Source organism: Arthrobacter sp. SO3 (assembly GCF_020532825.1).
Taxonomy (GTDB): Bacteria; Actinomycetota; Actinomycetes; order Actinomycetales; family Micrococcaceae; genus Arthrobacter.
This window is the reverse complement of record NZ_MQTS01000001.1, coordinates 1-48,191: the sequence shown is the minus strand read 5'-3', so window position 1 is coordinate 48,191 and position 48,191 is coordinate 1. Positions and strand designations below refer to the sequence as shown.

41 protein-coding genes and 3 pseudogenes are annotated in these 48,191 nt (G+C 65.5%); 20 read left to right on the top strand and 24 right to left on the bottom strand.

Annotation, left to right across the window (positions count from 1 at the left end; translation table 11 throughout):
* Positions 1–335: 335 nt before the first annotated feature.
* Complete coding sequence (locus BJQ90_RS00220; protein ID WP_226758305.1) at positions 336–1,112, bottom strand: hypothetical protein; 777 nt, start codon at positions 1,110–1,112, stop codon at positions 336–338.
* Between the two features lie 173 nt (positions 1,113–1,285).
* Between BJQ90_RS00220 and BJQ90_RS00215 the strand changes: the two genes are divergently transcribed.
* On the top strand, positions 1,286–1,966 hold the full coding sequence (locus tag BJQ90_RS00215; RefSeq protein WP_226758304.1) for an HD domain-containing protein: 681 nt from the start codon (positions 1,286–1,288) through the stop codon (positions 1,964–1,966).
* 5 nt (positions 1,967–1,971) lie between these two features.
* Here the strand turns inward: BJQ90_RS00215 and BJQ90_RS00210 are convergent, their stop codons facing one another.
* From BJQ90_RS00210 to BJQ90_RS00200, 3 genes are all read right to left on the bottom strand, one after another.
* On the bottom strand, positions 1,972–3,480 hold the full coding sequence (locus tag BJQ90_RS00210; protein ID WP_226758303.1) for an acetyl-CoA carboxylase carboxyltransferase subunit alpha/beta: 1,509 nt from the start codon (positions 3,478–3,480) through the stop codon (positions 1,972–1,974).
* A gap of 2 nt (positions 3,481–3,482) precedes the next feature.
* Positions 3,483–4,715 (bottom strand): CaiB/BaiF CoA transferase family protein, encoded by a 1,233-nt coding sequence (locus tag BJQ90_RS00205; RefSeq protein WP_226758302.1) that lies wholly within the window; start codon positions 4,713–4,715, stop codon positions 3,483–3,485.
* Positions 4,716–4,784: 69 nt separating this feature from the next.
* Positions 4,785–6,179, bottom strand: coding sequence for an SLC13 family permease (locus BJQ90_RS00200; RefSeq protein ID WP_226758301.1), 1,395 nt, complete (start codon positions 6,177–6,179; stop codon positions 4,785–4,787).
* 144 nt (positions 6,180–6,323) lie between these two features.
* Between BJQ90_RS00200 and BJQ90_RS00195 the strand changes: the two genes are divergently transcribed.
* Together BJQ90_RS00195 and BJQ90_RS00190 are read left to right on the top strand one after the other, a co-directional pair.
* Positions 6,324–7,025, top strand: coding sequence for a FadR/GntR family transcriptional regulator (locus BJQ90_RS00195; protein WP_226758300.1), 702 nt, complete (start codon positions 6,324–6,326; stop codon positions 7,023–7,025).
* A gap of 61 nt (positions 7,026–7,086) precedes the next feature.
* Positions 7,087–9,498, top strand: coding sequence for an ATP-binding cassette domain-containing protein (locus BJQ90_RS00190; RefSeq protein ID WP_226758299.1), 2,412 nt, complete (start codon positions 7,087–7,089; stop codon positions 9,496–9,498).
* Positions 9,499–9,519: 21 nt separating this feature from the next.
* Here the strand turns inward: BJQ90_RS00190 and BJQ90_RS00185 are convergent, their stop codons facing one another.
* From BJQ90_RS00185 to BJQ90_RS00165, 5 genes are all read right to left on the bottom strand, one after another.
* Positions 9,520–10,302, bottom strand: coding sequence for an alpha/beta hydrolase (locus tag BJQ90_RS00185; RefSeq protein ID WP_226758298.1), 783 nt, complete (start codon positions 10,300–10,302; stop codon positions 9,520–9,522).
* An 82-nt stretch (positions 10,303–10,384) separates the two neighbouring features.
* Complete coding sequence (locus tag BJQ90_RS00180; protein ID WP_226758297.1) at positions 10,385–10,999, bottom strand: hypothetical protein; 615 nt, start codon at positions 10,997–10,999, stop codon at positions 10,385–10,387.
* A gap of 31 nt (positions 11,000–11,030) precedes the next feature.
* Positions 11,031–11,234 (bottom strand): hypothetical protein, encoded by a 204-nt coding sequence (locus tag BJQ90_RS00175; protein ID WP_226758296.1) that lies wholly within the window; start codon positions 11,232–11,234, stop codon positions 11,031–11,033.
* A gap of 221 nt (positions 11,235–11,455) precedes the next feature.
* A complete protein-coding gene (locus tag BJQ90_RS00170; protein ID WP_226758295.1) occupies positions 11,456–12,202 on the bottom strand; it encodes a FadR/GntR family transcriptional regulator in 747 nt (248 codons plus the stop codon).
* 73 nt (positions 12,203–12,275) lie between these two features.
* Positions 12,276–14,015, bottom strand: coding sequence for an L-lactate permease (locus BJQ90_RS00165; RefSeq protein ID WP_226758294.1), 1,740 nt, complete (start codon positions 14,013–14,015; stop codon positions 12,276–12,278).
* 189 nt (positions 14,016–14,204) lie between these two features.
* On the opposite strand from BJQ90_RS00165, the gene BJQ90_RS00160 reads away from it, so the two are divergent.
* From BJQ90_RS00160 to BJQ90_RS00145, 4 genes are read left to right on the top strand one after another with little or no spacing between them, the layout of a single operon-like run.
* Positions 14,205–15,008 carry a (Fe-S)-binding protein gene (locus BJQ90_RS00160; protein ID WP_226758293.1) on the top strand — a complete coding sequence of 268 codons (804 nt, stop codon included), beginning with the start codon at positions 14,205–14,207 and terminating at the stop codon, positions 15,006–15,008.
* Entirely contained in the window at positions 15,005–16,531 is a 1,527-nt protein-coding gene (locus BJQ90_RS00155; protein ID WP_226758292.1) for a LutB/LldF family L-lactate oxidation iron-sulfur protein, read from the top strand. The genes BJQ90_RS00160 and BJQ90_RS00155 overlap by 4 nt, the downstream gene beginning before the upstream one ends.
* Positions 16,528–17,163 carry a LutC/YkgG family protein gene (locus tag BJQ90_RS00150; protein ID WP_226758291.1) on the top strand — a complete coding sequence of 212 codons (636 nt, stop codon included), beginning with the start codon at positions 16,528–16,530 and terminating at the stop codon, positions 17,161–17,163. The genes BJQ90_RS00155 and BJQ90_RS00150 overlap by 4 nt, the downstream gene beginning before the upstream one ends.
* Positions 17,164–17,206: 43 nt before the next feature.
* Positions 17,207–17,539, top strand: coding sequence for a hypothetical protein (locus tag BJQ90_RS00145; protein ID WP_226758290.1), 333 nt, complete (start codon positions 17,207–17,209; stop codon positions 17,537–17,539).
* A gap of 74 nt (positions 17,540–17,613) precedes the next feature.
* Here the strand turns inward: BJQ90_RS00145 and BJQ90_RS00140 are convergent, their stop codons facing one another.
* The 5 genes from BJQ90_RS00140 to pxpA are packed head-to-tail and all read right to left on the bottom strand — an operon-like array spanning position 17,614 to position 21,865.
* Entirely contained in the window at positions 17,614–18,600 is a 987-nt protein-coding gene (locus BJQ90_RS00140; protein ID WP_226758289.1) for a biotin-dependent carboxyltransferase family protein, read from the bottom strand.
* Entirely contained in the window at positions 18,590–19,495 is a 906-nt protein-coding gene (locus tag BJQ90_RS00135; RefSeq protein WP_226758288.1) for a 5-oxoprolinase subunit B family protein, read from the bottom strand. The genes BJQ90_RS00140 and BJQ90_RS00135 overlap by 11 nt, the downstream gene beginning before the upstream one ends.
* A complete protein-coding gene (locus BJQ90_RS00130) occupies positions 19,492–20,844 on the bottom strand; it encodes an acetyl/propionyl/methylcrotonyl-CoA carboxylase subunit alpha (protein ID WP_226758287.1) in 1,353 nt (450 codons plus the stop codon). The genes BJQ90_RS00135 and BJQ90_RS00130 overlap by 4 nt, the downstream gene beginning before the upstream one ends.
* 2 nt (positions 20,845–20,846) lie before the next feature.
* Positions 20,847–21,086: an acetyl-CoA carboxylase gene (locus tag BJQ90_RS00125; RefSeq protein WP_185262745.1), complete on the bottom strand. Its 240-nt coding sequence runs from the start codon at positions 21,084–21,086 to the stop codon at positions 20,847–20,849.
* 35 nt (positions 21,087–21,121) lie between these two features.
* The gene (gene pxpA, locus BJQ90_RS00120) at positions 21,122–21,865 is read right to left on the bottom strand and encodes a 5-oxoprolinase subunit PxpA (RefSeq protein WP_226758286.1); all 744 of its coding nucleotides are present in this window, start codon (positions 21,863–21,865) and stop codon (positions 21,122–21,124) included.
* Between the two features lie 120 nt (positions 21,866–21,985).
* On the opposite strand from pxpA, the gene BJQ90_RS00115 reads away from it, so the two are divergent.
* The gene (locus BJQ90_RS00115) at positions 21,986–23,431 is read left to right on the top strand and encodes a PucR family transcriptional regulator (RefSeq protein WP_226758285.1); all 1,446 of its coding nucleotides are present in this window, start codon (positions 21,986–21,988) and stop codon (positions 23,429–23,431) included.
* Between the two features lie 68 nt (positions 23,432–23,499).
* On the opposite strand, the gene BJQ90_RS00110 is transcribed toward BJQ90_RS00115, so the two are convergent.
* Entirely contained in the window at positions 23,500–24,525 is a 1,026-nt protein-coding gene (locus BJQ90_RS00110; RefSeq protein ID WP_226758284.1) for a LacI family DNA-binding transcriptional regulator, read from the bottom strand.
* Between the two features lie 287 nt (positions 24,526–24,812).
* Here BJQ90_RS00110 and BJQ90_RS00105 point away from each other — a divergent pair, with 287 nt between their 5' ends.
* From BJQ90_RS00105 to BJQ90_RS00085, 5 genes are read left to right on the top strand one after another with little or no spacing between them, the layout of a single operon-like run.
* Positions 24,813–25,877: an asparaginase gene (locus tag BJQ90_RS00105; RefSeq protein WP_226758283.1), complete on the top strand. Its 1,065-nt coding sequence runs from the start codon at positions 24,813–24,815 to the stop codon at positions 25,875–25,877.
* A gap of 12 nt (positions 25,878–25,889) precedes the next feature.
* Positions 25,890–26,777: a polysaccharide deacetylase family protein gene (locus tag BJQ90_RS00100; protein ID WP_069949753.1), complete on the top strand. Its 888-nt coding sequence runs from the start codon at positions 25,890–25,892 to the stop codon at positions 26,775–26,777.
* Positions 26,777–28,171, top strand: a complete 1,395-nt coding sequence (locus BJQ90_RS00095) for an MFS transporter (protein WP_226758282.1) — start codon at positions 26,777–26,779, stop codon at positions 28,169–28,171. Before BJQ90_RS00100 ends, BJQ90_RS00095 begins: the two co-directional genes overlap by 1 nt.
* Positions 28,168–28,935, top strand: coding sequence for an SDR family NAD(P)-dependent oxidoreductase (locus BJQ90_RS00090; protein ID WP_226758281.1), 768 nt, complete (start codon positions 28,168–28,170; stop codon positions 28,933–28,935). The genes BJQ90_RS00095 and BJQ90_RS00090 overlap by 4 nt, the downstream gene beginning before the upstream one ends.
* 21 nt (positions 28,936–28,956) lie before the next feature.
* Positions 28,957–29,679 carry an SDR family NAD(P)-dependent oxidoreductase gene (locus BJQ90_RS00085; RefSeq protein WP_226758280.1) on the top strand — a complete coding sequence of 241 codons (723 nt, stop codon included), beginning with the start codon at positions 28,957–28,959 and terminating at the stop codon, positions 29,677–29,679.
* Between the two features lie 677 nt (positions 29,680–30,356).
* Here BJQ90_RS00085 and BJQ90_RS00080 read toward each other — a convergent pair.
* A pseudogene (locus BJQ90_RS00080) lies at positions 30,357–31,367 on the bottom strand (transposase); the annotation flags it as partial.
* Positions 31,368–32,148: 781 nt separating this feature from the next.
* Complete coding sequence (locus BJQ90_RS00075; RefSeq protein ID WP_226758279.1) at positions 32,149–32,598, bottom strand: HutD family protein; 450 nt, start codon at positions 32,596–32,598, stop codon at positions 32,149–32,151.
* On the opposite strand from BJQ90_RS00075, the gene BJQ90_RS22825 reads away from it, so the two are divergent.
* The 4 genes and pseudogenes from BJQ90_RS22825 to BJQ90_RS00055 all read left to right on the top strand — a co-directional run bounded on the left by BJQ90_RS22825 (position 32,494) and on the right by BJQ90_RS00055 (position 35,103).
* Positions 32,494–32,817 (top strand): NUDIX domain-containing protein, encoded by a 324-nt coding sequence (locus tag BJQ90_RS22825; protein ID WP_226758307.1) that lies wholly within the window; start codon positions 32,494–32,496, stop codon positions 32,815–32,817. The two genes, BJQ90_RS00075 and BJQ90_RS22825, sit on opposite strands and share 105 nt — an antisense overlap.
* Positions 32,814–33,161, top strand: a pseudogene (locus tag BJQ90_RS22820) (riboflavin kinase); the annotation flags it as partial. The gene BJQ90_RS22825 and the pseudogene BJQ90_RS22820, both read left to right, overlap by 4 nt.
* Before the next feature lie 87 nt (positions 33,162–33,248).
* Positions 33,249–34,524, top strand: a pseudogene (locus BJQ90_RS00060) (NAD-dependent succinate-semialdehyde dehydrogenase); the annotation flags it as partial.
* Positions 34,525–34,542: 18 nt separating this feature from the next.
* Positions 34,543–35,103, top strand: coding sequence for a cysteine hydrolase family protein (locus BJQ90_RS00055; protein WP_226758278.1), 561 nt, complete (start codon positions 34,543–34,545; stop codon positions 35,101–35,103).
* A gap of 1,204 nt (positions 35,104–36,307) precedes the next feature.
* Here the strand turns inward: BJQ90_RS00055 and BJQ90_RS00050 are convergent.
* Positions 36,308–36,715 carry a hypothetical protein gene (locus tag BJQ90_RS00050; protein ID WP_226758277.1) on the bottom strand — a complete coding sequence of 136 codons (408 nt, stop codon included), beginning with the start codon at positions 36,713–36,715 and terminating at the stop codon, positions 36,308–36,310.
* Between the two features lie 268 nt (positions 36,716–36,983).
* Between BJQ90_RS00050 and BJQ90_RS00045 the strand changes: the two genes are divergently transcribed.
* Positions 36,984–37,961, top strand: coding sequence for an MIP/aquaporin family protein (locus tag BJQ90_RS00045; RefSeq protein WP_226758276.1), 978 nt, complete (start codon positions 36,984–36,986; stop codon positions 37,959–37,961).
* A 257-nt stretch (positions 37,962–38,218) separates the two neighbouring features.
* On the opposite strand, the gene BJQ90_RS00040 is transcribed toward BJQ90_RS00045, so the two are convergent.
* Positions 38,219–38,659 (bottom strand): VOC family protein, encoded by a 441-nt coding sequence (locus BJQ90_RS00040; RefSeq protein WP_226758275.1) that lies wholly within the window; start codon positions 38,657–38,659, stop codon positions 38,219–38,221.
* A 1,019-nt stretch (positions 38,660–39,678) separates the two neighbouring features.
* On the opposite strand from BJQ90_RS00040, the gene BJQ90_RS00035 reads away from it, so the two are divergent.
* Positions 39,679–40,920: a macrolide family glycosyltransferase gene (locus BJQ90_RS00035; RefSeq protein WP_226758274.1), complete on the top strand. Its 1,242-nt coding sequence runs from the start codon at positions 39,679–39,681 to the stop codon at positions 40,918–40,920.
* 163 nt (positions 40,921–41,083) lie between these two features.
* On the opposite strand, the gene BJQ90_RS00030 is transcribed toward BJQ90_RS00035, so the two are convergent.
* The 3 genes from BJQ90_RS00030 to BJQ90_RS00020 form a co-directional block, all read right to left on the bottom strand.
* Positions 41,084–41,539, bottom strand: coding sequence for a nucleoside deaminase (locus BJQ90_RS00030; protein WP_226758273.1), 456 nt, complete (start codon positions 41,537–41,539; stop codon positions 41,084–41,086).
* Between the two features lie 489 nt (positions 41,540–42,028).
* Positions 42,029–43,315, bottom strand: a complete 1,287-nt coding sequence (locus BJQ90_RS00025) for an MFS transporter (RefSeq protein WP_226758272.1) — start codon at positions 43,313–43,315, stop codon at positions 42,029–42,031.
* A 21-nt stretch (positions 43,316–43,336) separates the two neighbouring features.
* Positions 43,337–44,575, bottom strand: coding sequence for a M20 metallopeptidase family protein (locus BJQ90_RS00020; protein ID WP_226758271.1), 1,239 nt, complete (start codon positions 44,573–44,575; stop codon positions 43,337–43,339).
* A gap of 121 nt (positions 44,576–44,696) precedes the next feature.
* On the opposite strand from BJQ90_RS00020, the gene BJQ90_RS00015 reads away from it, so the two are divergent.
* Positions 44,697–45,749 (top strand): Lrp/AsnC family transcriptional regulator, encoded by a 1,053-nt coding sequence (locus BJQ90_RS00015; RefSeq protein WP_413463614.1) that lies wholly within the window; start codon positions 44,697–44,699, stop codon positions 45,747–45,749.
* Between the two features lie 51 nt (positions 45,750–45,800).
* On the opposite strand, the gene BJQ90_RS00010 is transcribed toward BJQ90_RS00015, so the two are convergent.
* Both BJQ90_RS00010 and BJQ90_RS00005 read right to left on the bottom strand, forming a co-directional pair.
* The gene (locus BJQ90_RS00010; RefSeq protein ID WP_226758270.1) at positions 45,801–47,246 is read right to left on the bottom strand and encodes an amino acid permease; all 1,446 of its coding nucleotides are present in this window, start codon (positions 47,244–47,246) and stop codon (positions 45,801–45,803) included.
* Positions 47,243–48,070, bottom strand: coding sequence for a methylenetetrahydrofolate reductase (locus BJQ90_RS00005; RefSeq protein WP_226758269.1), 828 nt, complete (start codon positions 48,068–48,070; stop codon positions 47,243–47,245). The genes BJQ90_RS00010 and BJQ90_RS00005 overlap by 4 nt, the downstream gene beginning before the upstream one ends.
* Positions 48,071–48,191: the final 121 nt, after the last annotated feature.

Below are 48,191 nucleotides of genomic sequence, written 5' to 3'. Positions count from 1 at the left end.
AATCCAAGGATGACTCGCCAGATAGCTGACAAGATTCGCCAGATCGTTTGGCAATTCGCCAACTACGCTGTCAAGCGACATGCAAACCCTCTTGGGGCCTCTCCCCCGGCCCAAATCAAGAGCCGATAGTCGGCGTTACGTAAACCTGAAGTAATCCAATTGCAGAATCCGGGCCCGGAATCCGCGGTCCGGTGGGCAGCGGCCTCGACGGTCGTTCACCCCGGTCCAGAAGCTCGAGTTCCTGGCCACGTACGAGACTGCGGTCCGGTGGGCAAGGAGTGTCAAAGCCGCCCGCTACGGTACCCGCCGGGCCGTCGAAGTCTCGCTGTAGCCCCTTACATTCTTTGAGCGGCAGTTCCCGTCCCGGCTGCCCGTCCGGCCCGGGCCGTGCGGCGACGTCGTGCGCCTGCCACCCCGGCCGCCGCCACGGCAGCTCCGGCCAGTAGCGCCGCCGCACCTGGCACCGGATGCTGAGGAAGGATCCGCACGGCGACCCCGGCCAGCCCCCAGGTCACGGCGGCGGCATAGGCCAAGGAGACCGGCCGCAACCACGCCACCGCGGCGCCGACTCCGCCCGCGGCCAACAGCGCCGCCGTGCTCCAGCCTTCGGCGCCCGGGGCGCTGATGCCGGCCGCGAGGAGGGCCTCAGCGCCGCCTGCTACCGTCGCTACCGTGATCCAGCCACTGAACAGGCCCAGCGGGGCTCGCACCAGCCATCGGTCGCGCACCGAGGCGATCTCGGTTTGCTGGACCGGTTCCGCCCGGATGTAGCCTGTCACGGCAGCTGCAACGGTCACGGCGATCAAGGACAGCTCCAAGCCCGGCTTGTCCTGGGCCCACACCCAGAACCCGGACAGGCCGACCGCGCACGCCGTGGCCCACCCGGTGCGGCGCAGCACAGGATCCCGGCGCCGGGCCGGCAGCGCCTGGTAAACGGCGTGGCTGAAGAGGCCGGCATAGATGGGTGCCCAGATGCCGAAGGCAGAGTTGGCCGGCACCACCAGACTGGGGCCGGCCGCGGCGTCCCCGTAGTCCCCGGAAACCCCTACGATGAAGCCTCCGCCCACCGCCACGGCCACAGTGACTTGACGCACCACATCCCGATCAACCATCACTGACCTGCTCTCCTCTTGATCCTTTCCATCATGACTCCCGGCACGGCGACAGGGTAGACCCTGCTTCTCGGAGATTCCCTGGGCTGATGTCCCACGGCGTGGCCCCTCCCGGTTCCGCTGGGCGGAAGGTGGTGGTTGCCCGGCGCCGGTTTGGCGGGCACGCTGGCAGGATGACCAAACTGCAGCCCGAAGCCAACCATTCCGGCCTGGACGTCTCCGCGGGCATCGAGGCTGAGCCCGACGGTGTCGTCGTCCTGGACCCGGAACTGGCCGCCATCTGGAACCTTGCGGCACCGTTCTTGAAAGTCCGCGACAACGACGCCCACACGCTCTACGCCTTCGGGCTTGCCCGTGCCCTGCTCGATGCGCACCCGGAGGCGGACGCCGCCGTCGTCCTCCCCGCGATCATGCTGCACGACATCGGCTGGTCGCAGGTGCCACCGGCCGAGGTCCTGGCAGCGATTGCGCCGGGCGGCGGCCGGCCGGATCTGGTGCTGCTGCACGAAAAGGAAGGTGCCCGGCTCGCCGCCGGAATTCTCGCCGAGGCCGGGTACGACGCCGGGAAAGTGCCGCCCATCCTGGATATCATCGACGGCCACGACTCCCGCCGCGAGGCCCTCTCCATCGAGGACGCCATCGTCAAGGACGCGGACAAGACCTGGCGGCTCAGCCCGCACGGCATCGACACCGTGATGGACTGGTTCGGCCTGGACCGCGGCCAGGCCCTCCGCCTCTGCAGCCAGCGCGTCCACGGGCATCTGTTCACCGCAGAGGCCCAGGCCATGGCCCGGGCACTGTCCGCGCTGGAGTCGGTGACGCTGTGGCCGCAGCGGCAGGCGCTGCCTGGCTGAGGTCCCTACCCCGCGCCCAGCCGGTGATACTTCTCCAGCCTGCGCGTCAGCAGCTCCCCAATTCCCACCGAGGAAAGACTGGCCAGTTCGTACTCGATAGCCTCTCCCAGTCGCTGGCAAAACGCCCTGCCCTCGAGCGCGGCGTCGGAGCGTTCATCCACGATGTGGTCCACCAGCCCGTTGCCGTGCAGCGATGCGACGTTGACGCCCTGTGCCTCGGAAACGGCCGGAGCAAAATCGGGGGTCCGGTGCACGATGGCGCTGGCACCCTCCGGCGGGAGGGGCGACAACCACGCGTGCTGGGCCGCGATGGTGCGGTCCGCCGGCAACAAGGCCAGGGCGCCGCCGCCGGCACCCTGCCCGAGCAACACAGACACCGTTGGCGTGCGAAGCCCAATCAGCTCATGCAGGGACCGGGCAATCTCGCCGGCCAGCCCGCCTTCCTCCGCCTCCTTGGAGAGCGCGGCGCCACCGGTGTCGATGACGGTGAGCAACGGCAGCCCCAGCTCCTCGGCGAGCCGCATGCCACGCCGCGCCTCGCGCAGCGACGCCGGTCCCATCGCCGTCTGCTGCGACGGCCGGGGCCGGGTGTGCCCGATGACTACGCAGGACTTCTGGCCGAAGCGGGCCAGCGCCAGCTGCAGTCCGGGGTCCTTTTCGCCTTGGCCGGTGCCGTTCAACGGGAGCACATCGATGGCTCCGTGGGCGAGCAGTAGCCGCAGGTCCGGCCGCCGCGGGTTCCGGGAGATCTGAATCGATTCCCAGGCACCGGCATCGGACGGTTTCACGGCCAGGGTGGCCGGGGCGGTGACCTGCGGATTTGGGCGGGCGACCAGAATGTTGAGAGCGCGGTCGACGACGTCGGACAGTTGCTCCGGCGGGACCACGGCGTCCACGAGCCCCTTGTCGAAGAGGTTTTCGGCCACCTGGACATTTTCCGGGAACGGTATGCCGTGCAGGGCCTCGTAGACGCGGGGTCCAAGGAATCCGAGCAGCGCACCGGGCTCGGCCACAGTGACGTGGCCCAGGGAACCCCAGGAAGCCATCACACCCCCGGTGGTGGGATGCCGAAGATAGACAAGGTAGGGCAATCCGGCCTGGCGATGTGACCGGACGGCTGCGCTGATCTTGACCATGGACAGGAAGGCGATGGTGCCTTCCTGCATGCGAGTGCCGCCGGAGGCGGGTCCCGCCAGCAGCGGCAGCCCTTCCCGGGTGGCCCGTTCGACGGCGTTGACGATGCGTGCCGCCGCGGCGAGGCCGATTGAGCCGGCGAGGAAGCGGAACTCGCTGACGATGACGGCGACGCGGCGGCCGCGGATCAGCCCCTCTCCAGTGAGGACGGATTCGTCCACCCCGGTTTTCGCGCGGGCGGCCGCCAGTTCCTGCCGGTATTCCGGGCCGGCATGAGGGTGGCTCACCGCTTCGTCCCAGCTGCGGTACGATCCGGAATCGAGCACCGCGGTGATGAGTTCGGTGGCGTCCAGGTGCCGGACCTTCTGTTCCGCCAGCACGTTCAGCGCCCGTCCTTGGATTGGCCGGCTCCTGCGGCGGTCCCCAGTCCGAGCCACTGACGGATCTGCCCGCCATCCTGGTCCAACAACGGCGGTGCGGTATGCGCCTTCCGTGTGGTTTCGGCGGTATCGGCGGCGCTGAAGAACCGCAGCGGAGGCCCCGGCAGGCTCACGTTGCCGAGAATTTTGTGATCGACGTCGATGACGAGACCCTGTGAGTGGACCTGTTCCCATTCGTACACTTCGTCCAGGGATCTGACTTTGCCGGCCGGGATCCCGGCCTCGTTCAGTTTGGCGAGCAGCGGCTCGGCCTCGAACTCGGAGAACACCCGCTCCACTTCTTCAAGGACTTTCTCGTGGTTCCGCACCCGATCCGCATTGGTGGCGAACTCCGGCCGCGTCCCGTCGATCCCGAATGTGGCAACGAACTTGCTCCAGAGCTTCTCGCTGCCGACGCTGATCTGTACCCGGCCGCGCCGGCAGTGGAACAGGCCGTACGGGGAAATGGACGGATGGTGGTTGCCCTGGGCCTTGGGGACCTCGCCGGCGACCGTGGCCCTGGTGCCCTGGAACGCATGGACCCCGATAATCGCCGCGAGCAAGGACGTTCGGACGATCTGGCCCTGCCCGGTCCGTTCGCGCTGCAGCAAGGCCGCCAGCGTGCCGAACGCCCCGTACATGCCGGACAGGAGGTCGGCGATCGGCACGCCCACCCGCTGCGGATCGTCCGGCCCGGATCCTGTCAGGGACATCAGCCCGGCCTCCCCCTGCAGGATCTGGTCGTAGCCGCTGCGCTGGGATTCCGGCCCGTCGTGCCCGAAGCCGGTGATCGACAGGACCACCAGCGCCGGATTCAGCGCATGCATCTCCGCGGCGGAGAACCCGAGCCGGTCAAGGACGCCGGGGCGGAAGTTCTCGATGACGACGTCCGCGCGTTCCAGCAGCCCGCGCAGAACCTGGCGCCCATCGTCGCTCTTCAGGTCCAGGGCGATGGATTCCTTGTTGCGGTTGCAGGACAGGAAATACGTGGCTTGGGGATCGTCGTCGGGACCGACGAACGGGGGCCCCCAGCCGCGGGTATCGTCACCGGTGCCGGGATTTTCGACCTTGATCACCCGCGCACCCAGATCGGCCAGCATCATCCCGGCGTGCGGGCCCGCGAGGGCGCGGCTCAGGTCCACCACAAGGTACCCCGTGAGGGGCCCTTCGGTGTGCCGTGTGGATTCAGTGCTCATCGTGATTTTCCTTCTTTGCTTATCTCGCGGCTGCAGGGTCGGTGATGCCAGGGGTGTGCTTTTTGGCGGCTACATCCAGCCCGGGACGACCATGACAAGCCAGGCGATTCCCGGTCCCGCCACGACGACGATGCCGCTGTAGGCGAGGATCTGCTTGTAGAAGCGTTCCTTGTCCACGCCTTCGGGCGCGTTGGCCAGCACCAGGGCGCCGTTGGTGGAGAACGGGGACACGTCCACGATTGTGGAGGCTACGGCCAGGGCTGCGATCACGCCGACGGCGCCGATCTCCCCAGTGGCCAGGAACGGCACCGCCAGCGGAATGAGGGCCGCAAGGATGGCGGTGGAGGAAGCGAAGGCGGAGACGATGCCGCCGATGTAGCAGATCAGCAGGGCAGCCAGGAGGGGCATGCCGAGATTCGCCACACCGCTGGACACGAACTTGATGGTGCCGGCCTCTTCCAGGACGCCGACGAAGGTGAGCATGCCGCAGATGAGCAGAACCGTGGACCAGCTGATCTTGTTGACTGCGCCCTTCTGCGCGGCAGGGGAGACGAGGGCCAGGACGATGGCGATGGTGATGGAAACGAAGCCGACGTCCACTTTGAAGCCCAGGGAGATGACGGCGAGGGCGATCAGACCAGCGATAGTGACGAGCTGGGGCACGGAGGCGCGGGCACCTTCGACGGGTGTGCCGCTGGCCGGTGTTTCCTTGGAGACCTCCGAGGTGCCTTTCGACGAGACGCCGGCCGGGGAAATGTCGGACCCTGAGCCCTGCAGCGTCACGCCGGCCGCGCGGGCGCCCACACTGACGGACATCCGCTTTTCGGCGGCCTGTTCCACCAGGCGCCCGGCCGGGGTGGACAGCGTCTTGTTGCGGCCCAGGACGAGGAACAGGACCAGCGCGATCGCGAGATTGAAGACGAAGCTGGCCAGGAAGATCGCCATGGGGTTGGCGTCCAGTTCCGTCTTGGCAATGATGCCGTTGACCGTGACGCCGTAGACCGCGATGGGGGAGAATCCGCCGGCCTGGGCCCCGTGGATCACCATCATGCCCATCATGAGCGGATTGAGCTTGTGTTTGGCCGCGAAGCTCAACGCGATCGGCGCGATGATGGCGACGGCGGCCGGGGAGAGTGCGCCTACTGAGGTAATCAGGGCGGTGATGGCGAACATGACCCAGGGTATGAGGACCACTTTGCTGCCCACCAGCCGGACGGCGCCCCGGACCAGGAGGTCGATGGTGCCGTTGTTCTGCGCGATCGCAAACAGATACGTGACCCCGACGATGGTGAGGAAGAGCCCTCCGGGGAAGTTGGCGAGGATGTCGTTGGTGGACATCCCCAGCACGACGGAGCCCAGCAGGAATGCACCCACGAAGGCCAGGGCGCCCATGTTGAGGGGCAGCACGGTGGCCAGCAGGAACATCACCACCAGGATGATGATGGACAGGACGGGAGCGGACATCTTTGTTCCTCCGGTTGGAAGTTGTAAGGGAACTGATGGGTTTTAAGGGGACTGGCTTAGTGGCCTAGCCTCCTAGACACTAGGTGTCTTTGTCAATAGTTCTTCGGTAGTCTTAGATCCGAGGACCTCACCGGAAGGGGGCGCATGGCAAAGCAGGCAGCAACGGACAAGATTTCCCGCGTTTCGCGGCCCCGGCTGTACGAACAACTTGTGGAACAGATCATGGACTTCATCGAGGCCGCCGAACTGGGCCCGGGGGACACGCTGCCGGCTGAACGGGAGCTTGCGGAGCGGTTGGGTGTTTCGCGGGCCACACTTGCCCAGGCCCTCGTGGCGCTGGAGGTGCTCGGAGTCATCGACGTCCAGCACGGCACAGGTGCAGTCCTGGTCTACCGCCCCAATGTTCCGTCCGTGATCAAAGGCCTCCGCGAGCACCGCAGCCGGCTGCCCGAGATCGTCGAGGCGCGAAGCACGCTCGAGGTCAAGCTGGCCGAGCTCGCCGCGGCCCGGCGCACCGGGGGCGACATGAAGGCGATCGACCACGCACTCGATGCCATGGCCGAGGAAGTTGCCTCAGGCGCCCGGGGTGCCCGGGGCGACGAGCTGTTTCACCAGGCCGTGACCGCCGCCGCGCATTCGGGCGTGCTGGCCCAGCTGATGACCTTCATCGCCGGAATGATCCTGGAAACGCGTCTGGAATCACTGGGGCAGCCCGGCCGGCCGGAGGAGTCGCTGGCTTCGCACCGCAAGATCGCCGATGCGATCAGGGCCAAGGATGCCCCGGGCGCAGCGGCCGCAATGCTGGAGCACATTGTCCTGGTCTCCGATGTTGCACTGTTGAAATAGGCGCTCATAAGGACCTCGCAAGGCCGCCTGCGCCGCCTGATCCGCTGCTAGCATGACCGTCATGGGCATCACCCCGGCGATCGCAGCCAGTACCAGCACAGACGGCTCCGTACCCGGCTCCGTGCCCGTTGCCGACACGCACGATCTGATCCGGGTGGTGGGCGCGCGCGAGAACAACCTCAAGGGCGTCAGCCTCGAGATCCCGAAGCGCCGGCTGACGGTGTTCACCGGTGTCTCCGGCTCGGGGAAGAGCTCCCTCGTGTTCGCCACCATCGCCGCGGAATCGCAGCGGATGATCAACGAAACCTACAGCGCCTTTGTGCAGGGCTTCATGCCCAATCTGGCAAGGCCCGACGTCGACTTCCTGGAGGGGCTGACGACGGCGATCATCGTCGACCAGGAGCGGATGGGCGCGAACCCCCGCTCCACCGTGGGCACGGCCACCGACGCCAACGCCATGCTTCGGATCCTCTTCAGCCGGCTGGGCTCCCCGCATGTGGGACCCCCCACGGCGTTCTCCTTCAACGTCCCGACGCGGAAAGCGAGCGGGGTGATGAGTACCGAGAAGAGCGGCCGGGTGGAGAAAAGCGTCGTCCAAAACGCCGTCTACCTGGGCGGCATGTGTCCGCGGTGCGAGGGCATGGGCTCGGTCTCCGACTTCGACCTCACAGCGCTCTACGACGACAGCAAGTCCCTCAGCGAGGGTGCCCTGACGATTCCCGGCTACAGCATGGACGGCTGGTACGGCCGCATCTTCAGCGGCGCCGGCTTCGACATGGACAAGCCGATCGCCAAGTACACCAAAAAGGAAATGAACGATCTGCTCTACAAGGAGCCGACCAAGATCAAGGTCGAGGGCATCAATCTCACCTATGAGGGCTTGATCCCGAAGATCCAGAAATCCATGCTCTCCAAGGATGTCGACGCTATGCAGCCCCACATCCGGGCCTTCGTCGACCGCGCCATCACGTTTCAAGCCTGCCCCGAGTGCAACGGCACGCGGCTCAGCCCGGAAGCCCGATCCTCGAAAATCCAGGGCAAGAACATCGCCGAATTGTGCCAGATGCAGATCAGCGACCTGGCCATCTGGGTCCGGGACCTGGACGAGCCATCCGTCGCGCCGCTCCTCAAAGGCCTGCGGCACCTGCTCGAGTCGTTCGCCGAAATCGGGCTGGGCTACCTCTCGCTGGACCGGCCGGCGGGCACCCTGTCCGGGGGAGAGGCGCAGCGGACCAAGATGATCCGGCACCTTGGCTCATCCCTGACGGACGTCACCTACGTCTTCGACGAGCCGACGATCGGCCTGCACCCGCACGACATCGAGCGGATGAACCAGCTGCTGCTGCAGCTGCGGGACAAGGGCAACACGGTGCTCGTCGTCGAGCACAAGCCGGAGACCATCGTCATCGCCGACCACGTCGTTGACCTCGGTCCCGGCGCAGGCACCGAGGGCGGCAACGTCTGCTTCGAAGGAAGCGTGGAGGACCTGCGGGTCAGTGACACCATCACCGGCCGCCACTTCGACGACCGGGCCACGGTCAAGGAGACGGTGCGGACGCCGTCGGGCGCGCTCGAGGTGCGCGGCGCGTCGACAAACAACCTCCGGGACGTCGACGTCGACATCCCGCTCGGCGTGCTTTGCGTGCTCACGGGCGTGGCCGGGTCCGGCAAGAGCTCGCTGATCCAGGGCTCGGTGGCCGGCCGCGACGGTGTTGTGCTGATCGACCAGGGCGCCATCAAGGGCTCGCGACGCAGCAACCCTGCGACGTACACGGGCCTTCTCGAGCCGATCCGAAAGGCGTTTGCCAAGGCGAACGGCGTGAAGCCGGCGCTGTTCAGCTCCAACTCAGAAGGCGCCTGCCCCACATGCAACGGCGCGGGCGTCATCTTCACCGAACTCGGAGTAATGGCCACCGTCGAGTCGACGTGCGAGGACTGCGAGGGCAGGAGGTTCCTGGCGTCAGTCCTGGAATACAAGCTGGCAGGCCGCAACATCTCCGAAGTGCTGGCAATGTCGATGACCGAAGCCGAGGGATTCTTTGGCGACGGGGAGGCGCGCACGCCGGCGGCGCACAAGATCCTTGACCGGCTCGTGGACGTCGGGCTCGGCTACCTCACCCTCGGCCAGCCGCTCACCACACTGTCCGGCGGCGAACGTCAGCGCGTCAAGCTTGCCACCCAGATGGCAGAGAAGGGTGACGTCTACGTCCTCGACGAACCCACCACCGGCCTGCACCTTGCCGATGTCCGGAACCTGCTGGGCCTGCTCGACCGGCTCGTCGACGCCGGCAAGTCAGTCGTCGTCATCGAGCACCACCAAGCCGTCATGGCGCACGCCGACTGGATCATCGACCTCGGCCCCGGCGCCGGCCACGACGGCGGCCGGATCGTTTTCGAGGGTTCCCCCGCGGACCTCGTCGCGGGCCGCTCCACCCTCACCGGGGAGCACCTGGCGGCCTACGTCGGCAGCTGACCGGGGCACCCGGCGATTGCATCACGCCAGGGTCCGGCCCAGGAACCCTACGACGTCCGGGAGGATGGAGCGCCAGTACCCGCCGTCGTGGCCGCCCGGATGGAAGCCTCCCTCGTGTTCACCTGGAAGGTCCTTCACGTAGTCCTGCACGCTGAAGAGCAGGTTGTCGGCTGTGCCGCAGTCGATTCTTTTCGGCAGTGACTCCAGCTCCGGGCGCAGGGCAAAGACGTCGTTGGCCGCGAAGTCCGCGGCGCTGTCAAAGTTATCGGACCGGCCGGCGTCGTACTGGCTCCAGACTGCCGGGCTCATCGCGGCCACGGCGCGGAGACCGGGAAGGCGGTGCTGCGCGGCGAGGAGCAGCGCGCCGAACCCGCCCATCGACAACCCGAAAACGGCGACCCTGCCGGTGTCGACTCCCTGGCCGGCCAGCAGGGGGAGGAACTCGTCGACCAGCATGGACTGTGTATCTGTGCCTGACGCGCGGCGGTGCCACCAGGTTTCGCCTCCGTCAACGGCAGCGATCGCGAAAGGCGTCCCTCCGCGCGATATGTGCTGTGCCAAGACCTGAGCCGCATCCAGATCCTCGAAAACCATGCGGTGGTCCGCGTCCGTGCCATGCAGGAAGAGCGCCACGGGCAGGGGGCCGGGCGAGGCCCCGCCAGCGGATTCCGGCACGGCGATGGACCAGCCTGTCGGTTCCTGCGGCCGGAACCGTGAGGTGAAGTTGCCGGTGCGCATGGCGACGGGTGGTGCGTGGCCGGAGGAGGTCGCGCCGGTGCATCCCGCGACCGACGCGGCTGCCACGGCCCCGGCTCCGAGCCCCAGCAGGCTGCGTCGGGAAAGCCCCGGTGATCCCGCGACCCCGCTCATTGGCCCGACACGCCCCTCACCAGAATTTCTGCACGCCGGAGGCGGCGTCCCGGAGTTGGGCGCCGTCAAGGACAATGGAGCACTCCTCCAGGCCGAAGTCCTTCCACTGCGCCACCAGGCGGAGTTCCCCCGCCGGCGGCAGCGGCCAGAGCCAGAGTGTTCCCGAGCCGGAGAACCCATCGTCGCCGCCGCTCCCGCCGCCGTTTCTCAGCAGGAGGACCGGCGAAGGGGGCTCCTCCGTGCCCTCGAAGAACCCGTGGGGGTGGGCGCCGGTGCTGGACCTTGAACCGTCCGGGAAAGCCGCGCCGAACAGGAGCATCGAACCCGCGCCGGAGCCCCTGCGGGGGCCGGGTCCGGGCCGGAAAAACACTTCGTTGAGGTCCGCCCACTCCTCGTCGGTCCGTTCGCCCCGACGGATGGTCCAGGACACATCGAACGTACAACCCGTGGAAAACACCGCCGCGCTCTTGACGGCCACCACCATGGTCGGGCTCAGGTGCAGGAACTGGCCGATGTGTACGACGGCCGGGAGCTCGTACTCCGGGGCGCCGGCCCAGACCGGCGGCACGTACTTCACTGCCCGTCCGCGCGGAGGGGTGGGGGGCACCGGGAAATCCTGGAAGAAGGTCATGGGTGATCCTTTCGTCGGTGGGTGCGCGCGGTCACTGCGGCCGGCCGGAGAGCTGGAGGGTGATGGGCTGTGTTGTCAGGGGCCCGCCGCATTCCTCCGAGCCGCCGACCCTCGTCCATTCCAGCCGGGATTGCTGCTGGGCGAGCAGGTTTCCGTCGTTGGCGAGCACCCGGGTTGTCACTTCGTGCGGCAATGGGCCGCGGACGGTAAACAGCCAGGCATTGGATGCCAGCAACCATAAACACCACGGCAGAGCGAAAGATCCCCCACTTCGACCTCATCGCGCCAGTCTAGACAGATTCCCGGCTCGCCGCTGGGCCATGTGGCCAAGGTTGGACGCCAGCTACAAGTCCTCCGGCGGCATGGGCAGGAGCGGGGACCGGGTCTTTGAGCAGTTATCGGACGTTTCTCGGCAAGTAAGTGCTTCGGCCGGGGCCCGGTTTTCTCAGGCCTGTTTCAGGGCGAGGCCTGGGCGGCTGTCGCTTCCTGCGCCTGCCGGTAGAACCACTCAATGTGCTCGCGCAGAAGGCGGGCGGCCAGCTCCCCGTCGTGGGCCTGGACGGCATCGAAGATGCCGTGGTGCTGGGTCCGCAGCACGGACAGAACCTCCGGCCACGCGTCCATCGCATCCATCGCCCCCTTGACGTAGCCGACGATGGAGCCGCTGAGGGATTCCATCATGGTGGCCACCACAGCGTTGCCGGCGAGTGAGCTCAGCGCCACGTGGAACCGCGCATCGAGTTCGTGGAAGGTGTCGCGGTCCATTTCCGGGTCGTCCATGGCCTGCAGCAACCGGGCTGCCTGCTCCAGGTCCTCATCTCCGCCGGTCCGGTCCGCACCGGCCCGGGCCGTCCAGGTCTCGAGCAGGATGCGGGTCTGGACGATGTCCGCGACCGGAAGGCGGCTGCTGGCCACATGCAGCCGCAGGGCAGATGACAATCCCGCGGACGGGTCGGAAATTACAATCGCCCCGGACGTGGGGCCGGATCCGACCGAACTGCGCAGCACGCCCATGGCGTCAAGGACCCGGATGGCCTCCCGCACGGACGCCCGGGAAATTCCGTACGTCTCCGCCAGTGTGCGTTCACCTGGAAGCCGGTCCCCGACCTTGATCTTGCCCGAGCGCAGGTCCGCTTCGATGTCCTTCAGGAGTGCGTCATGGGTTCGACGGCGGGGGGTTGCTCCTGCTTCAGCGGTGGTCACGGGTGTTTCCTTCGGGGCGGGGGAATGCGGGCGGGAGACCCGCCCGCACTCCCCGTTGCGGGAGGGCCGGAGGCTAAGGCAGCATCCAGCTTAGGACGGGGGTGGACTGCAGGTAGGACAGGGTGCAGAGCACCAGCAGCAGAGCCACGCTCCACCCGACTACTTTACGCAGGATCACCGACTCCTGGCCTTCAAGGTTTACTGCGGACGCTGCGATCGCGAGGTTCTGCGGGCTGATGAGCTTGCCAACCACGCCGCCGGAGGTGTTTCCGGCCACCAGAAGGTTCGGGTCGATTCCGGCCTTCAGCCCGGCGGTCTGCTGAAGCTTGGCGAACAGCGCGTTGGCGGAGGTGTCCGAGCCGGTGACGGCGGTGCCGATCCAGCCCAGGACGGGGGAGAGGAATGCGAAGAAGGTGCCGGTGCCGGCCAGCCAGGTGCCGATTGAGACCGTCTGTCCGGAAAAGTTCATCACGTAGGCCAGGGCGAGGACGGTAATGATGGTCAGACCTGCCCAGCGCATGCGGAAAATGGTGCGCCCGATTTCCATCACGGCGTCGCCGACCGTGACGCGGAAGCGGCCGCCGTCGTCGTACTTCGAATACACAAAGGCGACGATCAGTCCGGTGATCAGCAGCAGTGTGCCGGGGGTGGAGAGCCACTGGAAGGAATAGATGGTGGAGGAAACGGGTTTGCCCGCGGCGTCAACCAGGGCGTCGTGCAGGATGGACCAGGGGATTTTGACGTCGGTCGAGGCGAGGAGCGCCGGGACATCGACGCCCAGTTTCCACAGCTTCGCGATGCCGAAGACGACGATCACGAGGAAGTAGGGGAACAGGGCGAGCCACGTGCGCGTCGGCGTCAAACCGCCGGCGGGCCTTTCCGTGACGGCCACGGCCGCTGCCCTGCGTGAGCCTCCGGCGGGCGTGGGGGCCGCGTTCTGCGCTGCGGCGGCGGAAGCTACGCCGAGACGCTCGCGTGCAGCGATGCTGCCCTTCGGTGTCCAGACGCGGAAGAACAGCACTGCCACGCCCAGGCCAGTGAGGGAGGCAATGATGTCGGTGAGCTCATAGGAGAAGTAGTTGGAGCACAGGAACTGTGCGATGGCGAAGGAGAAACCGACGACGAGCGCGGCGGGCCAGCAGTCCTTCAGGCCCCTGCGGCCGTCGAGGATGAAGAGCAGGATCAGCGGCACGAACGTCGCCAGCAGCGGTGCCTGGCGGCCCACGATGGAGGCAATGTCCGTGGCGTGCAGTCCGGTGAGGCCGGCGGCGGTGGTGATCGGGATGGCCATTGCGCCGAACGCCACCGGGGCGGTGTTTGCCACCAGTACGGCGGCGGCGGCGCGCAGTGGCGGCAGTCCCAGGGCGAGGAGCATGGTGGCGGTGATGGCGACCGGTGCGCCGAACCCGGCCAGCGCCTCGAGCAGGCCGCCGAAGCAGAACGCGATCAGCAGCGCCTGCAGGCGCACGTCGCCGCCGCCGATTACGTCGAACACGCGGCGGAGGTCTTCGAAGCGTCCGCTGAGCACTGTGACCTGGTAGAGCCAGACGGCCATGATGACGATCCACAGCACGGGGAACGCGCCAAAGACCCCTCCCTGCGTTGCGGAGAGGATCGCCAGGCCCGGCGGCATGTGGAAGGCAACAATGCCGACCACGAGGGCAGCCAGCAGCGCGAAGGCCCCTGCCACGTGCGCCCTGGTCTTGACGACGGCGAGCAGGATGAAAAAGGTAAGCAGCGGCAGCAGGGCCACGATGGCCGACCAGGCCACGCTGTTAAGCACCGGGTCGGTGCTGGGGGTGAAGTGGTCCACGGAGTTCCTCCACGTTGAGAGACGGCTGGTCTATGGTCAGACCACTGTGGTCGGACCAAGAGAGTGTAGCGCACATCCCACCGCGAATGTGAGCGGGTTCACGTCCGTTCCTTGGGGTTGAAAGTGGCGGGGATCACGTGCTGTACTATGGTCTGACCACACGTTCCTAGGCTCCTCGAAAGGGCTGTCATGAGAATTGCCTTGTTCGCCACGTGCATCGTGGACGCGATGTATCCGGCCACGGCCCGTGCCGCCGTGAAGATTCTGGAGCGGCTGGGGCACGAGGTCGTGTTCCCGTCCGGCCAGGCGTGCTGCGGGCAGATGCACGTCAACAGCGGCTACCTCCAAGAAGCGGTCCCCGTCGTCGCCAACCATGTCGCGGCCTTCGACACCGACGACTACGACGTCGCCGTCGCGCCCTCGGGCTCCTGTGTTGCCTCCGTCAAGCACCAGCACCCGACGGTGGCCCGCTCCTGCGGGGACAAGGCCCTGGAGGCCCGGGCCACCGCCGTCGGCGCCAAAACTTACGAGCTCTCCGAACTCCTGGTCGACGTGCTCGGCGTCACCGACGCCGCCGCGCAGCTCGGCTCGTTCTTCCCGCACCGCGTCACGTACCACCCGAGCTGCCACGGCATGCGCCTGCTCCGGCTGGGGGACCGCCAGGCCCAGCTGCTGCGCAGCGTCAAGGGAATCGACCTGGCGGATCTGCCGGAGGCAGACCAGTGCTGCGGCTTCGGCGGCACCTTCTCCATGAAGAACGCCGACGTCTCCTCGGCCATGCTCGAGGACAAGACGGCCAATATCGCGGCAACCGGCGCCACATTGTGCACCGGCGGGGACGCCTCGTGCCTGATGCACATCGGCGGCGGCCTGTCCCGCCAGGGCAGCGCCGTCACCACCCTGCACCTCGCCGAAATCCTCGCCAGCACCGCGGAGGAACCGGCGTCCGTCACCGGCGAAGTCCGCGTATCCACCGGAAAGGCAGCCCGATGAGCACCTTCCTGGGCATGCCCTCCCTGCCCGTCTACGGCACGGGCAACCTGTTCGCCTCCGAATCGTTTCCGACGGCGGCGCACCGCGAGCTTGGCAACGCCCAGCTGCGCGCAAACCTCGGACACGCCACCCACACCATCCGCGACAAGCGGCTGAAGATGGTTGCCGAGCTGCCGGACTGGGAACAATTGCGGGACGCCGGCAGCGCGATCAAGGAATCCGTGATGGCACGGCTTCCCGAACTCCTCGAACAGTTCGAAGAGAACTTCACGGCCCGCGGCGGAGTCATCCACTGGGCCCGCGATGCCGACGAAGCCAACGCCATCGTCGCGGGACTGGTCCGCGACACCGGGGAAACCGAAGTCGTCAAGGTCAAGTCCATGGCGACCCAGGAGATCGGGCTCAACGAGTATCTCGAAGAGCAGGGCATCACGGCCTTCGAAACCGACCTCGCCGAACTCATCGTCCAGCTCGACCACGACAAGCCCAGCCACATCCTGGTCCCGGCGATCCACAAGAACCGCACCGAAATCCGCGACATCTTCCTGCGCGAAATGCCGGGGGCCGATCCCCAGCTCACCGACGACCCGGCCGTGCTGGCCATGGCCGCCCGCGCGCACCTCCGGCGCAAGTTCCTCTCCGCCAAAGTCGCCGTCTCCGGCGCCAACTTCGCCCTCGCCGACTCCGGCACCCTCGCCGTCGTCGAATCCGAGGGCAATGGCCGCATGTGCCTGACGCTGCCGGAGACCCTGATCACTGTGATGGGCGTGGAGAAGCTCCTGCCGACCTGGCAGGACCTCGAAGTGTTCATGCAGCTGCTGCCCCGCTCCTCCACCGGGGAACGGATGAACCCCTACACCTCGCTCTGGACCGGCGTCACCGAAGGCGACGGGCCGCAGAACATGCATCTGGTGCTGCTCGACAACGGCCGCAGCGCCGCGCTGGCCGACGAAATGGGACGTTCCGCGCTGCACTGCATCCGCTGCAGCGCCTGCATGAACGTCTGCCCCGTCTACGAGCGCACCGGCGGCCACGCCTACGGCTCCACCTATCCCGGACCGATCGGCGCGATCCTCTCACCGTTGATGACCGGCATCCAGGCAGAAGAGAACAATTCGCTGCCCTACGCGTCCTCCCTTTGCGGGGCCTGCTACGACGCCTGCCCGGTAAAGATCAACATCCCCGACATCCTGGTGCACCTGCGCAGCGTGGATGTGGACAGCAAACGGGGGAAGAAGAAACTGCCCAGCCAGATGGACGCCGGGATGAAGGCCGCCTCCTGGGCACTGTCCTCCGGCAAGCGGCTGGGGCTGATCGAAAAGGGGCTCCCGCTGGGACGCCTGGTTGCAGGCCCCGATCAGAAGATCACCAAACTGCCCGGCATCGCCGCCGGCTGGACACAAAGCCGGGACATTCCGGCGCCCCCGCAGGAATCCTTCCGCAGCTGGTGGGCCAAGGAGCACCGGAAACCGGACACGTCCAGCGCCCCCGAGCCGTCCCACGAGAAGAAAGACCAGCCATGAGCGCCCGTGAAGAAATCCTCGGCCGGATCCGCACCGCACTGAAGGACAACCCCGAGGCGCCGCAGATCCCGCGCCAATACCGGCAAACATCCCCGCTGGACGAGTCGGCGCTGATCGAGCTGCTGGTGGACCGCCTCGTCGACTACAAGGCACAGGTATCCGTGGTGGACGCGGCCGGGGTGCCCGCACGGATCGCGGAACTCCTCGCCGGCGCGCACAGCTACGTTGTGCCCACTGGGATCGACGCCGGCTGGCTCACCGGACTCGACCAGGGGTCCGGTGACAGCCGGCGCCGCCTGGATTCGACCGCCGCGCCGCTGAGTGTCGCAGAGCTCGACGGCATTGACGCCGTCGTAACCGGCAGCGCCGTCGCCGTCGCCGAAACCGGGACCATCATCCTGGACGGCAGCCCCAACCAGGGCCGCCGCGCCATCAGCCTCGTCCCGGACCACCACATCTGCGTCGTGAAGGCCGCCGACATCGCCGGCATCCTGCCCGAGGCACTGCGGCGGATCGACGGCACCCGGCCGCTCACCATGATCAGCGGCCCGAGCGCCACCAGCGACATCGAACTCGAACGCGTCGAGGGAGTTCACGGCCCCCGGAAGCTCGACGTCATCATCGCCCGGTGAGCCGGATACGCCCCGCAGTCACCGCTGAAGGGAGGGAGCGCTCATGAGCTTCTACCGCCATGACGCCTGGCAGCACCTCATGGGGGCCCTCGTGGAGGTCCGGAAGGACGGCAGGATCGTCCGCGAAGGACTCGTCGACGACGTCATGCCGGATTCATCGGCGCTCTGGATTGCCGGCGACGGGTCCAGAAACCGCGTGCTGATTGAAGCTGCAGAGGGCTATGAGGTCTGGGTGGACCCCCGGCCTCTTGAGGGCAAACGCGCCTACCGGATGACGTCGGCCGTCCTTCAACCTCGGGCGGCGCGTGCGCACACGGCCACGAGGCCCGACCGGCCCGCAACCAGCGCCGAGCAGGACCCGGAGCCGCGTTGTTGACCCTGATTGCCAAGGGCTTCCGAGAGAGTGGAGTGCCTGCCGCTAGCCGGCCGCTGCCATCACCTTGCTGCTCCTCAGCTGTGCGCGCCGAGGGCAGCCCGCGCGTTCTTCTTGCGTTCAGCAAGTTCCTTGCGCGCCACAAGGGCCTCCTCCAGGCTGACTGCGATGAACCTGGTGGATGTGCCGGGAGCGGCGCGGGCCACCAAATCCATGTCGGCGCTGATGACGGTGCCCACCATGGCGTACCCGCCACCGGAGACGGCATCGCGGTGCAGGATGATGGGTTGCGTTCCGCCCGGAATCTGGATGGACCCGACGGCGTAGCCGGCATCCACAATGTTGGACGGATCGGAACCTGCCCCGAAAGGCTGTTCGCGTTCTTTCCAGCTCACGCCGGGGCCGGAGTACCGCAATCCCATCCGGTCGGCCACCGGCGTCACCTTCCACTCGCCGTTCAGAAGGTTGTCCAGTCCTTCGTCGGTGAGGCGGTGGTCGTACAGGCCAAGGACAATTCTGACAGCTTGTTCCTTCTCGAACACGGGACGGAATTCCTCCGGCACCGTATCAGCGTCAGGCAGGGCTCCGCCGTTGAGCGGACTCCCGACGGGAACCTGATCGCCCGCTTCCAGCTTGCGGCCGTGGAATCCGCCGATTGCGCCAAGGCTGTAGGTGGACCGGCTGCCAAGCACCTCGGGAACATCGATGCCGCCCTGAACCGCAATGTAGTAACGCGTGCCGCCCCTGATGACCCCGAAGCTGAGCTCGTCGCCGGCGTTCAGCTGCAGCCGGGTCCACTGCGGCCGGGCTTCGCCGTTGATCCTGACCTCAACCGGGGCACCGGTGACGGCGATGACGGCATCCGTATCGGTGGTCAGTACCGGGCCCAGATAGGTGCATTCAAGAACGGCTTCCTGGGCCGTGTTGCCGACCAGTACATTGCCGAGTTCTGCAGAGTACTGGTCCATGGACCCGCTCTGCGGGATACCCACGTTGTAGTGGCCTCTGCGTCCTTGGTCCTGGACCGTGGTGGCCAGTCCGGGGTTCTTGATGTCAAACGCCATTGAGGGCCTCCATGAGTTCCTGGTTGTAGCCTTCGGGATTCGCCAGCGCTTTGGACAGATCGAAGGTCACGGGCACCTGCCGGTAGCGGAAGGTGCCCGCCGTGATTTCGGCCTGGATGCCGTCATATTCGGCCTCGTTGACCGGTTTGAACTTCACGATGTCACCGGGTTTGAAGAACACCATGAAGTCCTTGAAGTCGGCCAGGGACTGTGTGGGGTCGAAGATCGGCGCGGCAGCGACTCCGAACATCTGGTAACCGCCCGCACCCCGGACGGAGTAGATGCAGCCGAAGCAGCCGCCATGGCCCACGGTCAGCTTGGGGGTATCGGTGCGGGGGCTCAAATACTTGGGCACTTCCAGTTGCTTTTCCCGTTCAACCAGTTGGAAGAGGAACGGGAGTCCTGCGACAAATCCGACCATGGATACAAGCCACGGCTGCTCGTGGTGGCGCTGGATGAATTCCGCGGCATCCTTGAGGTTGTTGACCTTGGCTGCGTAGTCTATGTCGGTGCCGCCGGGCTCCTGATGGAAACCTTCGCGGAATCGCTCCGCCACCTCTTTCGTAAACGGATCGTCGTACCAGACCGGTACTTCGACGATCCGGGTTTCCAGAGCCTGATCCTGATGGTGCGTCAGGTCCCCTTCAACCGTCCGGACGGTTTCTTCCAGGGTCGACGGCGGCAGGACGTCGGGATCGAACCTCACGAGCAGTGAGGCGTTGGCTGGACAGACGTCCACGATGCCCGGCAGCTCCATGGCTGAAAGCTTCGCGGCAATGGACATGACCTTAAAGTTGGCGGCCAGGCTCATCGATTCCGAGACCTCGACGAACAGGAATTCGTCTCCTCCCCAGGTGTAGCGGGCCTCCAACACGGCGGGTTCCGGGCTACTCATTTTGCCCCCATCAGATCGGCGACGGTTTCAATGAACTTCGAGTGGTGGCTGACGGCTGCGAATTCAGGCCGGCCCAGCAGCCTCTTGTGCACCGGGATGGTGGTTTTGACCCCTTCGATCCGGGTCTCGTCCAGCGCAGCCAGCATGGCCTCAATGGCGGATTCGCGGGTGTCAGCATGGACAATCAGCTTGGCAAGCATGGAGTCGTAGTACGGACTGACAGTGGAGCCGGCCTCGACACCCGTGTCCACCCTGATGCCGACGCCAGAGGGCCATTGCATCGCCGTGATGAGGCCCGGGCTGGGGAAGAAGTTGTTGTCCGGGTCTTCCGCATTGATGCGGCACTCTATAGCGTGGCCGCTGAACTTCACGTCATCCTGGCTGAAGGACATCGCTCCGGTGAAGGCGATCAGCAGCTGTTCGCGGATGAGGTCGATCCCCGTGATTTGCTCGGTGATCGGGTGCTCAACCTGAATGCGTGTGTTCATCTCAATGAACGCGGCCTCCTGGTTGACCGGGTCATAGAGAAATTCGACCGTTCCGGCGCCGCTGTAGCCGCATTCGCGGGCGAGCTCAACGGAGGATTCCCGGATCGTCTGGCGGACGCCGTCCGGGAGGTCAGGTGCCGGGGCTTCCTCCATGACTTTCTGGGAACGCCGCTGCATGGAGCAGTCGCGGTCGCCGAGATGGATGAAGCTCTTTCCATCGCCGAGGACCTGTACCTCCACGTGCCGGGCATGCTGGACAAATCGTTCAAGATAGACCGTCGGATCGCCGAAGACGGATGCCGCTTCGCCGCGCGCCATCTCGATCGTCGCTAAGAGCTCGTCTTCGCTTTGCACAAAGCGGATGCCCCGGCCGCCGCCGCCAGCGGAGGCTTTGACCACCAGCGGATAGCCGATCCCGCGGGCCACGTCAACGGCGTCGGCCGCGGGCTCCAGGGGGCCGTCTGAACCGCGCAGTACTGGGACTCCCGCCTTCCGGGCGGATTCCCTTGCCATGGACTTGTTGCCCATCATCTCGATGGCATCCGCGTTCGGCCCCACCCAGATCAGGCCCGCATCGGCGACCTTCCGTGCGAATACAGCGTTCTCGGAGAGGAACCCGTAGCCCGGGTGGACAGCATCGCAGCCGTTGTCCAAAGCCGCGGCGATGATGGCGTCCTGGTTCAAGTAACTGGCGGGGGCAGGAGCCGGACCCACGACGACGACGTTGTCAGCGGAAAGAGCGGCCAAGGATTCGGCGTCGGGTTCGCTGGCCACCAGGAGCGTCTCGATACCCATTTCACGGGCGGTCCTGGCAATCCGCACGGCGATCTCGCCGCGGTTGGCGATCAGTAGTTTCTTCATGGTTATCCTTCGCGGACGACGACGATTGCATCGCCCGGGTTGACCATGTCGCCCTCGTTGACTTCGAACGACTCCAGGGTTCCGGCCACATCAGACTGGATTTCGGTGAACTGCTTCATGATTTCGATAATGCCCAGGGTCTGTCCGACCTCGATGGTGTCGCCTTCATTGGCGAAAGGCGGCTTGCCCGGGCCGGGCTTGCGGTAAAAGATGCCGGGGAGCGGGGAAACGATGGTTGCCACGGGTTGCTCGCTTTCAGATGGTTGGATAGATCGGTTCAGCCCAAGACCGCGCGTACGGCGGTGGCTACAGCAACAGAGTTGGGTGCGTCGGAGTGGACGCAGATGCTTCGGAACGGGATGTCCAATTCGGTGCCGTCAACAGCAAGGACCGGCTGGCCGGCCAAGGCCCGGCTGACGCGCTCGGCGGCGGCGTCGGGGTCGGTGGGAGCCGGCCGGCGCTGGATCAGCAGCCCGCCGGCCGAGCCGTAATTGAGATCAACATAGAGTTCCGGCACGAACTCCACCCCCATGGCCCGGCACACGGTTTCGTGGGCGGTTCCCGCGAGTCCGTAGAAAGGGACGCCAAACTGCGCGGCAGTTCTGGCAGCGGCCTGCATCAGTTCCTCATCGTCGGCCAGCATGCCGTAGAGGGCGCCGTGGGGTTTGATGTGGTTCAGTTCAAGCCCGTGCTTGCCGAGAAATGCCGTCAGGGCTCCGGTCTGGAAGAGGATGATCGATTCGACCTCAGCCGGGGTCAGCACCATTCGACGGCGTCCGAATCCCACGAGGTCAGGCAGGCCGGGGTGGGCTCCCACTGCCACGCCATGCTCAGCGGCCAGAGCCACGGTCCGGTTCATGACGTCCGGATCGCCGGCGTGATAGCCGCAGGCGACGTTGGCGACGTCGATGATCCGCATAAGTTCATCATCGTGCCCGAACTCGTGAAGACCGAGGCCTTCACCCATATCGGAGTTCAAGAGCACACGACTTGGAGTGTCTGGGGTCACAGTGGTTTGCATGAGTGCAACGCTACTCAGCATTTAGAGTTGCCGATATTGTGCAGGTCGCTGAATCTAGCGGCTTGAATTATGCTTATTGCACTGTGCGGCGGGTGACTCCCGCCATCCTTGGAGGCCTCCTTGCGTATCTCAGATCTGGCGGACGACGCCGAACTCAATATCCGCCTGCGCGTTGCGGGCGGCGAGGGCCGCCTGGCTCGACCCATCACCTGGTGCGCCCCGACGGAACATATGGACCCCACGCCCTTCCTCAGCGTGAATGCCCTTGTGCTGACCAACGGCATGGGCCTGAACGTCAAGGACTTCAGGATCTGGGACGCGTACGTAGAACGGCTGGCGGCCGTGCCGATCTCCGGGCTGGCATTCGGGCTGGGCGCCGCGCACAGCGAGTTGCCGGCCGGCCTTATCCAGGCCTGCGAGGCGCACGGCGTGCCCCTGCTGGAACTCCCTCCTGAGGTGCCCTTCGTTCTGATCATGCGGCATGTGGAGCAGGCCATCGCCGCCGAGCGCTATGAGGAGTTGCGAAAGGGCTGGGAGTTGGCAGATGAATGCACCCGGTTGGCGGCCGACGGGCATTCCCTCTTTGAGGTTCTAGAGCGGGTGGCGGACGCCGTCAACGCGAGGGTGGCCGTGATCGACCACAATGCGTTCGAGCTTGTTTCCGCGGGCGCGGCCCACGGCGGGCCCACGCGGACCGCGCTGCGCCTGCCCAGCGGCGAATCAGAGCAATTCCGGCTTGCCATCGAGGGAATCGGGAGCGACATCGTGCTGCAGCCCATTCTTGGCCCTGTGGCTGCAGTCATCGCGATGCAGCTGAGCTACACCCTGGGCTCGCATTCGCCCCTGCATTCCCGGGAGGCCTCACGCTTTGTGGAGGCCCTGTATGAGGACCGCGGTGAGCCGTCGGCGCCGTTGCGCCGCTACGCCCTCGAATCCGGATTTGATCCAGACGGCGATTGGGTCGCGGTGCTGATCGGCAGCTCGGAAGAAGTAGCCCCGGCTAAGCTGCGTGCCATCGCCTGGCGCGCACGCGTGGGGCTGCAGGCCACGTTCAGCACGGTGAGGTTCATGGAGGAAGCCGGGCTCACGACTCTCCTGTTGCAGCACAGGCACGGAGGTGCCGATCTGCTGGATGCCACGCGGGCGTTTTTTACGGACGCCACGGAACTGTCCGTCGTGGTCTCCGAATCCCTCAGCCTCAGTGAATTGCCGCTGGCGCTGCAGCTTGCCCGCCGTCACCTTGGGCGGCCCGGCGTGCACCAGGCGCCGCTGGTCGATATCGCCGGGATTGTTCAGGGGCTGCCCAGTCCGGGCCTGGTGGCAATGTGCGAGCGGCTGTTGGCCCCGTTGGCCTCCGACGGCGGCAGTGCTTTGCGGGAGACGTTCGACGCTTACCTGCGCCACAGCGGGAATTCCGCGAAGATCTGCGACGAGCTCTTTATCCACCGAAATACGCTCAGCTACAGGCTGCGGAAAATCGGGGAGCTTCTCAAACTGGATTTGTCCGACGGCGAAGTCCGTGCCACTTGCATGCTCGCATTGGGAATCGTCGCGGCATCGCACTGAGGATACCCCGCCGTGATCTCGCGCTCGCTCGTGGGCCTGGAGGACCCTGCCTGTCATCCTGTGTTGCCTCAGGCGCTGCTTTCCCGCACGCAGAGGGTCGGTTCCAGCCTGACCGGCTCGACGATTTCGCCGTCCAACAGCCGCTTCAGGAGTTGCACCGCCGTCCGCCCGATATCCAGCATGGGCGAGCGGACCGAGGAAAGTGGAATGGGAAGCTCCGCGGCCAGTGAGGTGTCATTGAAGCCAACCACCGACACGTCCTCGCCAACGGTAAGGCCATGGGAGCGAAGTGCTCCCATGGCGCCGATTGCCGCAAAGTCGTTGACTGCGAACAGGGCTGTGGGATAAGGGTTGCGGCCAGTCAGTATCGTCTCGGCTGCTTCCCGTCCTCCGGCCGTGTCGAACCGGGACCACACCACAGCTTCCCGGGGAATTTTGCCGCCCAGCGACTGCCACCGGTCCACGAAACCGGCTGTCCGGTCAACGGCCGTGCTGGCGTAGGGCTCACCTGCGATCACGGCGACGTTCCTGTGACCCTTGCTCCACAGGTGGTCGGCCACGAGCTGGCCGCCGAGGACATCGTCACAGGTGGCCGACGGGTAGCCGGGAACACGGCGATTCACGAGCACAAAAGGAACCTTGCGGGCGGTCAGCTCCCGCAGCTGGCTGCCGTCCAGATGTGCGTCTCCGATGATCAGCCCGTCCACCCGGCGGGCCAGCATGGTGTCCGTCTTTCGACGTTGTTCCTCCGGGTCATCCCGGGAGTTCATGACAAATGTGGAGTAACCGAGCTCAGCCGCGGCCTCCTCAATGCCCTCGTACATGATGGCGAGGACAAGATCCGAAAGCCGGGGAACGATCACGCCCATGAGCCGGGTCCGCCGCGTCCGCAGGCCGGCGGCCTGTGGGTTGGGGGAGTAGCCCCGCTTCCGCGCCAGATCGCGCACCCGTTCGGCCGTCGCCACGGAGGCGGCCCCCCGCGCCACGTCGGAGCCCGAGTGCAGGATCCTGGACACGGTCGACGGGTGGATGCCGAGCTCATTGGCAAGGTCCTTCAGCGTGACTGTGCGGCCATCGGCCGTGATTTCCTTCATTAGTTCCCCTGCTGCAGCTCAAGAAGACGTCATCGTCAAGACTGCCCGATAAGGTGCGGATATCTGGCCCTAGAACCCTTGACGTGTCTCAGCTCACATTCTATAGTCATTTTACCCCCCTAACCCAATCGATTGGGTAGGTGGGCATGCGCCGGCAAGCGGCGAAGTGTTTACGCCGCCGAAACACCGTGCGGCATCTGGGGAAAACATCGCGAAGATACTTTTATCCAACAACCCAATCGATTGGGTAAGCATCTGGGAGCAGATGCAGGACCAACGGAGCGAAAATGACCGTCACAGATTCGGGCAGCACCCATGTGGTGCTACTCGCCACGGGAGGAACGATTTCCTCCCGCGGCTCCGGGGCCGGAGGGGCCGCGGTGGCGTCGGACACGGGGGAACAGGTGTTCGCCAGCTTGGGCGTGCCAGCGCCCCATCCGGTCCGTGTAGTCGACGTCTTCCGGAAGGGTTCGTACCTGCTTACCGTCGACGACATGATCGCTATCTGCGCCAGGATCCGCGAGGCCTTCACCGACCCGCAGGTTCTGGGTGTCGTAGTCACCCACGGCACGGACACGATGGAGGAGACGGCGTATCTGGCGGATCTCACCCATGATGATCCCCGCCCGGTCGTCTTCACCGGAGCGCAGCAGGCTGCCGATTCCAGGGCCCCCGACGGTCCCAGCAATCTGGCCCGTGCGATCGCAGTCGCCGGTTCCCCGGAGTCCCGGGGGAAGGGTGTGCTGCTGGTGTTTGCCGGGACCATCTTCCCTGCGGCTGGAGTGCGGAAGTGCCACACAACGAGGCTTGATGCCTTCGCTAACCCGGATATCGGAACGGCTGGATCGGTGAGCGAATCGGGCGAGGTCAGTATGAAGCCAGCACGGCCCGCAATTGCCCCGTTTCCATTACCTAGCAGCGGGGCCGGTTCGCCGCGCGTGGACCTCGTCGCGGCTTATCCGGGGGCGGATGCCGCCCTCTTTCGAGGTTCCCTTCAGGCCGGGGCGGCGGGGATTGTGCTCCAGGGAACGGGATCGGGCAACGCCAACCGCGAGATATGCCGGGAGGTCGCGCAGGCGACCGCGGCCGGCGTCGTGGTGGTGACGAGCACCCGGGTGGAGGCCGGCGCCGTCGTGCCCCTGTATGGCGACGGCGGCGGTGACGACCTGCGGGCGGCGGGTGCCATCTCTTCGGGGCTGCTCAGGCCATCCCAGTCGTTGGTCCTCCTCAGCCTGCTGCTCCGGCTCGGCACACCCGCGGCCCGCATCGCGGAAACCTTCACCCTCCGGGGCGCGGCCCCGGACCACCCCGAAACCAAAACCCCTCAAGATAACCCAGCAAAAACGCAATGAAAGGTTGAACTCATGACTAAGGACATCCAAGTCGCGTTCGGCGTAGACGTGGACGCCGTAGCCGGAATGCTCGGCTCCTACGGGGGCGAGGATTCCCCGTGCGATATCTCCCGCGGCCTGTTCAGCGGCGAGGTCGGCGGCCCGCGTCTTATCCGTCTCTTCGAGAAGTACGGCCTGCCAGCCACGTGGTTCGTGCCCGGCCACTCCATCGAGACTTTCCCGGACCTGACCCGGATGATTGTGGACGCGGGACACGAAATCGGCGTCCACGGATACTCGCATGAAAACCCCATCGCCATGACCCGCGATCAGGAGACGGCCATCCTGGACCGGTCGATCGAACTCATCGAAAAGGTGTCCGGCCGTCGCCCCACAGGGTACGTCGCACCATGGTGGGAATTTTCCCCGGTCACCAACGAGATCCTCCTGGAACGCGGGATCAAGTACGACCACTCCCTGATGCACCGCGATTTCGAGCCCTACTACGTGCGGGTCGGTGACAGCTGGAAGAAGATCGATTACACCAAGGCCGCGGAGACCTGGATGGAGCCGCTCGTCCGTGGCAAGGAGACCGACCTCGTCGAGATCCCGGCCAACTGGTATCTGGACGATCTTCCTCCCATGATGTTCATCAAGGCCGCCCCGAACTCCCACGGCTTCGTCAGCCCCCGGGACATCGAACAGATGTGGCGCGACCAGTTCGACTGGGTGTACAGGGAGATGGACCAGGCCGTCTTCACCATGACCATCCACCCGGATGTCTCGGGCCGCCCCCAGGTCCTGCTCATGCTTGAACGCCTCATCGAACACATCAATTCTCACGAGGGCGTCAGCTGGCTCACGTTCGACCAGATCGCGGACTCCTTCCTCGCACGCAGCCCCCGAAAGGAAAACCAATAATGACCATCCAGCAGCCCGCCGTCGACCTGACGAAACCCGCACCCAACGAGAAGCGCCGGTTCCCGGTCTTCTCCAAGCGCCATACGACCACCGCCACCGTGTTGGCCCTGCTGGCCTGGACCGTAGCCGTGTTCGACTACGGACTTTTCGGCACCCTCCTGCCGGCCATGCAGGAGGAGTTTGGCTGGAGCGCGACTGAAGCTTACGCAATCAATACCTGGATCGCCGTCGGTACCGCGATCGTCTGCTTCGGCATCGGTCCCGTCATCGACCGGCTCGGCCGCCGCAAGGGCATGATGACCACCATCGGTGGCACCGCAGTCGTCTCCGGCCTGACGGCCCTGATCCCCACCGGAATCCCGTTCCTCAGCAACGGCCTGCTTGTGCTGGTCCGTTCCTTCGGCGGACTCGGATTCTCGGAGCAGGCAGTCAACGCGACCTACATGAACGAGGTCTACCAGGTCACCGAAGTCGCCGATAAGCGCAAGCGCCCCGGCTTCCACTACTCCTTCATCCAGGGCGGCTGGCCCCTCGGCTTCTTGCTCGCCAGTGCACTCGCCCTGGCCTTCCTCCCGTCCCTCGGGTGGCGAGCCTTGTACCTCATGGCCACTGTCCCGGCAGCGGTCATCGTTTGGGTCATTGCCAAGAAGCTCAAGGAAACCCCTCAGTTCGAACTGCACCACAAGCTGACCGAACTTGAGAAGAGCGGCCAGCCCGACGAAGCTCATGCCCTGGCCCACGCCTACGGCGTCGAACACTCTTCCGCGGCCCCGCTCAAGCGCATCTGGGAACCGCACCTGCGCCGGAACACGATCGTCTTCTCGCTGGCCTGGATCTTCAACTTCTTCGGCATCATGATCTTCAGCATCCTTGGCAGCTCCGTCCTGAAGAACGCCAAGGGTGTTGAACTCTCGGACGCCTTCTGGATGCTGATTGTCATCAACTTGCTGGCCTACTTCGGCTACGTCTTCCACGGATGGCTCGGTGACAAGATCGGCCGCAAGCGGACCATCATCGGCGGCTGGATTCTGTCCGGCATCTCCTTCTCGATCATGCTCAGCCCCATCGCCACGAGCCCCTTCATGATTATCGTCACCTACGGCGCGGGGCTGTTCTTCCTGGTCGGGCCGTACGCGGCAATCCAGTACTTCATGGCCGAGTGCTACCCCGTCAGCTGCCGTGCCACCGGCACCGCCTTCATTGGCGCCATGAGCCAGCCCGGCACCATTCTTGGCGGCGCGCTGTTCACGGCGGCGGCAGCCAGCGCGGGAACCGGCGCAGCGGCCCTGTGGGTCGGCGCGGCCGGCACGCTGTTCTCCGGCCTGCTGATGATCGCCGCCAAGCCGCCAGAAGAGGCACTGCTCGAGGACCACCCGCACGAGGTCGAAGTATGACAACGGAGACAAGGGTGGCTGTGATCACTGGAGCGGCCAGTGGCATTGGACGGGCCCTCGCGGTCCACTACGCCCACCGCGGCGTGCATTCGGTGATCGGCACCTTTCCCGGTGACCCGCACGACCCGGAAGAGACCCTCCGCCTGGTGAAGGACGCGGGTGGCCGCGGGGTTATCCACGAAGTGGATGTCCGCAGCACACCGTCCGTCGATGCGTTCGCCGAACGCGCCGTCGAAGAGTATGGCCGTCTGGACTACGCGGTGGCAAACGCGGGAATCCTCCGCAACTCGCCGCTGGGCGAGATGACCGATGAGCGGTGGCACGACATGCTCGACGTCGACCTCACCGGCGTGCTGCGGACCCTGCGTGCCGGGTCCGCAAGAATGACCGACGGCGGAGCGATGGTTGCCGTGTCCTCCATTGCCGGAGGTGTCTACGGGTGGGAGGAACATGCCCACTACGCGGCCGCCAAAGCCGGCGTCCTGGGGTTGGTCCGCAGTGTGGCCGCCGAGCTCGGACCGCGCGGCATTCGCGCCAACGCTGTCATCCCCGGGCTCATCGAGACGCCACAATCCCTGGACCCGGTGAACTCGCTAGGGCCCGAAGGGCTGAAACGCGCCGGGCTGGAGATCCCCTGGGGCCGGGTGGGACGACCCCAGGAAGTCGCCAGCGTGATCGGCTTCCTGACCTCCGATGACGCCATCTATGTCACGGGCCAATCCCTGATAGTCGACGGCGGCCTCACCATCAAGATGCGCGCCTGAAAACGCCCCGGAAGGACAAGAATGAACAACCATGACGCCTCCCGTCACGAGGAGGGCCGCGCTGTTGTGGTCACCGGCGGAGCCAGCGGCATAGGCAAGGCCATTGCCGAAGCCTTCACCGCCAACGGCGACAGAGTGGCGGTTCTCGACCGGTCCGGCGCGGCGGGAACCATCGCCGTCGACGTCTCAGACGAAGCGAGCGTGAGGGCTGGTTTCGACGCCGCCCGCGCCGAGCTTGGGAGCATAGATATTCTCGTGAACAGCGCGGGTATGCTGACGGAATCACCGCTGGAGGACATGACCCTGGCCATGTGGGACGAGACGATTGCCGTTGACCTGACGGGGGTCTTCCTGTGTTGCCGGGAGGTGGTGGGACAGATGCGTCAGCAGAAGTGGGGCCGCATTATCAACATCGCCTCCCAGCTGGCCATCAAGGGCGGCACCGGGCTCAGCCACTACAGCGCCGCCAAAGCCGGGGTGGTGGGACTGACCAAGGCTCTGGCCCTGGAAGTGGCCGGTGACAACGTGCTGGTCAACAGCATCGCCCCGGGCCCCATCGAGACGCCCCTGGTTGACAGCATTTCAGAGGACTGGAAGGCGGCGAAGCGTGCCGGACTGCCGCTGCTGCGCTTCGGTCTTCCGGCCGAGGTCGCGCCCACGGCGCTGCTTCTCGCCAGTGATCCGGGAGGCAACCTGTATGTCGGTCAGACGCTGGGGCCAAATTCCGGCGATGTCATGCCTTGAGGAGGGGACACTCACATGTGCGGTGCGTGCGGACGAAGTGTCGTGAGCGACCCTGTACTGGGGCCGGTCCGGACGATGCGGCAGCACCTGGTTGTCGCCCAAACGATCAACGGCGTCTGCCGGTCGTGGCCCGGGGCCCCGAAAGTGGCCGCCACCGGCGACGGCTGGCTGGTTTCGGGACCCACGGGTGCCACCGTGGCCGTCGCGACGGTGGAAGCGCTGTGGTCCGCTGTTCTCCCAAGCAGCCCGGGAGCGGCGTCTTCGGATCTGCATCGCGTCGGGGACGGCCCAGGTGCTTCGGAAAGTTCCGGCGCCACCGCGCGCACCGGCGGCTTGGAGGAAGGGGTCCTGGCGGCTGGAGACTTGGCGGCAGCGCAGTTGCAGCCGGAGGACTTGTCTCTCCGTGTTTTGAATCTTGGCCACCGCATGGCGCACAATGCGGGGAAGGCTTTGGGATCGCAAAGCGGAAGCACTCCAGGGGACAGCCTGACCAACGTCTGATCAACGTAGCGAAACCGGCCGTGTTGGAGGCACCTAAGCCTCGATCCACCGGCTGTGTTTGATGGGGCGGGGTCGTTCTGATCTGGGTCTGGGTTCGGTCGGTGGGCATGACGGGGTTCCCGGCATTGCTGCCGGTGGTGTTCCGTGGTCCTGGTTGCGCCGAGTCGGCTGGGTGGTCAGATGGCGGCGGTCCGTGGTGGCCCGCAGGCGGCTTCGAAGCGCTTTGACCAGCTGGTTTCCCAGGGCCAGTGAGCGGCCAGGTGCAGGGTGATCTTCCGTGCCGAGGTCGCGATCCTGGCGGGGTCGGTGATGAGTTTTCGGCGGATGGTGCCGCTGCGTGCTTTGCCCAGGTCGTTGCCGGAGAGGGTGCCGATGGCGCGCGAGAGGTTGAAGGCGATGGTCGCCAGGACCAGCCAGGCCGCGTTGGCGGTGGGTTTTGTCTGCGGCGACGGTGGCCAGAGCGCTGGTGGTGAAGAAGGCGTGGAAGCGGTGGGTGTCGAACAGGGTCTGTTGCCCTGCGCCTGCTTTGGCGTTCAGTTCCGGGATCCGGCGCACGACCAGGCGTCCGTGGACGCGTTCGGCCTTCTTTCGGCCCACGAAGGCGGTGAAGGCTGTTTCGGCGACTTCCGCCGAGGAAATCCAGGCTCCGGTGGTTTCATCGCGGACCGCGTCGGTGTATTGGATTGTGGTCCAGGCCTTCTCGTTGATGGTGGCGATGGCACGTTTGACGGCCGGGTCCATCCTGGCGGTAATGGACACTTTCGCGCCTGCGCGGTGGGCAGCGGCAACGACCGGGTGGCCGTAGAACGCACTGTCGGCACGCAGCAGCACCAGCCCGCTGGCATCCTTGCCGCGCAGCCGTTTCACGGTGGCAAGGATGTCACCGATGAACTTCCCCGCCCTGCGCGGGGAGCCGGAGCTTCGGACCCCTGTTTCCGGTAGCCGTGGACTTCCCTGATGGTGTCGTCGATATCTACCAAAACGTAATCATCGATACCGGAGGCGATCGGGGCAACGGCGGCGACGTTCACCAGCCACCGGGCGGCGAGGGCGTCGAGCTGGCGGACATGGCCGAAGGTGAACGCCCGCAGGAACGATCCCCAAGTCGACGGGGCATATGCATCGGCGAATAGTTTCTTCATCCCGCCGTGCCGCAACAAGGCCATGTCATCGATAGAATCGGCCCCGGTTTTTCCCGATCCGACAGGCATTCTCCGTTTAAACCGCCGCTACAACCTCAACCCGACCGGTGGATCGAGGCTAAGGCGTTGGGGTCGTTGAGTGCCCGGCGTGGGCGGGTTTTTCATGGGGGCCGGCGGGGTAGCCGCCGCGGCGGCTGGCCATGATGATCGCAAGGGCTGCCGCCGTCCGGACTGCTGCTGCCAGCGGGACGAACTGGGCGCCGGCGGTGGTCAGGGCCAGGGCGCCGTACCCCGCGCCGACGGCGATGCCGAGTTGGGTGGTGACGACCGTCAGCCCGTTGGCCGCGTCCTTGTGTTCACCACCGGCGCGGAGGATCGCTGCCTGATTGTAGATGCCGATGGCCCCAAAAGCGGTTCTCCACAGGTCACCAGCACGAGTTCACCCACCCACGTGCCACCCAGTGCAGGCAAGAGGGCGCAGGCGCTCACGAGCAGAGCAACTGCGCACAGCACGGAGCGCCGCGGATGGGAATCCGCCGTGGGGCCGGCGATCCAGGTCCCCACCAGGCTGGAGACGCCCACGACGGACAGGGTGAGGCCAGTGAAGGTATCCGGCATCGGACAGAAGGACCTCACCCAGGGCGTCAGCGTGGAGGTCGGACAGACCCAGGTCGCTGTCAACCTGGCGCCGGAGCGCGGTGGAGGCATAAACCCAGGCGATCGCCCGGCTCTACGAGCCGGGCGATCGCCGGGGCGTTGTTGCCGATTTGCGCCGTGATGTGACGGAGGGTCCAGCTGGTCAGCAGCGAATCGCCGTCGCTCGGCGTCATCTCGGGAACACAAAGATTGTAGCCACGAGAGCTTTCTTGAACAGAATTCCTTTCGTTTCCGGGCCGCACATCAGAAAGTCGAGGGGTTGCAGAATCTCTCCGTCATCCGTCAATGCGGCGCCGTCCAGGAGGGCCAGAGCCGCGGCATTCGAATGGGGGATCAGAGGTCCATCGATGCGTTCCACGGCGACATTCCCGGTGCAGGACGCGCGCTGGGTGATGAGGTTGATTGCCGATGTTGGCCCAGTCGCCAATCTAACGGACACGTCCGCTTCTCCCGGGAAGGCTTCGGGTTCAGGCGAAGCCAGTCCGTCGGACATGACCGCGGACGCTGGCACTGCATCACAGGATATCTTGAGGCCGGGGCCTCCCCCGAGGAGCAGGCCTTCCTGGAACTTCAGGAGGAAACAGGGCTGGCTGAAAACGACTTGATCGATTTCCGGCACGGAGAACCGCTTCTGCTAACAGACCACGGGGGCAATCCATGGCTGGTGCACACATTCACGGCGGTTACCGCGCGACGCAAATTGACCATCAACGACGAACATGACAATTTCCGCTGGGCTGCGCCGTCGAAGGTCAGGCGATTCAGCAATCGGGTGGCGTGGCTGGATCACGTACTCGAAGCGGCCAAGGCAACGCCCAGCCCCGGAATAAGGCCATGACAGTGGTTCGTGGCGTCGTCGAACACGGCGACGAACGGGGCAGGACGCTCGGTTTCCCCACCGCCAACGTTCAACTTGTCGACGACCAGATCGAAGACGGCGTATGGGCGGCAGTGGTCCGGATCGACTCCGGACAATGGGCCGTCGCGGCAGTTTCCATTGGGCGACGACGGACTTGTTACGCCCAGGAGGGAATCAAACTACTTGAGGCCCACCTGCTTGACTTCAGCGAGGATCTCTACGGACGGAAACTCAGCGTGGTTCTGGCCGTCAAGCTTCGGGAGCAGCAAAACTTTTCAAGTATTCACGCCCTGACTGAGCAACTGAGCCACGACGTCGTGGCTACCCGACGTTGGGCCAGGCAACACCATCCCTGGCTTGTTGTGCCAGGAACGCGTCAGAGCGACAACGACGCCGGGACTTGGCCTGACTGGGCCCGGACGGCACCTCGTGAACGGGCCGAGATCCTCCGCCGCGCATTCGACCTGGTCACCGCGCGCGTCGAGGACTTCGCGCTGCTGTTGACCCTGGAGATGGGCAAGCCGCTGTCCGAGGCCCGCGGCGAAGTCGCCTACGGGGCAGAGTTCCTGCGCTGGTTCTCCGAGGAAACAGTTCGCGACTACGGACGCTACCTCACCACCCCCGAAGGCAGGAACAAGATCCTGGTCCAGCACAAACCCGTGGGACCCTGCCTGCTAATCACCCCGTGGAATTTCCCGCTGGCCATGGCCACCCGGAAAGTGGCGCCCGCTATCGCCGCCGGCTGCACCATGGTCCTCAAGCCCGCCAAGCTCACCCCGCTCACGGCGCAGCTCTTCGCACAGACCATGCTCGACGCCGGCCTGCCCGCCGGGGTGCTCAACGTCGTTGCCTCATCCAGCGCCTCCGGGATCTCCGGCCCGCTGCTGGCCGACCCGCGGCTGCGCAAGGTTTCGTTTACCGGTTCCACCCCCGTCGGGAAACGACTCATGGCGGCTGCCGCAGAAAATGTCCTGCGAACATCCATGGAGCTGGGCGGCAACGCCCCGTTCATTGTGTTCGAGGACGCGGACCTCGAGAAGGCCGTCGAAGGGGCCATGGCAGCCAAGATGCGGAACATGGGCGAGGCCTGCACCGCCGCGAACCGGTTCCTGGTCCAGGAATCGGTTGCGGCGGAATTCACCCGGAAATTCGCCGCCGCCATGGGCGACCTGACTACCGGCCGCGGCACCGACCCGGAAACCCAGGTGGGCCCCCTCATCGATGCCGGTGCCCGGGAGGACGTCCACGCCCTGGTGACCGCCGCCGTCGCCGCCGGCGCCACCGCGGTCACTGGCGGGGCTCCCATTAAGGGCGAGGGGTACTTCTATCAGCCCACCGTGCTGGGTGACGTGCCGAATGGCGCCGAGATCCTCCGCCAGGAAATCTTCGGCCCCGTCGCACCCGTCACCACCTTCACCACCGAGGAGGACGCCGTCCGGCTCGCCAATGCCAGCGAATATGGCCTGGCCTCCTACGTATACAGCCGCGACTTCAACCGGCTCCTCCGCGTCGCCGAACAGATCGAATTCGGCATGGTTGGCTTCAACGCCGGCGTTATCTCCAATGCCGCGGCCCCGTTTCGGCGGCGTCAAACAGTCAGGCCTCGGCCGCGAAGGCGGCTCCGAGGGCATCGCGGAGTACACCACGACCCAATACATCGGCATCGCCGATCCTTATGCCGGATAGAAAGGCCAGAAAATGGTGATGGCTAGCAGGACCAGGACTTCAACGGGCGAGGCCAAGCGCCATCTGGTTGTGATTGACATGCAACGTGCCTTCCGTCAGCCAGGGGAGTGGCACATCCCGCGGTACGACGAAGCGGCCCGAATTATTGCCCGCCTGGCAGGCTCCGGGCTGGAACCTATCATCACGCGCTTTATCCCCGACCCTGCGGAGATAGGCTCGTGGTCCTCGTACTACGACCGCTGGCGAAGCATGCGCCTGGATCCCGATGATTCCCTTTGGGATATCGAACTTCCAGACATTGAGGTCCGTGGCTCCATTGACCTTCCGACGTTCTCCAAATGGGGGGACGAGCTGGCCGGACGGATTGCGGTCGGGGAAGAGGTTATCCTCACCGGTGTGGCAACGGACTGCTGCATCCTCGCGACCGCCCTGGGCGCCGCGGATGCAGGTCGATATGTGACAGTCGTGGAGGATGCGTGCGCTGGCCAGAGCGACGCTGAGCATGATCAGGCGCTGAGCCTTCTGGAGTTACTTTCCCCAATGATCAACGTCGTCAAGAGCGGTACGCTCCTTAACTGACCAGCCCGCGTGCAGCCAATGCGGTCCCGCCACGGTCCACCGATACCTCCTCTAGGCCAAGCGGTCTAAGTCTCAACTAGCTTGACGCAATCAGCGTCGCGCGTCACCCCGGGTGGCATATACCAACGCTGTGAAGCGTGTTCCGGTGCGTTTGCGCACGAAGGGTCTTCTGGAGTGTTACCGCAGGCATTTACGTGGCGTCCATACTGGTGCCCGCGAGTGTGGGTTCGTGGGTGTGGATGTAGGGAGACATCATTGTGGTGCCGTTCCTAGCTCTCATCGCTCAGGCCCAATTGCATTTGCTGGAACCGGGAAAAGCCGCGGCCATCATCCTCGGGGCACTCATCCGCACCGGGGCAAGCACCATCGCGGGCTCGCGGGCGGCACGCACGTTTTCGCGGCCCGGCTTTCGGGATCCGTCGTCGACCGGCTGGCAGCCCGCGCCCACATGCTATCAACAGTGCTTTAGCCAGGCGATCACCAGGCGGTGCCATCCACGACCTCGCATGCTTCGGCGTCGGAGTCCGGGATCCGGCCGAGCCGATCCCGGACCGTGGCTCGGAGGCGCCAGAAGCAGCCTTCAGGCCTTGTGGTCCGAGCGTAGACTGATGTTATAGTCCTCCGCGTCGAGCACCCGCTCCTGGGAGCGCGTATGGCCGTGGATCCGTTTCAGGTTCAACTGGAACAGGAATAAGGGACATCAGATGTCGACCAGTCCGTCTTCGTTTCCGGAACCGAGCCCGGGCGGACCTCCGCCTTTACGTCACGGTCTAATATCCTTCAGGACAGTCGAGGTTCCCAGTGGCAAGCAGATGCCGGACATTCGGCGGCAGGCCATAGACGTTATCGAGACGTTGATGGCCCGGCCCGATCCGGAGGGCGAGCGTGAACGGGAACAACTGAGGGCATATGTGGAAGCGCACCCTGGGCAACCGGAAGTCGCGCTGGCCAAACACTTGTTGGCCCTCCGGCCCTATATCGATGACGCCGACGCCGGGGTGGGGTCGAGGCCCCGGTCGTCAGATGCCGAGGCAAACCCGGGCTGGAATCAGTAATCCGTCCCGTGGCTATTTCCGCCTCGAAAGTCATGCTGACCGCTGACTTCGCACCGGCTTAGGTCGTCGTGGCTCCCGGAGGGTGCGACGTGCCTATCGGGTGAGACAGGAGTCTCGTCAGTCGATGCCGGCGCTTGCTGCACAACTTTTTACTTATCTGAGCTGCCTATCGGTTCTGTACCGGCACCCGGCTTGCGGAGGGGATCTACGTCACCACCCGTCCCGTAGTTGCCTTCGGAGTACTGTCCGATTTCGGACTCAGCGGTGCGGTCCGGAGTCGATCCCGCATTCCCGTAGTCGGCTTTGACGTAGCGTCCCGATGCCTTGGCCTTGTTTCCCAAAGGTTCGGGCAGGCCGCCTTCGCTTCCTGCCGTCCCGTAATCCCCTTCGACATACTGGCCTTCCTCGTCGGCGGCATGACGGCCGCGCTCTACACCGGCCTTGCCAAAGTCGCCTTCGACGTACCGGCCCCGCAGGTCTGGTTCTTCTGGTTCTTCTGGCTTCGTTTCCGGGCCTGCCTCATCCGGGGTGTGTTCGAAGCCGCTGTTGTCGGTCATGATCGTGCCTCTCCCGATACGAACTCTGCGTCTTCTGCGGCGCAATTTAAGTCTAGCGGGGGCCACGCAATCACGACAGATCGCCCTTGCACTGACGAGGCCTGCCAGCCAGGGGGAGCCGACGCGGTGCGGGCGCGCTGCCTTTGATGTGGCTCCCGGAGCTCAAGTCTTTAGTCTATGGAATCCTGCAGCTGCCCCGCGTAGCATATGTCTACTGGGGTTGTCAATTTACGCAGGTGAAGCAGATGACTCAAGGGAGGCACCCGCGATGAGTGATATCAGTCCGCTAAGGAATGCGGTCCGCAACGGCAGTGGCCTCAAGCGATTGGGCGGGACTTGGGGTGAACTTCTTGCAGAGTTTCTAGGCACTTTTGTCCTGATCTCCTTCGGCGATGGTGTCGTGGCTATGGCAGTCGCCGCCCTGCCAGGATCGGGCCGGGCCGCGACGTCGACGACGATCTTCATGGCCGCCGGAGACTGGCTCTTGATTACCTGGGGATGGGCCCTGGCTGTGACCATGGCAATCTATGTTGCCGGTGGCGTAAGCGGAGCGCACATCAATCCGGCCGTGACCGTGGCATTCGCGGTCCGGCGTAAATTTCCCTGGAGCAAGGTCGGCCCCTATGTCGTGGCCCAGGTACTGGGGGCCTTCGCCGGGGCCGCGATGGTGTACCTGCTTTATCACGATGCTATCGACGCCTTCAACAAGGCCGTCGGCACTGGCCGTGCTGATCCCAAAGGGCTTGCCAGCTATTCCATCTTCGCCACTTTCCCTGCTCCCTACTTCAACGGCAATCCCGTGGGCCCGCTGGTCGACCAGATTGTCGGCACTGCGTTCCTTGTCATGTTCGTGGTCGCCATCATCGACATGCGCAATACGGCCGTTCAGGCGAACCTGGGTCCGTTCATGATCGGGATGGCGGTGGCCGCCATCGGCATGTCCGTGGGCGCGAATGCAGGCTACGCCATCAACCCGGCCCGTGACTTCGGGCCGCGGCTGTTTGCCTGGATGGCCGGCTGGGGGCAGACGGCGCTGCCGGGCACCGTTGAAGGGGCCTTCAGCTGGTATTTCTGGGTCCCGGTCGTCGGACCCTTGGTCGGCGGCGTGATCGGCGTGCTGATCTACGACTGGTTTATCGGTGACGTCCTGCATGCGCGGGTCAGGTTGCAGGAATCGACGCCTCCAGGCCGGGCAGGCGGGGAACTTCCTCCGGCGGCCGAAACGAAAAGGACGGCCGGCAAATAGGCAGCCCAGGTCCCTGCCGAAATATTTCGGGGCTTGGATTTATGGCCGTGATTGGCGGGAATCAAAGCTCTGCAAAGTTTGAACCCTCCCAGGGCGCAAGGCGCACAAGGGCTCGCTTCCCGCCCGGCGCGGCTATGTATCGACGTCCCGGGATGCGTTTTTGTCGAACCGGTGCTGGGCTATCAGAAGGTCGGCTGGGGTGGCGATTCGTTGACCGCCGCAACACGTGAGGGGCCGGAGTAGCGGCTGAACACGGGTCAGCCGATCCGTTGGGCAAGTGACACGATAATCCCCTCCGGACCGCGCACGTAGGCCATGCTCCAGACGTGCTCGTACTGACCGATGCCGCCGACCAGCCCGAAGCCGGCCGCCGCAAGCTGGTCGACGGTCGCCTGGAGATCGTCGACCTCGAAGGCCACGTTGCGCAGCCCCAGCTCATTGGCCATCGCCGCGGGCGATCCGGGCCGGTGTGCGGGCCGGGCAAAGCTTGAGAGCTCCAGTCGGGTACCTCCGTCGGGCGGCCGCAGCATGATGATCTCAGTGCGGGAGTCGGGGATGCCGATGACCGTGTCGAGGAACTCGCCCTCCACGAATGTCCTCCCCTCGACCTCGAGACCCAGGCCGACGAAGAACGCCATCACCGCGTTGAGGTCAGCAACAGTGATGCCGACATGGTCGAAACGTCGTATATGGGACATGAGACTCATCCTCCGGAGAGATTTCACTGGTGATGCGACCACCGGTTCTGGGCGAAAGCCATAGGCCAGCTTTTAGACGTGGGCCGCCTCGGGGAAGCGGCCGCTGGTTCCCTCGCGCGGGCTGACGCGGGCTCCTGGCACGTCTATCAAGGCGATGCGTGGCCCGTCGGTTGCTTCCAGATCCAAATGGACCATGCTTCCGCGTAGTTCTTTGGACAGGACGGCGCCGGACGTGGCCTCTATGCCCTGCTTCTGCGGCCGGCAACGGCGCCATCGATCAGGAGGACTATGACGGCACCCAGGATGGAGAGGAGCCAGCGATAAGACCCAGAATGAGAAACGCGAGAAAACCCATGACTGCACGTCCTTTCGATTCACGGTCGTCGAAGGCGGCCGTAAGCACGGTTCTATCAGCATGCTTAGTGTCATGCAATGGCCCAGGTCCGGGGCATCGAAGGTCTGGGTGGGGACAACAAATAAGGAAGCCTTCGGCCGTATCAGGCGGTTAATCCCTACGTCCGCAGGATGTCCTACCGCTTGCCGGCCTCCTGCGACCTCAAGGTGCAGGACCGGAACGGATCTCCGGGCCGTCGTCATCCCGTCGGCTCATGAAGGGCCAGATCTCAATGAGGACAATGGACCTCCCGCGGTCCCGTGGGCACAATAAAACCATGTGCGGCAGATATGTGATGCCCCAAGGCACAGGCGACCTCCTCAGCCATTTCGAGGCCAGGGAGGTCGAGGGCAGCCCGCCGCCAGTTCAGTGAACGCTAGTTTTTGGAGGTAACTGCCCCGTGGGATATGCCAGTCCGGAATAAAGCGGTCAGCTGCGGATAGGGGCGGCTCGACCTTGGGGCGGCGTTCTGCCCTGTGTCTTCGGTGGGGGCCGTGCGAGCCGTCCCGGTGGAATGGACTCATGGCCATCCGGACGGCACGTACGTACGATGATGGAAGACCCGCTATCCGGCGGGCTTCGCCGGTGGACGGGGTAGTCCCTGCCCGTCGGAGGAGCAGCGAACATGCATTTTGCCTTCATTTGTCTGCCTGCCGCGGGCCATGTGAATCCCACGTTGCCGGTTGTTGCCGAGCTTGTCCGGCGGGGCCACCGTGTCACGTATGCAACCTCGGCCGAGTACGCCGCGGCGGTCGAGTTCGCCGGCGCGGCCTTCTTTGAGAGCGGCGAGGACCTCGCCTCCCAGTTTCCGCGGGTCGGCAGCCCGCCTGACGGTGCGGGGTCTCCCCGGACGGGGATGTTGGCGGGCCTGGGATCAGGGATGATGTCCGGTCTCCTTGAGCGGCTGCTGGAGAGGGCGAGGGAGGAATTCCCCGCCCTAATGGCCCGGCTTGCCGCGGACCCGCCGGACGCGGTGTGTTACGACGCCATGACCCTGGCGGGGAAGATGGCCGCCATGAAGCTCGCCGTGCCCGACATTGCGCTGCTGCCGACCTACGCCGCCAACGAATATTTCTCCCTACGGGAGCTGATGCCGGCCCGCGCGCCGGCCGAAATGATTAAGGCCTGGAAACAGATCTGCCAGCTGATCGATGATTTCGCTGCCGAACAGGGTCTGGCCCAATTCAACTTCATGGAAGGGCCGCCGGCATCGTTGAACATCTGCTTCATCCCGCGGGAATTCCAGCCCGCGGGGGAGACCTTTGACGCGAGCTTCCACTTTGTGGGGCCTTGCATGGGCCACAGAGGCACCGAAGAGGCCTGGCAGCCCCGCGGGGGAGACCGGCCGCTGGTCTTCATTTCGCTGGGCACCACACCCTTGAACGACCGCCCGGAATTCTTCCGGATGTGCCTGGAGGCCTTCGCCGCCAGCCCGTGGCAGGTGGCCATGGCAGTCGGCGACCGCATCAAGGTATCCGAGCTGGGGCAGATCCCGGACAATGTTGAAGTCCGCGCGTTCTTTCCCCAACTGGATGTTTTGGGCCACGCCGACGTGTTTCTCTCACACACAGGGATGAATTCCACCATGGAGGCCCTGTACTTCGGGGTGCCGCTGGTGGCCTTCCCGCTGCAGCCGGAACAGGAAGCCAATGCCCGCCGCGTCGAGGAGCTGGGACTGGGGCGCCGGCTCCCCGCAGGACCGCTCTCACCGGCCCTGATCCGCACGGTGATTACCGAAGTCAGCGACGATCAGGAAATCCGGCGCAACGTACGGGCCATGAAGCAACGCATCCGTGGGTCCGGAGGCCCGACGGCGGCCGCTGACGCCATCGAAGGCTACCTGTCGGCCTTGAGGCGCCCGGCATAGGAGAGCAACGAATCGGCCGGGCAGTGGCGCGCAGCCCGGTGCTGTGTCCGTCCTGGCGACTCTCAGGTGGACCCGTCGGAGGAATGGACTCTACGACGGCGTCTGGCCGCCGGCCTGGGGGAGTGGTCTGATCCATTTCAACGGTGCTCCTTTTGTGCGTGGACTACTCGGCGATGTCCTCCGCCCACAGTTCAGGGTGTTCGTCCTGGAAGGTGCGCATCATCTCGACGCATCGGGCGTCATTCAACACCACCACTTCGACGCCGCGTGAGCGGAGAAGTTCGAATTCGCCGGGGAACGTCTCGGCCTCGCCCACCACCACGCGCGGAATTTTGAATTGGATGATGGTCCCGGTACACATCGCACACGGTGCCAGGGTGGTGTAGAGGGTTGTGTCCCGGTAGCTCTTCTGGCGTCCGGCGGCCCGCAGCGCAGACATCTCGCCGTGGGCGATTGGATCGCCATGCTGGACTCGCTGGTTGTGGCCGCTGGCAATGACGACCCCGCCGCGGGCCAAGGAGGCACCGATCGGGATGCCGCCCTCTCGAAGGCTCTTTTGTGCGGCCTCGTAGGCAGCTTCGAAGACCGGGTCTGTGATGGTTCGTTCAGTTTCGGACATGGGTGCAGTCTAAATCGCGCGCGTCGAAGAATTGTTGGTGGCCGCTGACGGCGCGACACCGAGGCTATGTGACCGGGCCCTGGCCAACGGGAACACCGGCCATGGCATCAGGGACCTGCCGGCCCCCGGGCCCCGTCTGGTGGCAATCCGAATCTGCCGCTCACCAAGGGGTGATGATCAAATCCGCACGCTCGGGACCGGCAAGGTGGATGATGAGACCCGCCATGCCCTCGTGTAGGCGATGGCGGCCGCCTCCGACGGAATGTCGACCGCCGCGTCTCGTGCCGGGCACCGGGTAGATGTTGTTCGCCACGGTACCGACTGGACTCAGCAGCAAGGAGAGCTCACTGGGCAATCGGAATCAGCGAAGCTCGGTAAGCACCGATTCCGGGCAGCTCCGCGCAAGGCGGAACTGCCCGGAATGGGTGGACGTTGAAGTCTGCTGCCGCGAACCGAGTGGACCGTTGCCCCAACCCCGGCGCTGTGCACCTAGTGCGTCAGGTCCTTGCCTTTGGTCTCCGGGATGGTGAAGACGAACAGCGCGCTGACGATCAGGAGCACCACGGCGTACAGGTTGAACGCGTTGGCGAGGCCGATGCCACCGAGCCAGGTCTGCAGGTACGGGGCGGTCCCGCCGAACACGGCCACGCAGATGGAATACGGGACGCCGACGCCGATGGTGCGGATGCTGGTGGGGAACAGTTCTGCGTAGACGGCCGGAACAATCGCGGCGCTGGCGGCAATGAAGATCAGCATGACGGACATGGCCACGGCCAGCTGCCAGGCCGAGTCCTTCAGCAGCCAGGTCATCGGGAAGTGCATGACGGCGGCTCCGGCCGCTCCGGCCCAGAGCACCTTCTTGCGGCCGATCCGGTCGGACAGCTTGCCCCAGAAGGGCAGGGCGGCAATGAACACAATGTTGGCGACGACACTGGCCCACAGGGTTTCCCCGCGGTCGATCTTCAGGACGGTCGCGGCGTAACTCGGGGCCACAACACCCCAGATGTAGTAGATCACCGTGAGACCCACGGTCAGCCCCACGACCTGGAGGGCCTGCTTGCGGTGCTGCACAATCTGCGGCCAGATCGCGGCGCGCTTCTCGGTGGTCGACTCTCCTTCGAAGGCCTCGGACTCGTGCAGTTTGGAGCGCATGATCAGGGCGTACAAGCCCATAACGGCTCCGACGAGGAACGGGACGCGCCAGCCCCAGTCATTCATCGCATCGGCGCTCATCGTCATGTTCAGGACCGCACCCAGCAGGGTGCCGGCCAGGATTCCGACCGTGCCCGAGGTGTAGATGAGGGTGGCCCACAGGCCGCGCTTCTCTTTCGGGGCCACCTCGGAGAGGTAGGTCTGCGACGACGGCAGCTCACCGCCGTGGGCCAGGCCCTGGATCAGCCGGGCCACCAGCAGCGTCAGTGACGCCCAGACCCCGACGCTTGCGAAGGACGGGGCAACGCCGATCATGAGGCTGCCCAGTGATGCGAGGCCGACGGCGAGCGTCATGGACGTCTTGCGGCCGACGCGGTCGCCGATCCAGCCGAACAGGAATCCTCCGACCGGCCGGGCCACGAAACCGACGGCGAAAATGGCCAGGGTTGCCAGCACGGCCGAGGCGGGATCCGCCTTGCTGAAGAGCTGGCTGGCGATGAAGGGCGTGAACGTGGCGTAGATCGCCCAGTCGTACCATTCGACGGCGTTTCCGATGCCCGTGCCGAGGAGGGTCTTTCGCGTGGCCGCCCGGGTGGCGAGCTGCGGGTTAGTGATGGTGGACATGATTTTCTCCGGGAAGTAGGGCTAGGAAGCGGCGGAAATGGGGTGGCCGGCGGCAAGCGCGGCAATGCGGTTAATGGCAAGCTCCGCGTAAAGCGCGGCACCGTCGGCGAGGACGCCGTCGTCGAACGTGGCGTAGGGGGAGTGGTTGAACGCAGTGGAGGTATGGTCCGCCCCCGGGGCGACGGCGCTGAGCCCGATGAAGGTGCCCGGCACCTCTTCCATCACCCTGGAGAAGTCCTCGGACCCGCTGAGCGGGGTGGCCCAGCGGGTCAGCCTGGCGTCGCCGAACAGGTCCTGGATGGTCCTCTCCGCGGTGAGGGTCTCGTTTTCGTCCGTGATGCTCAGCGGGTATTCCCCGCGGTATTCGACCTCCACCTCCAGGCCGTGGGCGTGGGCGATGCCTTTCAGGAGCGTGGGGACGGCAGACATCATCCGTTCTCGGGAGGCGTGCGAGAACGTCCGGATGGTGGCCTCGATGCGCGCTGATTCGGGGATCACGTTCCGGGTGGTGCCCGCGTGCAGGACGCCGACGGTCAAAACTACGGGGTCGAACATGTTGAACTGCCGCGTGATCATGACCTGCAGCGCGGTCACCATCTCGGCGGCTGCCGTGACGGGGTCCTTGGCTGCGTGCGGGGCGGAGCCGTGGCCGCCGGCGCCCAGGACCGTGACGAACAATCCGTCCGAGGCGCTCAGCATCACGCCCGGCTTGGTGGCGAATTGGCCGTAGGGCTCCAGGGAGGAGAAGACGTGCATGCCGTAGGCGGCGTCCGCGCGGCGGCCCGCGGCGTCAAGAACCCCTTCGCGGATCATGTGGCCGGCGCCGTCCCAGCCCTCCTCGCCCGGCTGGAACATCAGGACCACATCGCCGGCGAGCTGCCCGCGGCGTTCGGCCAGCAGAGTGGCGGCGCCGGCCAGCATCGAGGTGTGGAGATCGTGGCCGCAGGCGTGCATGGCGCCGTCGACCCGGGAGGTGAAGTCTGCGCCGGTGCGCTCCTGGACCGGAAGGCCGTCCATGTCCGCGCGCAGCAGGACAACGGGTTTGTTGGCCGAAGTGTGCGGTGCGCCGCCCCGGAGGACGGCGGTGACCGACGTCGTCGTTTCGCCGAGGGTGATCTCGTACGGCAGCCCGTCGAGGGCTTTGAGGACTTTTTCCTGGGTCCGGGGGATCTGCAGGCCGATTTCCGGTTCCCGGTGCAGCTCGTGGCGCAGCCGGGTGATCTCGCCGTGCAGCTCCCTGGCATCCGCTGTGACCGACATATGCTCCCGCTTTCCGAACGATTGGTAAGTGCCTTGTACCCATTGTGGGGTGACTGGGATCACAGGGCTGGAAATGGCTGGAAACGTGCACAAGTATGATTGTTGGGACAGGATTCATTCAGTGGCGGAGGAGGTTCCGGTGGAGATCGATGAGGAGGACCTGCAGCTGATCAACGCGCTGCAGATTGCACCGCGGATCAGCTGGTCGGATGCCGCCGGCATTCTGGGCGCCCATGCCACCACGCTGGCCGCCCGCTGGGAGCGGCTGAAAGCCTCCGGAGCCGCTTGGAGCACGGCCCATCTGATGGGAGATCCGAAGCAGATGTGCCTGGCGCTGGTGGATGTGGACTGCGAGATGAAGCTGCGCGCCGAGGTCACAGCCGCGCTGGCGGCCATCCCCGAAGTGGTCACCGTGGAGGAGGCTGCCAGCAACCGTGACCTCATGCTGACCGTCATCACGCCCACCCTGGACCAGTTCAGCGACGTCGTGCTGGCACAGCTCAAAGTGATCCCGGGCCTGACCAAGTACCAGACGTCGCTGTGCACGCGTCTGCACTCCGGCGGTTACGCGTGGCGGCTGAACGTGCTGGACAAGTCGCAGAAGGCCGCGCTCCAGGCGCTCGCGGGACCCGAGGCTTCCGGCCCGGCGCCGGCCGGCAATCAGGGTCCGCCGCTGCCGCCGAGCCATCTGGAGCTGATCCCGTTCCTGGCCATGGACGGGCGCGCGGCGGCTGCCGACATTGCCCGCGCCCTGGGACGCAGCCCGGCCACCGTCCAACGGCAGCTGAACCGTGTGCTGGCCAGCCAGATTCTCTCGTTCCGGTGCGAAATCGCGCAGAACTACTCGGGATATCCGGTCAGCTGCCAATGGTTCGCCAACGTCCCGCCCGGCCAGCATGAAGCCGCCGCTGCCGAGCTGCGCAACTTCCGCAACGTCCGGCTCAGCGCTTCCACCACCGGCCGTACCAACTTCGTGATCCTGATGTGGCTGCATTCCCTGGCGGACGTTATGAGCGCCGAACAGGCACTCCAGCTGCGGATCCCCGGAATCCAGCTCGTGGAAAGTGTGGTGGTGCTCAACACCGCGAAGCGGGTCGGCTGGATGCTGAACCCGGACTCGACGGCGACCGGCGCCGTCGTCGTGCCCGCTGCGGAGCCGGCGCCGACAACGTAAGCGCTGACGCGGCCCTTTTTCAGAGGGGACCCAGGGCGCGTGTGGTGTTTATTACTTCACCGTTTCCTGTTCCAGGTCCTGGGCGAGCTCGGTCTGGAACGCCGCGTAGCGGGCCAGGTGTGCGGGACGGCGGCGCAGGATGTACCAGGCGATGCCCAGCAGGACGAACCAGATCGGCGTGACCAGCAGGGCCAGGAGCGTGTCCGGCTGGGTGGTCAGCGCCCAGAGTACGAAGGCGAAGAAGGCGAAGACCACCCAGACCATGGGGATGCCGCCGGGCATCTTGAACTTGGACGCGTCATGCAGCTGCGGACGACGCCTGCGGAAGGCAATGTAGCTGGCCAGGATGATGGACCAGACGAAGACGAAACAGACCGCGGACACGGTGGTCACCATGTCGAAGGCCTTGCCGATGTCCTGTCCCGCGTACATCAGCACGACGCCGGAGAGCAGGAGAACGCACGTCAGGAACAGGGCGTTCCGGGGCACTTTGCGGCTCGAGAGCGCGCCGAACGCGGCCGGGGCGTCGCCCTCCTGGGCCAGTCCGTACACCATGCGGGACGTGGAGTAGATGCCGGAGTTGGCGGAGGACATCGCCGAGGTCAGCACCACCAGGTTGACCACCGTGGCGGCGGCTCCCAGACCGGCCAGGGAGAACATGGCGATGAAGGGGCTGTGGCCGGCGCTGAACTGGGTCCAGGGCGTGACGGACATCAGGATGATCAGTGCGCCCACGTAGAAGAGCAGCACACGCACGGGGATGGAATTGATCGCCCGGGGCAGGTTCTTCTCCGGATCCTTGGCCTCGGCAGCCGTGGTGCCCACGAGCTCAATTCCCACAAAGGCGAACACGGCGATCTGGAAACCGGCCACGAAGCCCATGAATTCGTTCGGGAAGAAGCCGCCGTGGCTCCACAGATTGCTGAAGCTGGCCGGTCCGGCGTCGGAGCTGAACCCGCTGAAGATCATGAACAGGCCGACTACGATCAGGGCCGCGATGGCGACGATCTTGATCAGGGCGAACCAGAACTCCGTCTCGCCGAACGCCCGCACCGTGGTCAGGTTCAGCAGCAGGAGGATGGCGATGGTGACCAGGCCGGGGATCCACAGCGGGAGGGTGGGCCAGAGTTCCTTCGAGTAGCCGGCGATGGCAATAACATCCGCGATTCCGGTGATCACCCAGCAGAACCAGTAGGTCCAGCCGGTGAAGAACCCGGCCCAGGGGCCGAGCAGGTCCGCGGCAAAGTCGCTGAAGGACTTGTAGTTCAGGTTGCTCAAGAGCAGCTCGCCCATCGCCCGCATGACGAAGAACAGCATGAAGCCGATGATCGCGTACACGAAGATGACGGAGGGGCCGGCCGCCGAGATCGTCTTGCCCGAGCCCATGAACAGTCCGGTGCCGATGGCGCCGCCGATCGCGATCAGCTGGATGTGGCGGTTGCTGAGCTGCCGGTCAAGGTGGGGGGACGGCGCCAGCGTTTCAGTCGGGGTCTTCATTTTGCTGCTCCTCGAATTGACGCGAGTACGGTTGCCGCGGGGCCGGGGGGCGGGGTTGCCCCGTCGGTGGCCGCGGTGAGGTGGTTGAAAGTGTAGAAGTGGATGCCTGCGATTCTGCCCGGGTGTTCGGCCAACTCGGAAATCAAGATCGCAGGCTGGTAGCGTTCCCCGCTGAGGAGCCGGCGGGCCAGCGGGCCCTTGCGGCTGAGGAATTTCAGCGAGGCACCGACGCCGATCTGGGTGCCAAGGGCGACCAGCTTGGTTCGGGGTACGGCACCGGGGACGCCCGCCCAGACCGGCAGTTCCACGCCTTCGCGGCGCAGCAGGCCCACGTAATCCACGATCTTCGGGGCGGAAAAGCACATCTGCGTGACGATGCGGCTCGCCAGGTGCTGCTTGGCCAGCAGGGCGTCCAGCAGGTCGAGCCCGCCCACGGAGGGATGGCCCTCGGGGTAGCCGGCGACACCGATGGAGATGCCGCCGCCGGTGTACTGGGCGATGTCTTCCATCAGCTCCGCCGCAGTGCCGTAAGGTCCTGCGGCCCGCTGGGAGTCCCCTCCGATGGCAAAGACCTCCCTGATGCCGGCCGCGTCGCAGTCGCGAAGGATTCCGACGAGCTGGGAGCGCTCCTGCAGGGCACGTGCCGCGAGGTGCGGGACCACGGTGTAGCCCAGTTGTGCCAGCTGGACTGCCACGCGCATGGTGCGCCCGATGCCGTGGTGGGGCAGGCAGGTGATGCTGAGTGTTGTGCCGAGGGGCACGGCCGCCGTGACTTTTTCGACGATGCCCTCGGAGGGGATGATTTCCAGTCGTGTGGGGAACATCTTTGGTCCTTTACGGGTGTCAGGCGCCGGCATGGGCGGCGAGAAGTGAGCTGGCTTCCTGGCGGGTGGTGCCGGAGGACTCGATGTGGGCGAGGTGGGCCGGGATGTCCCAGCCTTTCTT

Excerpts from the sequence above, each read along its gene's own strand:
- BJQ90_RS00160 (WP_226758293.1), top strand. The coding sequence starts at position 14,205 with ATGAGAATTGCCTTGTTCGCCACGTGCATCGTGGACGCGATGTATCCG.
- BJQ90_RS00035 (WP_226758274.1), top strand. The coding sequence starts at position 39,679 with ATGCATTTTGCCTTCATTTGTCTGCCTGCCGCGGGCCATGTGAATCCC.
- BJQ90_RS00025 (WP_226758272.1), bottom strand. The coding sequence starts at position 43,315 with ATGTCCACCATCACTAACCCGCAGCTCGCCACCCGGGCGGCCACGCGA.
- BJQ90_RS00040 (WP_226758275.1), bottom strand. The coding sequence starts at position 38,659 with ATGTCCCATATACGACGTTTCGACCATGTCGGCATCACTGTTGCTGAC.
- BJQ90_RS00215 (WP_226758304.1), top strand. The coding sequence starts at position 1,286 with ATGACCAAACTGCAGCCCGAAGCCAACCATTCCGGCCTGGACGTCTCC.
- BJQ90_RS00085 (WP_226758280.1), top strand. The coding sequence starts at position 28,957 with ATGAACAACCATGACGCCTCCCGTCACGAGGAGGGCCGCGCTGTTGTG.
- BJQ90_RS00110 (WP_226758284.1), bottom strand. The coding sequence starts at position 24,525 with ATGAAGGAAATCACGGCCGATGGCCGCACAGTCACGCTGAAGGACCTT.
- BJQ90_RS00030 (WP_226758273.1), bottom strand. The coding sequence starts at position 41,539 with ATGTCCGAAACTGAACGAACCATCACAGACCCGGTCTTCGAAGCTGCC.
- BJQ90_RS00180 (WP_226758297.1), bottom strand. The coding sequence starts at position 10,999 with ATGACCTTCTTCCAGGATTTCCCGGTGCCCCCCACCCCTCCGCGCGGA.
- BJQ90_RS00130 (WP_226758287.1), bottom strand. The coding sequence starts at position 20,844 with ATGAAGAAACTACTGATCGCCAACCGCGGCGAGATCGCCGTGCGGATT.
- pxpA (WP_226758286.1), bottom strand. The coding sequence starts at position 21,865 with ATGCAAACCACTGTGACCCCAGACACTCCAAGTCGTGTGCTCTTGAAC.
- BJQ90_RS00055 (WP_226758278.1), top strand. The coding sequence starts at position 34,543 with ATGGCTAGCAGGACCAGGACTTCAACGGGCGAGGCCAAGCGCCATCTG.
- BJQ90_RS00195 (WP_226758300.1), top strand. The coding sequence starts at position 6,324 with ATGGCAAAGCAGGCAGCAACGGACAAGATTTCCCGCGTTTCGCGGCCC.
- BJQ90_RS00155 (WP_226758292.1), top strand. The coding sequence starts at position 15,005 with ATGAGCACCTTCCTGGGCATGCCCTCCCTGCCCGTCTACGGCACGGGC.
- BJQ90_RS00100 (WP_069949753.1), top strand. The coding sequence starts at position 25,890 with ATGACTAAGGACATCCAAGTCGCGTTCGGCGTAGACGTGGACGCCGTA.
- BJQ90_RS00090 (WP_226758281.1), top strand. The coding sequence starts at position 28,168 with ATGACAACGGAGACAAGGGTGGCTGTGATCACTGGAGCGGCCAGTGGC.
- BJQ90_RS00135 (WP_226758288.1), bottom strand. The coding sequence starts at position 19,495 with ATGAGTAGCCCGGAACCCGCCGTGTTGGAGGCCCGCTACACCTGGGGA.
- BJQ90_RS00095 (WP_226758282.1), top strand. The coding sequence starts at position 26,777 with ATGACCATCCAGCAGCCCGCCGTCGACCTGACGAAACCCGCACCCAAC.
- BJQ90_RS00220 (WP_226758305.1), bottom strand. The coding sequence starts at position 1,112 with ATGGTTGATCGGGATGTGGTGCGTCAAGTCACTGTGGCCGTGGCGGTG.
- BJQ90_RS00190 (WP_226758299.1), top strand. The coding sequence starts at position 7,087 with ATGGGCATCACCCCGGCGATCGCAGCCAGTACCAGCACAGACGGCTCC.
- BJQ90_RS00050 (WP_226758277.1), bottom strand. The coding sequence starts at position 36,715 with ATGACCGACAACAGCGGCTTCGAACACACCCCGGATGAGGCAGGCCCG.
- BJQ90_RS00045 (WP_226758276.1), top strand. The coding sequence starts at position 36,984 with ATGAGTGATATCAGTCCGCTAAGGAATGCGGTCCGCAACGGCAGTGGC.
- BJQ90_RS00010 (WP_226758270.1), bottom strand. The coding sequence starts at position 47,246 with ATGAAGACCCCGACTGAAACGCTGGCGCCGTCCCCCCACCTTGACCGG.
- BJQ90_RS00140 (WP_226758289.1), bottom strand. The coding sequence starts at position 18,600 with ATGGCGTTTGACATCAAGAACCCCGGACTGGCCACCACGGTCCAGGAC.
- BJQ90_RS00200 (WP_226758301.1), bottom strand. The coding sequence starts at position 6,179 with ATGTCCGCTCCCGTCCTGTCCATCATCATCCTGGTGGTGATGTTCCTG.
- BJQ90_RS00205 (WP_226758302.1), bottom strand. The coding sequence starts at position 4,715 with ATGAGCACTGAATCCACACGGCACACCGAAGGGCCCCTCACGGGGTAC.
- BJQ90_RS00145 (WP_226758290.1), top strand. The coding sequence starts at position 17,207 with ATGAGCTTCTACCGCCATGACGCCTGGCAGCACCTCATGGGGGCCCTC.
- BJQ90_RS00005 (WP_226758269.1), bottom strand. The coding sequence starts at position 48,070 with ATGTTCCCCACACGACTGGAAATCATCCCCTCCGAGGGCATCGTCGAA.
- BJQ90_RS00020 (WP_226758271.1), bottom strand. The coding sequence starts at position 44,575 with ATGTCGGTCACAGCGGATGCCAGGGAGCTGCACGGCGAGATCACCCGG.
- BJQ90_RS00105 (WP_226758283.1), top strand. The coding sequence starts at position 24,813 with ATGACCGTCACAGATTCGGGCAGCACCCATGTGGTGCTACTCGCCACG.
- BJQ90_RS00150 (WP_226758291.1), top strand. The coding sequence starts at position 16,528 with ATGAGCGCCCGTGAAGAAATCCTCGGCCGGATCCGCACCGCACTGAAG.